At 67.7% G+C, this 56489-nt stretch carries 50 protein-coding genes (2 of these 50 running past the window's edge); 20 read left to right on the forward strand and 30 right to left on the reverse strand.

Going from position 1 to position 56489, the window contains the following annotated elements; genetic code table 11:
- From flhA to VQ067_RS18760, 12 genes are all read right to left on the reverse strand, one after another.
- On the reverse strand, positions 1-2013 hold the 5' portion of the coding sequence (gene flhA, locus VQ067_RS18705; protein ID WP_003083059.1) for a flagellar biosynthesis protein FlhA. Its footprint begins 111 nt before the window's first position; 2013 of the gene's 2124 nt are visible here — the first part of the coding sequence; the start codon lies at positions 2011-2013; its stop codon lies beyond the left edge, outside the window.
- 138 nt (positions 2014-2151) lie between these two features.
- Entirely contained in the window at positions 2152-3495 is a 1344-nt protein-coding gene (locus VQ067_RS18710) for a TPM domain-containing protein (RefSeq protein WP_033990109.1), read from the reverse strand.
- 32 nt (positions 3496-3527) lie between these two features.
- Positions 3528-4787: a TPM domain-containing protein gene (locus VQ067_RS18715; protein ID WP_029610406.1), complete on the reverse strand. Its 1260-nt coding sequence runs from the start codon at positions 4785-4787 to the stop codon at positions 3528-3530.
- A 72-nt stretch (positions 4788-4859) separates the two neighbouring features.
- On the reverse strand, positions 4860-5996 hold the full coding sequence (gene flhB, locus VQ067_RS18720; RefSeq protein WP_003083056.1) for a flagellar biosynthesis protein FlhB: 1137 nt from the start codon (positions 5994-5996) through the stop codon (positions 4860-4862).
- A gap of 2 nt (positions 5997-5998) precedes the next feature.
- Positions 5999-6775 (reverse strand): flagellar biosynthetic protein FliR, encoded by a 777-nt coding sequence (gene fliR, locus VQ067_RS18725; RefSeq protein WP_003133221.1) that lies wholly within the window; start codon positions 6773-6775, stop codon positions 5999-6001.
- Positions 6775-7044, reverse strand: coding sequence for a flagellar biosynthesis protein FliQ (fliQ, locus tag VQ067_RS18730; protein ID WP_003083053.1), 270 nt, complete (start codon positions 7042-7044; stop codon positions 6775-6777). The genes fliR and fliQ overlap by 1 nt, the downstream gene beginning before the upstream one ends.
- Positions 7045-7088: 44 nt before the next feature.
- A complete protein-coding gene (fliP, locus tag VQ067_RS18735; protein WP_003083052.1) occupies positions 7089-7856 on the reverse strand; it encodes a flagellar type III secretion system pore protein FliP in 768 nt (255 codons plus the stop codon).
- Positions 7853-8305, reverse strand: coding sequence for a flagellar biosynthetic protein FliO (fliO, locus tag VQ067_RS18740; protein WP_003083051.1), 453 nt, complete (start codon positions 8303-8305; stop codon positions 7853-7855). The genes fliP and fliO overlap by 4 nt, the downstream gene beginning before the upstream one ends.
- A 1-nt stretch (position 8306) precedes the next feature.
- Positions 8307-8780 carry a flagellar motor switch protein FliN gene (gene fliN / locus VQ067_RS18745; protein WP_003083049.1) on the reverse strand — a complete coding sequence of 158 codons (474 nt, stop codon included), beginning with the start codon at positions 8778-8780 and terminating at the stop codon, positions 8307-8309.
- Between the two features lie 27 nt (positions 8781-8807).
- A complete protein-coding gene (gene fliM / locus VQ067_RS18750; RefSeq protein WP_003083045.1) occupies positions 8808-9779 on the reverse strand; it encodes a flagellar motor switch protein FliM in 972 nt (323 codons plus the stop codon).
- A gap of 7 nt (positions 9780-9786) precedes the next feature.
- The gene (gene fliL, locus VQ067_RS18755) at positions 9787-10308 is read right to left on the reverse strand and encodes a flagellar basal body-associated protein FliL (protein WP_003083042.1); all 522 of its coding nucleotides are present in this window, start codon (positions 10306-10308) and stop codon (positions 9787-9789) included.
- Positions 10309-10550: 242 nt separating this feature from the next.
- Complete coding sequence (locus VQ067_RS18760; protein ID WP_021264529.1) at positions 10551-11834, reverse strand: flagellar hook-length control protein FliK; 1284 nt, start codon at positions 11832-11834, stop codon at positions 10551-10553.
- 187 nt (positions 11835-12021) lie between these two features.
- On the opposite strand from VQ067_RS18760, the gene VQ067_RS18765 reads away from it, so the two are divergent.
- Both VQ067_RS18765 and VQ067_RS18770 read left to right on the forward strand, forming a co-directional pair.
- Positions 12022-12609, forward strand: coding sequence for a UPF0149 family protein (locus VQ067_RS18765; RefSeq protein ID WP_003083037.1), 588 nt, complete (start codon positions 12022-12024; stop codon positions 12607-12609).
- Between the two features lie 11 nt (positions 12610-12620).
- Positions 12621-13028 carry a YbaN family protein gene (locus VQ067_RS18770; RefSeq protein ID WP_003087079.1) on the forward strand — a complete coding sequence of 136 codons (408 nt, stop codon included), beginning with the start codon at positions 12621-12623 and terminating at the stop codon, positions 13026-13028.
- An 8-nt stretch (positions 13029-13036) separates the two neighbouring features.
- Here the strand turns inward: VQ067_RS18770 and VQ067_RS18775 are convergent, their stop codons facing one another.
- The 4 genes from VQ067_RS18775 to mexM form a co-directional block, all read right to left on the reverse strand.
- Positions 13037-14482, reverse strand: coding sequence for a sensor histidine kinase (locus VQ067_RS18775; protein WP_003083034.1), 1446 nt, complete (start codon positions 14480-14482; stop codon positions 13037-13039).
- Positions 14460-15149, reverse strand: a complete 690-nt coding sequence (locus VQ067_RS18780) for a heavy metal response regulator transcription factor (protein WP_003083028.1) — start codon at positions 15147-15149, stop codon at positions 14460-14462. Before VQ067_RS18780 ends, VQ067_RS18775 begins: the two co-directional genes overlap by 23 nt.
- 103 nt (positions 15150-15252) lie before the next feature.
- Entirely contained in the window at positions 15253-18363 is a 3111-nt protein-coding gene (gene mexN / locus VQ067_RS18785; protein ID WP_003109919.1) for a multidrug efflux RND transporter permease subunit MexN, read from the reverse strand.
- Positions 18360-19517, reverse strand: a complete 1158-nt coding sequence (mexM, locus tag VQ067_RS18790) for a multidrug efflux RND transporter periplasmic adaptor subunit MexM (protein ID WP_003109918.1) — start codon at positions 19515-19517, stop codon at positions 18360-18362. Before mexM ends, mexN begins: the two co-directional genes overlap by 4 nt.
- A 180-nt stretch (positions 19518-19697) precedes the next feature.
- Here mexM and lapG point away from each other — a divergent pair, with 180 nt between their 5' ends.
- Positions 19698-20411, forward strand: a complete 714-nt coding sequence (lapG, locus tag VQ067_RS18795; RefSeq protein ID WP_003109917.1) for a cysteine protease LapG — start codon at positions 19698-19700, stop codon at positions 20409-20411.
- Positions 20412-22364, forward strand: coding sequence for a cyclic di-GMP receptor LapD (lapD, locus tag VQ067_RS18800; RefSeq protein WP_003116552.1), 1953 nt, complete (start codon positions 20412-20414; stop codon positions 22362-22364).
- Between the two features lie 106 nt (positions 22365-22470).
- Here lapD and lasI read toward each other — a convergent pair whose 3' ends face one another.
- Positions 22471-23076: an acyl-homoserine-lactone synthase LasI gene (gene lasI, locus VQ067_RS18805; RefSeq protein WP_003083017.1), complete on the reverse strand. Its 606-nt coding sequence runs from the start codon at positions 23074-23076 to the stop codon at positions 22471-22473.
- Positions 23077-23207: 131 nt separating this feature from the next.
- On the opposite strand from lasI, the gene rsaL reads away from it, so the two are divergent.
- Positions 23208-23450, forward strand: coding sequence for a quorum-sensing transcriptional regulator RsaL (gene rsaL, locus VQ067_RS18810; protein ID WP_003083010.1), 243 nt, complete (start codon positions 23208-23210; stop codon positions 23448-23450).
- On the opposite strand, the gene lasR is transcribed toward rsaL, so the two are convergent.
- The 3 genes from lasR to VQ067_RS18825 form a co-directional block, all read right to left on the reverse strand.
- Complete coding sequence (gene lasR, locus VQ067_RS18815) at positions 23440-24159, reverse strand: transcriptional regulator LasR (protein WP_003082999.1); 720 nt, start codon at positions 24157-24159, stop codon at positions 23440-23442. The genes rsaL and lasR overlap by 11 nt on opposite strands.
- A gap of 450 nt (positions 24160-24609) precedes the next feature.
- Positions 24610-27318: a cation-transporting P-type ATPase gene (locus tag VQ067_RS18820; RefSeq protein ID WP_033991673.1), complete on the reverse strand. Its 2709-nt coding sequence runs from the start codon at positions 27316-27318 to the stop codon at positions 24610-24612.
- 165 nt (positions 27319-27483) lie between these two features.
- On the reverse strand, positions 27484-27915 hold the full coding sequence (locus VQ067_RS18825; RefSeq protein ID WP_003082981.1) for an acetyltransferase: 432 nt from the start codon (positions 27913-27915) through the stop codon (positions 27484-27486).
- A 259-nt stretch (positions 27916-28174) separates the two neighbouring features.
- On the opposite strand from VQ067_RS18825, the gene VQ067_RS18830 reads away from it, so the two are divergent.
- Positions 28175-29764: an antimicrobial peptide ABC transporter ATPase gene (locus tag VQ067_RS18830; RefSeq protein WP_033991674.1), complete on the forward strand. Its 1590-nt coding sequence runs from the start codon at positions 28175-28177 to the stop codon at positions 29762-29764.
- On the opposite strand, the gene VQ067_RS18835 is transcribed toward VQ067_RS18830, so the two are convergent.
- Positions 29730-31346 (reverse strand): ATP-binding cassette domain-containing protein, encoded by a 1617-nt coding sequence (locus tag VQ067_RS18835; RefSeq protein ID WP_074241246.1) that lies wholly within the window; start codon positions 31344-31346, stop codon positions 29730-29732. The genes VQ067_RS18830 and VQ067_RS18835 overlap by 35 nt on opposite strands.
- Before the next feature lie 196 nt (positions 31347-31542).
- Between VQ067_RS18835 and VQ067_RS18840 the strand changes: the two genes are divergently transcribed.
- The gene (locus VQ067_RS18840) at positions 31543-31878 is read left to right on the forward strand and encodes a hypothetical protein (RefSeq protein WP_003087031.1); all 336 of its coding nucleotides are present in this window, start codon (positions 31543-31545) and stop codon (positions 31876-31878) included.
- Here the strand turns inward: VQ067_RS18840 and VQ067_RS18845 are convergent.
- Positions 31836-32447 carry a tRNA-uridine aminocarboxypropyltransferase gene (locus tag VQ067_RS18845; protein ID WP_019484685.1) on the reverse strand — a complete coding sequence of 204 codons (612 nt, stop codon included), beginning with the start codon at positions 32445-32447 and terminating at the stop codon, positions 31836-31838. The two genes, VQ067_RS18840 and VQ067_RS18845, sit on opposite strands and share 43 nt — an antisense overlap.
- A gap of 293 nt (positions 32448-32740) precedes the next feature.
- Here VQ067_RS18845 and bdlA point away from each other — a divergent pair, with 293 nt between their 5' ends.
- A complete protein-coding gene (gene bdlA / locus VQ067_RS18850) occupies positions 32741-33994 on the forward strand; it encodes a biofilm dispersion protein BdlA (protein WP_073646470.1) in 1254 nt (417 codons plus the stop codon).
- Positions 33995-33997: 3 nt separating this feature from the next.
- Here bdlA and VQ067_RS18855 read toward each other — a convergent pair whose 3' ends face one another.
- Positions 33998-34891: a LysR family transcriptional regulator gene (locus VQ067_RS18855; RefSeq protein WP_003087025.1), complete on the reverse strand. Its 894-nt coding sequence runs from the start codon at positions 34889-34891 to the stop codon at positions 33998-34000.
- A 207-nt stretch (positions 34892-35098) separates the two neighbouring features.
- Here VQ067_RS18855 and speB point away from each other — a divergent pair, with 207 nt between their 5' ends.
- The 7 genes from speB to VQ067_RS18890 all read left to right on the forward strand — a co-directional run bounded on the left by speB (position 35099) and on the right by VQ067_RS18890 (position 43353).
- Positions 35099-36058, forward strand: a complete 960-nt coding sequence (gene speB / locus VQ067_RS18860; RefSeq protein WP_003087022.1) for an agmatinase — start codon at positions 35099-35101, stop codon at positions 36056-36058.
- 14 nt (positions 36059-36072) lie between these two features.
- Complete coding sequence (locus VQ067_RS18865; RefSeq protein ID WP_003109911.1) at positions 36073-36492, forward strand: YybH family protein; 420 nt, start codon at positions 36073-36075, stop codon at positions 36490-36492.
- A gap of 18 nt (positions 36493-36510) precedes the next feature.
- Positions 36511-38022 carry a purine-cytosine permease family protein gene (locus tag VQ067_RS18870; protein WP_034019699.1) on the forward strand — a complete coding sequence of 504 codons (1512 nt, stop codon included), beginning with the start codon at positions 36511-36513 and terminating at the stop codon, positions 38020-38022.
- Between the two features lie 93 nt (positions 38023-38115).
- On the forward strand, positions 38116-39507 hold the full coding sequence (locus VQ067_RS18875; RefSeq protein ID WP_003087011.1) for a sodium:solute symporter: 1392 nt from the start codon (positions 38116-38118) through the stop codon (positions 39505-39507).
- A 75-nt stretch (positions 39508-39582) separates the two neighbouring features.
- A complete protein-coding gene (locus VQ067_RS18880; RefSeq protein ID WP_003122953.1) occupies positions 39583-41184 on the forward strand; it encodes a 5-guanidino-2-oxopentanoate decarboxylase in 1602 nt (533 codons plus the stop codon).
- Positions 41185-41197: 13 nt separating this feature from the next.
- Positions 41198-42580 carry an FAD-binding oxidoreductase gene (locus tag VQ067_RS18885; RefSeq protein ID WP_003087009.1) on the forward strand — a complete coding sequence of 461 codons (1383 nt, stop codon included), beginning with the start codon at positions 41198-41200 and terminating at the stop codon, positions 42578-42580.
- 44 nt (positions 42581-42624) lie between these two features.
- A complete protein-coding gene (locus VQ067_RS18890; protein WP_031636365.1) occupies positions 42625-43353 on the forward strand; it encodes an MBL fold metallo-hydrolase in 729 nt (242 codons plus the stop codon).
- A 59-nt stretch (positions 43354-43412) separates the two neighbouring features.
- Here the strand turns inward: VQ067_RS18890 and VQ067_RS18895 are convergent, their stop codons facing one another.
- The gene (locus VQ067_RS18895) at positions 43413-43547 is read right to left on the reverse strand and encodes a PA1414 family protein (RefSeq protein ID WP_003087006.1); all 135 of its coding nucleotides are present in this window, start codon (positions 43545-43547) and stop codon (positions 43413-43415) included.
- A 154-nt stretch (positions 43548-43701) separates the two neighbouring features.
- A complete protein-coding gene (ptrR, locus tag VQ067_RS18900) occupies positions 43702-44574 on the reverse strand; it encodes a putrescine utilization regulator PtrR (protein WP_003087005.1) in 873 nt (290 codons plus the stop codon).
- A gap of 104 nt (positions 44575-44678) precedes the next feature.
- Between ptrR and VQ067_RS18905 the strand changes: the two genes are divergently transcribed.
- Positions 44679-45872: an MFS transporter gene (locus tag VQ067_RS18905; protein WP_003109566.1), complete on the forward strand. Its 1194-nt coding sequence runs from the start codon at positions 44679-44681 to the stop codon at positions 45870-45872.
- Here the strand turns inward: VQ067_RS18905 and VQ067_RS18910 are convergent.
- The 3 genes from VQ067_RS18910 to aphA form a co-directional block, all read right to left on the reverse strand.
- The gene (locus VQ067_RS18910) at positions 45832-46743 is read right to left on the reverse strand and encodes a DMT family transporter (protein WP_003109567.1); all 912 of its coding nucleotides are present in this window, start codon (positions 46741-46743) and stop codon (positions 45832-45834) included. The genes VQ067_RS18905 and VQ067_RS18910 overlap by 41 nt on opposite strands.
- A gap of 210 nt (positions 46744-46953) precedes the next feature.
- Positions 46954-48045: an extracellular solute-binding protein gene (locus VQ067_RS18915; RefSeq protein ID WP_340080884.1), complete on the reverse strand. Its 1092-nt coding sequence runs from the start codon at positions 48043-48045 to the stop codon at positions 46954-46956.
- A gap of 10 nt (positions 48046-48055) precedes the next feature.
- Positions 48056-49096, reverse strand: coding sequence for an acetylpolyamine amidohydrolase AphA (gene aphA / locus VQ067_RS18920; RefSeq protein ID WP_023099781.1), 1041 nt, complete (start codon positions 49094-49096; stop codon positions 48056-48058).
- 209 nt (positions 49097-49305) lie between these two features.
- Between aphA and VQ067_RS18925 the strand changes: the two genes are divergently transcribed.
- The 3 genes from VQ067_RS18925 to VQ067_RS18935 all read left to right on the forward strand — a co-directional run bounded on the left by VQ067_RS18925 (position 49306) and on the right by VQ067_RS18935 (position 53531).
- Positions 49306-51729 (forward strand): DUF3772 domain-containing protein, encoded by a 2424-nt coding sequence (locus VQ067_RS18925; protein ID WP_023097846.1) that lies wholly within the window; start codon positions 49306-49308, stop codon positions 51727-51729.
- Between the two features lie 66 nt (positions 51730-51795).
- Positions 51796-52737, forward strand: a complete 942-nt coding sequence (locus VQ067_RS18930) for a class I SAM-dependent methyltransferase (protein WP_023875573.1) — start codon at positions 51796-51798, stop codon at positions 52735-52737.
- 35 nt (positions 52738-52772) lie between these two features.
- Complete coding sequence (locus VQ067_RS18935) at positions 52773-53531, forward strand: nucleotidyltransferase domain-containing protein (RefSeq protein ID WP_023875574.1); 759 nt, start codon at positions 52773-52775, stop codon at positions 53529-53531.
- Between the two features lie 19 nt (positions 53532-53550).
- Here VQ067_RS18935 and VQ067_RS18940 read toward each other — a convergent pair whose 3' ends face one another.
- The gene (locus VQ067_RS18940; protein WP_023092044.1) at positions 53551-55506 is read right to left on the reverse strand and encodes a UvrD-helicase domain-containing protein; all 1956 of its coding nucleotides are present in this window, start codon (positions 55504-55506) and stop codon (positions 53551-53553) included.
- A 170-nt stretch (positions 55507-55676) separates the two neighbouring features.
- On the opposite strand from VQ067_RS18940, the gene VQ067_RS18945 reads away from it, so the two are divergent.
- Positions 55677-55904 carry a hypothetical protein gene (locus tag VQ067_RS18945; RefSeq protein ID WP_003082927.1) on the forward strand — a complete coding sequence of 76 codons (228 nt, stop codon included), beginning with the start codon at positions 55677-55679 and terminating at the stop codon, positions 55902-55904.
- Between the two features lie 131 nt (positions 55905-56035).
- Here VQ067_RS18945 and VQ067_RS18950 read toward each other — a convergent pair whose 3' ends face one another.
- Positions 56036-56489: the 3' portion of a TetR family transcriptional regulator gene (locus tag VQ067_RS18950; protein ID WP_003109573.1), read on the reverse strand. The gene runs 179 nt beyond the window's last position; only the last 454 of its 633 coding nucleotides appear in the window; its start codon lies beyond the right edge, outside the window; its stop codon occupies positions 56036-56038.

Below are 56489 nucleotides of genomic sequence, written 5' to 3' on the forward strand. Positions count from 1 at the left end.
CGAGCGGATCGGTCCGGCAACCAGCAGGATCGCCGGCTTACCGAGCATCTCCTGGCGTTGCGCGCTCTCGATCAGCGAGCGTTGCAGCTTCTCGGCCATCCCCGGCTCCAGCAACATGCCGTCCTCGGAGCCTTGTCCGGCCTTCTGCATGCTGTTCAGCAAAATCTGTTCCAACCTCGGCTCGAGCGTGATCACAGGCAGCTCCGGCTCAAGCCCGACAATGCTTTGCACGATTGCGCGGGACAACGCGACGCGAACCGCGGCGACCATCGCGCCGGGATCTTGACTCCGTGGAGCGACGTTGGCGATGGCCTCGGCGATGGTACGGATGTCGCGCACCGGCACCTGCTCCTGGAGCAGCGCCTGCAGGACCTTGAGCAGGGTGGACAGGGAAATCAGCCCCGGCACCAGCTCTTCCGCCAGCTTCGGCGAGCTGCGCGCGAGCAATTGCAGGAGCTGCTGCACTTCTTCATGGCCCAGCAGCTCGTGGGCGTGCTTGTGCAGCACCTGATTCAGGTGAGTGGCGACCACGGTGCTCGCATCCACCACGGTGTAGCCCAGCGACTGCGCCTGGTCGCGCTGGCCGGGCTCGATCCATACCGCCTCCAGGCCGAAGGCCGGGTCCTTGCCGGCGATGCCGTTGAGGCTGCCGAATACCTGGCCGGGGTTGATCGCCAGCTCGCGATCGGGATAGATCTCCGCTTCGGCCACGCTGACCCCCATCAGGGTCAGGCGGTAGGCGTTGGGCAGCAGGTCGAGGTTGTCGCGGATGTGCACCGAGGGCATCAGGAAGCCCAGCTCCTGGGACAGCTTCTTGCGTACGCCCTTGATTCGCGCCAGCAGTTGCCCGCCCTGGTTGCGGTCGACCAGCGGGATCAGCCGGTAGCCGACTTCCAGGCCGACCATGTCCACCGGGGTGACATCATCCCAGCCCAGTTCCTTGACCTCCTGGGCGCGCTGCGCCGGCAGCAGCTCCTGCTGGCGCTGTACCTCCTGCTCGGCGACCTGCTTGGCCTTGTTCTGCCGGTGCCAGATCCAGTAGGCGGCAGCACCGGCCAGGGCGCCGAGGCCGATGAAGGAAACGTGCGGCATGCCCGGCACGGCGCCCATGGCGATCAGGATCGCCGCGGAAATCGCCAGCGCCTTGGGCGAGGCGAACATCTGCCGGTTGACCTGCTGGCCCATGTCCTCGGAACTGGAGACCCGCGTCACCATGATCGCCGCCGCGGTCGACAGCAGCAGCGACGGCAGTTGTGCCACCAGGCCGTCACCGATGGTCAGCAGGGCGTAGACCTTGCCGGCGTCGCCGAAGGACATCGAATGCTGGATCATGCCGATGGCGACGCCGCCGATCAGGTTGATGAAGAGAATCAGCAGGCCGGCGATGGCGTCACCGCGGACGAACTTGCTGGCACCGTCCATCGAACCGTAGAAGTCGGCCTCCTGGGCCACCTCGCTGCGGCGCTTCTTGGCTTCCTCCTGCTCGATCAGGCCGGCGTTGAGGTCGGCGTCGATGGCCATCTGCTTGCCGGGCATGGCATCCAGGGTGAAGCGCGCGCTGACTTCGGAAATCCGCCCGGCGCCCTTGGTCACCACCACGAAATTGATGATCATGAGGATCGCGAACACCACCACCCCGACCACGTAGTTGCCGCCGATCACCACTTCGCCGAAGGCCTGGATCACCTTGCCTGCGGCGCCATGGCCGTCGTGGCCGTGGAGCAGCACCACGCGGGTCGAGGCAACGTTCAGCGCCAGGCGCAACAGGGTCGCCACCAGCAGGATGGTCGGGAACACGGCGAAGTCCAGCGGCCGCAGGGCGTACACGCAGACCAGCAGGACGACGATGGACAGGGCGATGTTGAAGGTGAACAGCACGTCCAGCAGGAATGGCGGGATCGGCAGGGTCATCATCGCCAGCATGGCCAGCAGCAGGACCGGCACGCCGAGGCTGCCGCGCCCCAGTCCCGCCAGGTTGCTGCGCACATTGCTGATCAGTTGCGTGCGATCCACTCTCGACTCCCCTGCCCTGCGTATGGCGCCCGTAGGTGGGCGCCGAACAAACTTTTGACGCCGGAATGCGCGTCGGGCGGGTCACTGCAGGAACCGTTCCAACTTTTCAATTCATTGATTGAAAAGGGTTTTCGCCAATCACCAACTACCGGAGGCGCCACCGCCGCCACTCGAGCCTCCGCCGCCGGAGAACGAGTCCGAAGACGAGCTGGACGAACTCGACGACGAGGAACCCGATGAGCTAGCGTAATCGCCGCCGCGTCGACGCCCTCCCCCCGAGCCGCCGGCGCTGAAATTGCAACCGATGAGCAGCGGCAGGCAAGCGGCGGGCAGGATGATCAGCGCCTCGATGCTGTTCAGCGGGTCGTCCACCAGCAACAGCAGGCACTCCAGGGCCAGGGTCAGCAGCAGGCCGAGCAGGCCCGGCAGGTAGGCCCAGCGCCGTCCTCTGCGCAGCCCCTGCCAGGCACCGGCCAGCATCAGCAGGGTCAGTCCCAGCGAAAGCGGCACGGCCAATCCGTAATGGAGCACCGGCAGGCCATAACGGCCGTAGGCCCAGAACAGCCCCAGCGCATAGAGCACAAGAATGGCGAAGAACCAGCGGGCACCGCGCGAATACTTGAGCAACGCGCCGAAGCCGACGCCCAGGACCGCCACCATCTCCGCCAGCGCCACCATCGCCCCTGCCGGCCAGTGCCGCCCCAGCGCCAACGCCGCAGCGAGCGCCACTACCGTACCCAGGGTCCAGTACCAGGCGCGCGGGCGTACCAGCAGCGCCACCCCGCCGAGAGCGCCGAGCAGGAATGCGATAGCCAGGGTCTGCCGTACCGCGCCGGGCTCCAGCGGGTCGCGCGGCGGCGGCGGCAACGCCTCGCCGTCGATCAGTCGTACCAGGCGCTGCGCCGCCGCTTCCAGGCCGCCGGCGTAGTCTTGCTGACGGAACGCAGGGGTCATGTATTCGCGGATGATCCGCCCGGCATCGATGTCGGTGATCGTTCCTTCCAGGCCATAACCGACTTCGATGCGCATGCGCCGATCGTCCTTCGCCACCAGCACCAGGACGCCGTCATCGATCCCCTTGCGCCCCAGCTTCCACGCCTCGAAGACCCGCGTCGCATAGGCCTCGATGCTGTCCGGATAGGTGCTGGGCACCATCAGGATCGCTACCTGGGCACCCTTCCGGGCCTCCAGCGCGGCCAGCGAAGCTTCCAGGCGGGCACGCTCGGCGGCGTCGAGGGTCGCGGTAAGGTCGGTCACCCGCCGCGCCAGCGCCGGAACCTCCGCGGACTCGTAGCCCGCATCGCGCGCTGCCTCGGCCTCGGCGCCGACCGCCGATGCCTCCACGGCCTCCTCCTCGACATCGGACGCTGCCACCGCGACGGTGACCGGCACCGTCGCGGTGGCAACGGAGGGAATCGCGGCGGCGCAGAGCAGCATGCCGAACAGCCGAAGCATGGCGAGATAACGCGTGATTGCAGACATCCTTGTCTCCGAATGAAATGAACGGGAACCCATTACCAACTGCCCGAGGCACCGCCTCCGCCGCTGGAACCACCGCCCCCGGAAAAGCCGCCGGACGACGAGGAGGAAGAGGAGGAGGAACCGCCGCCGGAGCTTCCCGACGAGCCTCCACCACCCCCACTCAGGCGTACCTGGCCGAACACCAGCAGCCCGAGCATGAGCTGGAACGGTAGCAGGGCCAGCCAGACCAGCGGTGCGTCCAGGCCACCGGACAGCAATCCGAGCAGCAGGTAGGCCGCCAGCAACGCCCACAGTCGGCGGTGGAAACTTTTCCGCCGCTCGCGCCACAGCGAGCGCATCAGGCGGTAGTTCGACCAGCAGAGAACCGCCAGCATCAGCACCCCGGCCGGCCACAGCAGGCCGTAGATGAAGGACACCGCGCTGAACCAATGCGCCGCCAGCCCGAGCAGGGCTACATAGACCAGTACGCCGATCACCAGGTAGAAGGCCGGGCGCACCGTCCACAGCGCGCCGAAGGTCGCGCCGCCGACCAGCATGCACAGCGGAGCGACCAGCAGCACGCTCATCCATTCGCCGGAAGCGCCGGCCAGCGTGCCCAACAGCCAGCAGAGCAGCGCCCCGCCGAGCAGCCAGGGCCAGCGCAGCGCCCGGGCACTCAACAGCACTCCGGCCAACGATCCGTAGATGAAGGCGACCAGCAGCGCCCAGGCTTCCGCCGGCAATTGCCCCAGCGAGACTTTCGGCGCACCCGACGACGCGGCCGCCGGCAGCGTTTCGCCGTCGACCAGGCGGATCAGCTCGTCCACCGCGGCCTCGATCCCGCCGGCGTAGTCACCCTCGCGAAATGCCGGGGCCATCCGCTCGCGAATGATCCGTCCGGCGACCACATCGGGCACCGCACCCTCCAGGCCGTAGCCGACCTCGATGCGCATGCGCCGGTCATCCTTGGCCACCACCAGCAGCAGACCGTCGTCGACCGCCTTGCGGCCGAGCTTCCAGGCCTGGAACAGCTTGTCGGAGAAGGCTTCGATATCGAGGGTACCGGTAGTCGGCAGCATCACCACCGCGATCTGCGCACCGCGTCGCCGCTCCAGCGCCTCGAGCTTCTCCACCAGGCGTTGGCGCGTCGCCTCGTCCAGCGTGTGGGTGGCATCCACCAGCCGCTCCGACAGGGGCAAGGCGACCCATTCCGCCGGCGCTTCGGCGTGCGCAGGCATCCAGGGCAGCAGCCAGGCCAGGGCGAGCAACAGGAGGACAGGCGGGAAAATACGATCAGACAAGGTTCGATCCATGAACGGCAAAGCTCTCATCCCGAGCGGGTATCGGCCAAGGCTGCCACAGCGCGGCGCGCAGCTCCAGCCCGGTCACTCGTCGCGACGCAGGTCCGGCGGGATCGGCAGGTCCTTCAACGGGCTCGGCCGCTTGCCCTTGCCGGCCTGGTACTGCTTGAGCTGGTAGACATAGGCCAGTACCTGGGCCACGGCGAGATAGAGCCCGGCGGGAATCTCCTGGTCCAGCTCGGTGGAGTAGTACACCGCTCGCGCCAGCGCCGGCGACTCCATGACCATCACCTTGTGCTCCTGGGCCACCTCGCGGATCTTCAGGGCCAGGAAATCGTTGCCCTTGGCCAGCAGCAGCGGCGCCCCGCCGCCCGCCGGGTCGTACTTCAGGGCTACGGCGAAGTGGGTCGGGTTGGTGATCACCACGTCGGCCTCCGGCACTGCCGCCATCATCCGTCTCTGCGCCATCTCGCGCTGCATCTGGCGGATCTTCGACTTGACCTCGGGCTTGCCCTCGGAGTCCTTGTATTCGTCGCGGACTTCCTGCTTGGTCATCAGCAGCTTCTGGCGGTTGTCCCAGATCTGGTAGGGCACGTCCACCGCGGCGATCAGCAGCAGGCTGCAGGCCATCCAGAAGGCGCTCCAGCCGACCACCCGCACGCTGTGCAGGATCGCCTGCTCGAGCGGCTGGTGCGCCAGCGCCAGGAGGGCGTCGCGGTCGGCGGAGAGCACCAGCAGGGCCACCGCCAGCACCACTAGGAACTTGATCAGCGCCTTGCTCAGTTCGAGCAGCGACTTGGCGGAAAACATCCGTTTCAGCCCCGACAGCGGGTTGAGCCGGCTGAACTTGGGTTGCAGGGCGTCCATCGAGAACAGCCAGCCGCCGAGGGCGATCGGCCCGACGATCGCCGCCACCAGCAGCATCAGCAGGATCGGCCACAGCCCCTGGGCCGCCAGGTAGGCCGAAGCGCCGAGCAATTGCAGCATGCTCTCGGTATTCATCGCGGTTTCCCGGGACAGCTCGAAATTGCTGCGCATCAGGCGCAACAGGGCGCCCGCCAGGTCGGCGCCGTAGATCAGCAGGCCGCCGGCGCCGGCCATGAGGATGGCCAGGGTGTTCAGCTCCCGCGAACGCGGTAACTGCCCTTTCTCGCGCGCCTCGCGGCGGCGTTTCTCCGTGGGTTCCTCTGTCTTGTCCTGCCCGCTCTCGCTCTCGGCCATGGCTACCTCGCCCGCACCAGTTCACGGAGGAATTGCAGGGCCTCGCCGGCCAGCACCTGGTACTGGCTGAGCAGGTCGGCGGTGCCGATCCAGAGGATCACCAGGCCCAGCACCAGGGTCAATGGAAAGCCGATGGAGAAGATGTTCAGTTGCGGCGCCGCGCGGGTCATGGCGCCGAAGGCGAGGTTCACCACCAGCAGCGCGGTGATCGCCGGCAGCGCCAGCAGCAGCGCTGCGCCCATCACCCAGCCGAGCTTGCCGGCGATGATCCAGAAATGGTTGCCGCTCAGGCCCTCGCCCACCGGCAGGGTGACGAAGCTCTCGGCGATCACCTCGAACACTACCAGGTGGCCGTTCATCGCCAGGAACAGCAGCGTCACCAGCATGGTGAAGAACTGGCCAAGCACCGGCACCGAGACGCCGTTGGCCGGATCGACCATGGAAGCGAAGCCCAGGCCCATCTGCATCGAGATGATCTGCCCGGCGATCACGAAGGCGTGGAACAGCAACTGCAGGGAAAAGCCGAGCAAGGCGCCGACCAGGATCTGCTCGCCGATCAGCAGCATGGCCTTCATGCTCAGCGCGTCCACCTGCGGCATCGGCGGCAGGTTCGGCACCAGCACCACGCAGACGCCCAGCGCCAGGTAGAGGCGCACCCGCACCGGCACCAGCTGGGTGCCGATCACCGGCATGGTCATCAGCAGCGCCGCGACCCGGAACAGCGGCAGCACGAAGCTGGCGATCCAGCCGCCGATCTGTGCGTTGGTCAGCTCCAGCATCAGCCGATCAGCAGCGGGATGTTGCCGATCAGCGTCTGGGTGTATTCCATCAGCTGCCGCAGCAGCCAGGGGCCCAGCACGATCAGGGTGAGCAGGATCACCATCAGGCGCGGCAGGAAGCTCAGGGTCTGTTCGTTGATCTGGGTGGCGGCCTGGAACATCGCCACCACGAGACCGACCAGCAGGCTCGGAACCACCAGCACGCCGACGATCATCGCCGTCAGCCACAACGCCTCGCGGAACAGGTCGAGTGCCACCTCAGGGGTCATGTCTCTCTCCAGCGCGCCAGCGGCGCGTCAAGCCGGCGGCACCGCTAGACGGTGCCGAAACTGCCCGCCAGCGTCCCGATGATCAGCGCCCAGCCATCCACCAGGACGAACAGCATGATCTTGAACGGCAGGGAAATGATCAGCGGCGACAGCATCATCATGCCCATCGCCATCAGCACGCTGGACACCACCAGGTCGATGATCAGGAACGGGATGAAGATCATGAAGCCGATCTGGAACGCGGTCTTCAGCTCGGACGTGACGAAGGCCGGGACCAGGATGGTCAGCGGCGTCGCCTCCGGGCTGCCGATGTCGGTGCGCTTGGACAGGCGCACGAACAGCTCCAGGTCGGAGGTGCGAGTCTGCGCCAGCATGAACGCCTTCAGCGGGACCTCGGCCTTTTGCAGGGCTTCCTGGGCGGGAATCTGCTCGTTCAGGTAGGGCTGCAGGGCCTGGCTGTTGATCTTGTCGAACACCGGGGCCATGACGAACATGGTCAGGAACAGCGCCAGCCCCACCAGCACCTGGTTCGACGGCGTCGATTGCAGGCCCAGCGCCTGGCGCAGGATGGAGAAGACGATGATGATCCGGGTGAAGCTGGTCATCAGCATGACGAACGCCGGGATGAAGCTCAGCGCGGTCATGATCAGCAGGATCTGCAGGCTGACCGAATACTCCTGCTGGCCCTGGCCGTTGGTGGTCACGGTGATCGCCGAGATCGATGTCGGGTCGGCGGCCAGCGCCGGCCACGGCGCCAGCAGCAGGAGGCAGAGCGCGGCGAGCGCGCCGGCCAGGGAGATGCGCGGAGTCATGGCTTACCCTTGGGGTCCTTGTTCAGCAGCTCCAGCAGGCGCTGGGCGAATTCCGGCGTGGCCGGCTCGCCGTCCGGCAGGTGTACCGGCTCCTTGAGCACGTGCAGCGGCGTGATCCGGCCGGGCGTCAGGCCGAGCAGGATCTGCTCCTCGCCGACCTGCACCAGCACCAGCCGGTCGCGCGGACCCAGCGGCTGGCTGGCGAGGGTGCGGATCAAGCGGTTGCCGCGCGGACCGGCCTGTTGCACCCGGCGCACCAGCCAGGCGAGCAGGAAGATCAGGCCGATCACCAGGCCCAGGCCGAGCACCAGTTGGGCCAGTTGCGCGGCGGCGCCGGAAGCGGCGCCCACCGTCGGCGCGGCGGCACCCGTCGTCCCCTCCGCGGCGCACAGCGGCGCGCTCAGCGAGGCGAGTGCCGGCAGGAAGCCGGCGAACAGGTAGCGACGCATGTCAGCGCAGCTTCTTGATGCGTTCGCTGGGACTGATCACGTCGGTCAGGCGGATGCCGAACTTCTCGTTCACCACCACCACCTCGCCGTGGGCGATCAGGGTGCCGTTGACCAGTACGTCCAGCGGCTCGCCGGCCAGGCGATCGAGTTCGATCACCGACCCCTGGTTCAGCTGCAGCAGGTTGCGGATGCTGATGTCGGTATGCCCGACCTCCATGGAAATGGTCACCGGGATGTCCAGGATCACATCCAGGTTGGGCCCCTCCAGGCCGGAAATGGTCGGCGCCTTCGGCGAAGCGCCGAACTCTTCCATCGGCGCCCGCGGGGTGCTCGGCTCCGCCACGGGGGTCGCGCCGCCCTGGGCCATCAGCGCATCGATGTCGTCCTGGCTGGCGTCGCCCGCCTCGGCCAGCGCCGCCGCCCACTCGTCGGCCAGTGCCTGTTCCTCGGTGGTCACTTTTTCTTCGTCTGCCATGGTTCGTCTTTCCTCCGGGGGAAGCGATCAGCGCGAGCGCTCGACCGCTTCGAGAATCTGTAGCGCCAGGTTGCCCTTGTGGGCGCCCAGCTTGACCTTGAAGGCGGGCACGCCGTTGGCGCGCATCACCATGTGTTCCGGCATCTCCACCGGGATCACGTCGCCCGGCTGCATGTGCAGGATGTCGCGCAGCTTGAGCTGGCGGCGGACCACGGTGGCGCCGAGCGGTACCTGGACGTCGAGCACGTCCTCGCGCAGGGCCTTGATCCAGCGCTCGTCCTGGTCGTCGTGGTCGGACTGGAAACCGGCGTCGAGCATCTCGCGGATCGGCTCGATCATCGAATAGGGCATGGTGATGTGCAGGTCGCCGCCACCGCCGTCCAGTTCGATGTGGAAGGTGGAGACCACCACCACCTCGCTGGGACTGACGATGTTGGCCATGGCCGGGTTGACCTCCGAGTTGACGTACTCGAAGTTCATCTCCAGCACCGCCTGCCAGGCTTCCTTCAGATCGACGAAGGCCTGCTCCAGCACCATCCGCACCACCCGCAGTTCGGTCGGGGTGAACTCGCGGCCCTCGATCTTGGCGTGGCGGCCGTCGCCGCCGAAGAAGTTGTCCACCAGCTTGAACACCAGCTTGGCGTCGAGGATGAACAGCGCGGTGCCGCGCAGCGGCTTCATCTTCACCAGGTTGAGGCTGGTGGGAACGTACAGCGAGTGCACGTACTCGCCGAACTTCATCACCTGCACGCCGCCGACCGCGACGTCGGCCGAACGGCGCAGCAGGTTGAACATGCTGATGCGGGTGTAGCGGGCGAAACGCTCGTTGATCATCTCCAGGGTCGGCATGCGGCCCCGGACGATGCGGTCCTGGCTGGTCAGGTCATAGGACTTGACCGATCCCGGCGTCGCCTCGACTTCGGTTTCCACCAGGCCATCGTCGACGCCGTGCAACAGCGCGTCGATTTCATCCTGGGAAAGCAGATCTTGCACGGCCATGGGATACCTACTGCAGCACGAAATTGGTGAACAACACTTGTTCGATAGCCAGTTGGCCGGTTTCCTTCTTGGCCAGTTCCTGCAATCCGGCGGTCGCCTGCTGGCGGAGCATTTCCTTGCCCACCGGCGTCACCAGCGAGTCGAAACTCTGACTCGAGAACAGCATCACCAGTTTATTGCGAACCAGCGGCATGTGCTCGCGCAATGCGTCCATCTGCGCCTTGTCGCGCCCCATCAACGCGACGCCGACCTGCATGTAGCGCTGCCGGCCGTTCTGGTTGAAGTTGACGACGAAGGCCGGCGCCAGGATCTCGTAGAGCGCCGGCTGCTTGCCCGGCTTCGCCGCCTCGCTGGCGACTTCCTCGGTCTTCTCGGCCTTCAGCGACTTGCTGAGGAAGAACCAGGTGCCGCCCACCGACAGGCCGATCGCCAGCAGCAGGCCGACCACGATCAGCAGGATCAGCTTCAGCTTGCTCTTGCCGCCGCTCGGAGCCCCCGCGTCGGCGGGTGTCGCCTCTTTCTTAGCCATGCCAAAAATCCGTCGCTATAGCGTCAAATGAAGGGTTTCACAGGGGCAGAGCAAGGGTTGTGCCATTTCTGCAACGCCGCCCCGCCCCTGGGGCCAGCCCCGGAATGCTGTCCGAGATGATAGACGGCGCGGATATTACAGCCTGGCCACAGGAAATCATCCCCGTCTTTTGCGAAATCGCCCGCTCCGGAAAAAGAAAGGCCTCCCGCAGGAGGCCCAAAGGGGAAATGCAGTCGTTCGCCTCAGGCGTAGTAGTCGACCAGACCGCGCGCCGCCGAGGAACCCGGCCGGCTGCGGATCTCGCTGACTCCGGCAAGGGTTTCCTCATCGCCCGAGGCCTCGCCGGCAAAGCCGCGTCCGCGCGCCGATCCGCCCTCGCCCTGCTGCTGGCCCTGCCAGCCCCGCGCCAGCGACTGGTCGGAGACGTTCACGTCGAGTTGGTTCATGCCCTGCTGGCTGAACATGTCGCGCAGCCGGTGCATCTGGCTTTCCAGGGCGTCGCGAACGCCGGCGTTGGGACTGGCGAAGGTCACCTGGGTCTGGTCGGCGGTCATGTGGATGCGCACGTCCAGGCGTCCCAGCTCGGCGGGGTCGAGCTGGATCTCCGCCGACTTCAGGTTCTGGCTGGACATCCACATCACCCGGTCCACCACCGCCTCGCTCCAGCCGTTCTGCTGCATCGCCACCGGCTGGCCGGGCACCGTGCCGTTCACCGGACGGTTGGTCAGGGCCTGTTGCGCCATGGCCTGAGTCAGCCCGTTGAGCTTGGCCGCGAAAGGTTCACCGCGGGGTTCCGCCTTGCTCTCCAGCAGGCTCTCGGAGGCGGCGCTGGCGACGGCCGGCTCGGCGGTCTGCTGCAACTGGGCCTCGAGCGCCTTGCCGTCGACGGCCTTGGTCAAGGAATCCGAGGTCAGGCTGGCAAGGGCATCGCCGAGGTTCGCCTGGCGCGGATCGGCGCTCTTCGCCGGCCCGCCTTTCGCCGCCTGCGCGGCGTCCTGGGCACCCTGCTCCAGGGCCATGTTCACTGCCGGAACGCCGTTGAGCTTGACCAGGGTCGGGTCGCTGCTGGCTTCGGTCAGGCTGGCCGGAGCACTGCTGGCCGTCGGCACGGCCGGCGGCAGCAAAGTCGCCTGGGTATTCTCGTCGAGCATCGGCACGGCGCCGCCGAGGCCGAGCAGTTGCAGCGGATCGACCGGCGTTTCGACTTTATTTTCGCCGTCGGCCTTGGCCTGGCCGTCGGCCGGCAAAGGCTTGCCGTCTTCGGCAACGGCCGGTTGCCCGGCGGTATCCGTCGGCTGCGCCTCGGCAGCCTCCTTGCCGGCGTCCCGCGGCTTGTCCCGCGAACCCTTGGAGGGACCGTCGGCGCGCTCGGCGGGCTTCTTCGCGGTCTCCTTGGCATACATGTCGGAGAAGCTGGAAGTCTTGTCGTTACTGGGCTCAGGCGTTTTCTGCTGGCTCTTCGGCGCAGCGGCCTTGGGCTTTACATCAGGCGTCGGCGGCAACAACACACCAGGGGCGACGGCCATGGGAATTCTCCATTTGCGAAGGGATTGCATCGTGGCTTGCGCAAGGGATGAAGCAAGGTCCGGGCCAACTTCGCCGAGAGCGTCCGTGAAACGCTCGCCAGGGCGCCGCAGCAGGCACGCTCGCTTTGCCCGCAGGTCCCGTCTGGACTACAATCCAGAGCCGCATCCCTCCCGAGGTAGTACCCTGATGTCCTTCGCCGAAAAACTGTCCCGTCTGCAAGCCTTCCTCGATGCCGATGACCTGCACGAAGAAGCGCTGGACTACGTGGCGACCCACGGCTACCTGACCGCCCTCTCCATCTGCCCGGAGCAGGTGCCGGAGCGGGAGTGGATCGACGCCCTGTTCGCCGAACCGCCGCACTACCGCAGCGATGAGGAGCGCCAGGAGATCGAGACTTCCCTCGAGCAGCTCAAGGCGCACATCACCCGCGTGTTGGCCAGCGACGAAGACCTCGAGCTGCCCTGCGACCTCGACCTTGGCGACGAGCCGGACGACTCCGACCTGCGCGGCTGGTGCATCGGCTTCATGGAAGGCGTGTTCCTTCGCGAGGAAGTCTGGTTCGAGCAGGCCGAGGAGGAAGTCAGCGAGCTGCTGCTGCCGATCATGGTCGGCTCCGGCCTGTTCGACGAGCAGCCCGAGTTCGACGAGATCGCCCGCGACCGCCACCTGGTGGACGACATGGTCGCGCAGATTCCCGACCTGCTGACCAACCTGTTCCTGCTCTGCCAGGCGCCGGAAGAAAAGCCCGCCCTGCTCAAGCCGCGCACGCACTAAGGAGCGCCGCGGTGGCGCAGCGGGAAATTCGCCCGAGCGCTCGCGCCTGGGTGCGCTATAGCCTCCAGGCCGTGGGTTTCCTAAGCGTAGCCCTGGGCGTGATCGGCATCTTCCTGCCGGTGCTGCCGACCACGCCTTTCCTGCTCCTCGCGGCGGCCTGCTTCATGCGCAGCTCGCCGCGCTTCTACCACTGGCTGGTCGGCCATCCACGGCTCGGCCCGTGGATCCGCGACTATCTCGACGGCGAAGGCATCCCGCTCAAGGGCAAGGTCTACGCCATCGGCCTGATGTGGGCCAGCATCGCCCTTTCCTGCTACCTGGTCCGACGCCCCTGGGCCCAGGGCTTCATGCTGACCAGCGCGGTACTGGTCAGCATCTATATCCTCCGCCAGAAGACCCGCCCGCCGCACGACGCCTGATGGCCCGCTCAGGACAGCGCCGGATCGCCCTCGCCCAGCGGCAAGCGGTCGCCGGGCCCGCGCCGCTCGGGGCTCAGCACGGTGAAGCCGAAGGTGTTCCAGCCGTCCGCGCTGTCGACGAACACCGAACCGCCGTGCATGCTCGCCACCGCCTTGACGATGGACAGGCCGAGGCCGTGGTTGGCCTCGCTGTTGCTGCGCGCCGCGTCGACCCGATAGAAGCGTTCGAACAGGTGCCTGCGGTGCTCGTCGGCGATCGGCACGCCGGGGTTGCTCACCGCCACCCGCACTTCGTCGCCGCGCCGCTCGACGCCGACCCGCAGCGTGCCGCCGGCGGCGGTGTGCTGGGCGGCGTTGTACAGCAGGTTGGTCACCGCCCGCTGGAACAGGGCGCGCTCGACCAGCGCGCGGGCCTCGCCGCGCACCTCGATACCGACCCCGGCCTCGTCGAAGATCACCTCGAGGAAATCCACCGTGGTGGCGATCTCGCCGGCCAGCGAGGTTTCCTCGCGCTCGCAGGCCAGGCGTCCCTGGTCGGCGCGGGCGAGGAACAGCATGTCGTTGACGATCGCCCGCAGCCGCTCCAGCTCCTCCAGGTTGGATTGCAGGACCTCTTCGTAATGTTCGCCGCTGCGTTCGCGGGACAACGCCACCTGGGTCTGGCCGATCAGGTTGGTCAATGGCGTGCGCAGCTCGTGGGCGACGTCGGCATTGAACGACTCCAGGCGCACGTAGGCCTGCTCCAGGCGGTCCAGGGCGCCGTTGAACGCTCCCACCAGCTCGCGCAGCTCGGCCGGCAGCGGCGAGAGCTGCAAGCGCTGCGACAACTGCCGCGGGCTGATCCGCCGGGCCTCCTCGGAGAGCCGATGCACCGGCCACAGGCCCAGGCGGGCGATCCAGTGGCCCAGCAACGAGGCCAGCAGCACACCGAGGGCGGACAGGCCGAGCAGCCATTTCAGGGTGGAGGTCCGCGCCTCATGGAACGCCGCGCTGTCGATGGCGGTGACGTAGGTCAGCCGCGGCCGCCCCTCGCGCGCCGGCAACACGCCGACCCGCGCGGTCAGCGCGTACCGGTGCTCCGGCAACTCCAGTTCGTAGCGGCCGGCGCCATCGGCGATCAACCGCTGCACCGGTTCGCTGAAGCGCCCGTAGTGATAGCGCGGGTCGTCGCTGTCGATCCAGAAACGGATCAGCTCGTACTCCTGGCTCAGGTTGTCCAGCTTGCCCTGCAGGTGCGGCCAGCGTTCGGCCAGGTCGGGGTGGTCGAGCATCCGCGAGACCATGTTGAAGCGCACGTCCACCTCGCCCTGCTGCAGGCGCTCGGTCTGGCGGTCGAGGATGCAATAGAGCATGGTGCCGATGAGGGCGAAGATCACCACCGCGGCGCCGGCGAACATTCCCGCCAGGCGGGTCGACAAGGACATGCCCACCTCAGCCCGACTCCGCCAGCGCACGGTTCTCCAGGACGTAGCCCATGCCCCGGATGGTATGCAGCAGCTTGTTCTCGAACGGACCGTCGAGCTTGGCGCGCAGGCGCTTGATCGCCACCTCCACGACATTGGTATCGGTATCGAAGTTGATGTCCCAGACCAGTTCGGCGATCGCCGTCTTCGACAGGATCTCGCCGCTGCGCTGGGCCAGCACGCAGAGCAGCGCGTACTCCTTGGCAGTCAGCTCCAGGCGAGTGTTGCCGCGGAAGACCTTGCGGCTGAGCAGGTCGATGGACAGGTCGGCGATGCGCATCTGCGAATGGCTTTCGTGGTTGCCGCCGCGCCGGGTCAGGGCCTGCAGGCGGGCAACCAGTTCGAGGAAGGAGAACGGCTTGATCAGGTAGTCGTCAGCGCCCTCGCGCAGCCCGCGCACCCGGTCTTCCACGCGCTCGCGCGCGGTGAGCATGATCACCGGGGTCTGCCGCCGCTCGCGCAACGCCCGCAGAACGCCGTAGCCGTCGACGCCCGGCAGCATCACGTCGAGCACGATCACGTCGTACTCGCCATGGAGCGCCAGGTGGCGACCGTCGATGCCGTTGTCCGCCAGGTCCACGGTGAACCCCTGTTCGCTGAGGCCACGGTTCAGGTAGTCCGCCGTCTTCGCCTCGTCCTCGACAATCAGTACCCGCATCTATCGCCCGATCCTCTGTTCGCCTTCGCATCCCGGGCGGGACGCATGCCTGCCTGCATCCTAGCCACGCGCCGCCGTCCAGGAAAGCCGCGTCCGTTACGCCTCATGACGCCGTCGCCCCAGCGGTTCCGCCGTCCGAGGTCGTCGCCCCGCGCCGGTGGAACAGCCGCTCCAGGGCCAGGTATACCACCGGCGTGCTGAACAGGGTCAACACCTGGCTCACCAGCAGCCCGCCGACCACCGCGATGCCCAGAGGCTGGCGCAGCTCGGAACCGGTGCCGAAGCCGATCATCAGGGGTATCGCGCCCAGCAGCGCGGCCAGGGTGGTCATCATGATCGGCCGGAAACGGGTCAGGCAGGCCTGGTAGATCGCCTGCTCCGCGCTCATTCCCTGCTCGCGCTGGGCGACGATGGCGAAGTCGACCATGAGGATGCCGTTCTTCTTGACGATACCGATCAGCAGCACGATGCCGATCAGCGCCATGATCGAGAAGTCCTGGCCCCAGGCCCAGAGCAGGAACACCGCGCCGATCCCCGCCGAGGGCAGGGTCGAAAGGATCGTCAGCGGATGCACGAAACTCTCGTAGAGCACGCCGAGGATGATGTACACCGCGATCAGCGCGGCGAGGATCAGCAGCGGTTGCGAGGCCAGCGAGCTCTGGAAGGCCTGCGCCGCGCCCTGGAACACGCCGATAATGGTCGAGGGCATGCCGATCTCCTCCTGGGCGCGCTGCACCGCCTGCACCGCCTCGCCGAGGGACACCCCGGCAGCCAGGTTGAAGGACAGGTTGACCGCCGGGAACATGCCGTTGTGGTTGATCTGCAGCGGCCCGGAGCGCGGCGCCGCGACCTTGGCGATGGCCGACAGCGGGACCATCTCGCCGCTCAGCGGCGAGCGCAGGTAGAACCAGTCCAGGCTTTCCGCGCGGCCGCGCTGGCGCGCATCGAGTTCGAGGACCACCTTGTACTGGTTGACCTCGGTCTGGTACTCGCCGACCTGGCGCTGGCCGAAGGCGTCGTAGAGGGTCTGGCTGACATCCTCGGCGCTGAGGCCGAAACGCGCCGCGGCCACCCGGTCGATGTCCAGCGCGGTGACGCTGGCGCCGACCTGCAGGTCGTTGGACACATCCATCAGCCCCGGCACCTGCTTCAGGCGCTCGGTGAGGCGTTGCGCCCAGAGCGCCAGCTGGGTGCTGTCGCTGCTGCGCAGGGCGTACTGGTACTGGGTCCGCGAGGGTCCGGAACTGAGGTTGATGTCCTGCGCCGCGCGCAGGTAGAGCATGATTCCCGGCACCTTGGCCAGTTGCGGGCGCAGCCGGTCGATGAACTCACCGACCGAGACATCGCGCTCGCCACGGTCCTTGAGGACGATCCAGAAACGTCCGTTGGCCAGGCTCTGGCTACCGCCGGTGACGCCCACCGCATGGTTGTAGCTCTGCACCGCCGGGTCGCTGGCGATGATCTCGGCCAGTTGCCGGTGCTTGGCGACCATGTCGTCGTAGGAGATATCCTCGGCAGCCTGGCTCGTGCCGAAGACGAAGGCGGTGTCCTGCAAGGGGAAGAAACCCTTGGGAATCCCGACGTAGCCGGCCACCGCCACCAGCACGGTAAAGGCGAAGCCGACCAGCATCAGCCGCTGGTGCCCGAGCGCCCAGCGCAGGCCGCGTTCGTAGCCGCCGGTCAGCCATTCGGCGAAGCCCTTTCTCGGCGCTTCGGCATGCCGCAATGCCGGCATGAAGCGCGAAGCCAGCATCGGCGCCAGGGTCAGCGAAGCGACCACCGAGATCAGGATCGCCACCGTCACGCTGACCGCGAATTCGCGAAACAGCCGGCCGACGATCCCGCCCATGAACAGCAGGGGAATGAACGCGGCGATCAGCGAGAAGCTGATGGAAATCACGGTAAAGCCGATCTCCGCCGCGCCCTTGAGCGCCGCCTCGACCTTCGAGGCGCCCGCTTCCAGGTGTCGGTGGATGTTCTCCACGACCACGATGGCGTCGTCGACGATGAAGCCGACGGCGATGATCAGCGCCACCAGGGTCAGGTTGTTGAGGGTGAAGCCGAGCACGTACATCGCCGCGAAGCTGGCGCTCAGGGACACCGCCAGCACCGTGGCGACGATCAGGGTCGCCGACAGCTGGCGGAGGAACAGGCCCATCACCAGCACCACCAGGCCAATGGTCAGCAGCAGGGTCAGTTCGACCTCGTGCAACGACGAGCGGATGGTCCGGGTGCGATCGTTGAGCACGTCTACCTCGATGGTCGCCGGGAGCATCTCGCGCAGGCGTGGCAGCGCGGCCTGGATCGCGTCGGCGGTATCGACGATGTTCGCCCCAGGCTGGCGCAGGATCACCAGCGCCACCCCGGGCACGCCGTTCGGCCAGGCCTGCACGTAGTCGTCCTCGGGCGCCGAGACGATCCGCGCCACGTCCTTGAGGAACACCGGCGCGCCCTGGCGGTAGGCGACCACCAGGTCGTCATAGTCGCTGGCGTTGAACAACTGGTCGTTGGCCGCGAGGGTCGACACCCGCCCCTCGCCGTAGAGCGCGCCCTTGGCCAGGTTGACGCTGGCCGACTGCAACGACTGGCGCAGGTCGGCCAGGGTCAGCTGGTAGGCGGCGAGCTTTTCCGGCTGGGCCTGGATGCGGATCGCCGGGCGCTGCTGGCCGACCACGAAGATCTGCCCCACGCCGTTCACCTGGCTGAGCTGGCGGGCGAGGATGGTCTCGGCGTAATCGCTGAGTTCGATCAGCGGCATCATCTCCGAGTTGACCCGCAGGATCATGATCGGGCTGTCCGCCGGGTTGACCTTGCGCCAGGTCGGCAGGTTCGGCATGTCCACCGGCAGCCGCCCGGCCGCGGCGTTGATCGCCGCCTGGACTTCCTGGGCGGCGACGTCGATGCTCTTGTCGAGGCTGAACTGCAGGGTCAGGGTGGTAGTGCCCAGGGCGCTGCTGGAGGTCATCTCGGTGATCCCGGGAATCGCGCTGAACTGCACTTCCAAGGGGGTGGCCACCGACGAGGCCATGGTTTCCGGGCTACCGCCGGGCAGCAAGGCGTTGATCTGGATGGTCGGGAAGTCCGCCTCCGGCAACGGCGCCACGCCGAGCCGGAGGAACGCCAGCAGCCCCAGCAGCAGCGAGGCCAGGGTCAGCAGCGCGGTGGCGATCGGGTGCCGTACGCACCAGCCGGAAATCCCGGCGCGCGGCGTCACGGCCGCCGCTCCGTGGCCTGGGCCAGGCTCGGGCGCGGCTCCTGGATATCGACCAGGGCGCCGGGCATCAGCCGCGAGTGGCCGTCCACCACCACCTGGTCACCGCTGGCCAGGCCTTCCACCACACTGAGGCCGTCGATGTCCTGGAGCACCCGCACCGGCACCGCCTCGACCCGGTCGGCGGCGACCCGGTAGACGAAATTGCCCTCCAGGCCGCGGCGCACCGCCTTGCTCGACAGCACCAACTGGTCGCGCCGGACCCCGGTGTGCAGGCTCACCGCGACGAACTGCCCGGGCCAGAGCCGGGCCTGGCGGTTATCGAAGGAGGCGCGCACGCGGATGGTGCCGGTGGAACTGTCGATCTGGTTGTCGATGGTCAGCAACCGGCCCTCGCCCAGCGCGCTCCCGCCGTCGCGGCTGTAGGCGCGCACCGCCGCCTCGCCGCCGAGCAGCGCCTGCAACTGGGGCAACTGTTCCTGTTGCAGGGAGAAGACTACGGAGATCGGTGCGATCTGGGTCACGCTGAACAGGCCGAGACTGTCGCCGACCCGCACCAGGTTGCCGACATCGACGTTGCGGATACCGACCTTGCCGGATACCGGCGAGGTGATCCGGGTGTAGGACAGGCGCACCCGCTCGGCGTTGATGGTGGCATCGTTGGCCTTCAGGGTCGCGCGCAACTGGTCGACCGTCGCCTGCTGCTGGTCCAGCAGTTGGCGTGACACCGCACGCTCGGCATACAGGCTGCGGTAGCGTTGCAGGTCCTGCTCGGCGGATTTCAGCTGGGCCTGGTTGCTCGCCCTGGAGGCCTGCGCCTGCTCCAGCGCGGCGACGACGGCGCGGTCATCGATGGTCGCCAGCAACTCGCCCGCCTCGACCATCTGCCCTTCGCTCACCAGCAGGCGGGTCAACTGGCCGTCGATCTGGGTGCGGATCACCACGTTGTGCAACGAAGTCACCGTGCCGATGCCGCTGACCTGTTGCTCGACGTCGAGCCGCTCCACCCGCGCCACGTTCACCGGGACCCTGGCCGGCGCGGGCGCCGCCTTCGCCCCGGCGTCGCCGCCGAGCCATGCCCAACCGCCGAAGGCGACCAGGCCCGCCGCCAGCACGCCCACCAGGACCCGTCCCCCACCACTGCGCAACGCCTGCATCTGTCCACCTTTCCCAGTCGCCGGCCTCGCGCGGCCGACTTCGTTCTTCTTTATAAGCAGCGCAGCGGGACCCCACCCTGACCCCTGAATGACAATCCTGTCAGTTTCGCCGGACACCCCGCGCTGGCAGGCCGCCCGGCGCTCTCGTAGACTTCGCTGAGTCCTTCCGGAGCCCGCTCGATGTCCCCAACCCCCGGCGCCCGCCGGCCCTGCCCCAGGGCCTACGCCCCCTGGCTGCTGTCGCTGGCGGCGACATTGCTGCTGGCAGTCGGCGCGGCGCTGGCGCAGTGGGACCTGGAGTCGATACTGAGCCGTGCCGAGCAGCGCTACGGCGAGCTGGGCGCGGCGAAATCACGCCTGGGCGACTGGGGCCGCCTGCTCGAACAGGGCGGCACGCTCGACGAAGCGGCCAAGCTGCGCGCGGTCAACGACTTCTTCAACCAGTCGCTACGCTTCACCGACGACATCGAAATCTGGCAGCAGGAAGACTACTGGGCGACTCCGGTCGAGGCGCTGGTCAAGGGCGCAGCCGACTGCGAGGACTACGCCATCGCCAAGTACGTGACCCTGCGTCGCCTCGGCGTCGCCAGCGACAAGCTGCGCATCACCTACGTCAAGGCCCTGCGCCTGAACCAGGCGCACATGGTGCTGACCTGGTACGCCAGCCCGGGCGCCGACCCACTGGTGCTGGACAACCTGATCGGCGAGATCCGCCCCGCTTCGCAACGCGACGACCTGTTGCCGGTGTACGCCTTCAATGCCGAGGGCCTCTGGCTGCCCGGACCCGACGGCGGACGCCGGACCGGCGACAGCAAGAAGCTGTCGCGCTGGCAGGACCTGCTGACCAAGATGCGCGCCGAAGGCCTCGACCTCGACGCCCCCAAGGAGGATTGAATGTCACTGCTCAAGCAATTGTTCCTCGCCATCTGCCTGTTCCTCGTCGTCGCCTTCAGCGGCAGCTTCGTCAGCAGCGTGGAGAACTCCCGCGAGCAGTTGCGCGGCCAGTTGCGCTCCCACGCCCAGGACGCCGCCACCGCCCTCGGCCTGTCCCTGACGCCACACGTGGACGACCCGGCGATGGTGCAACTGATGGTCAGCTCGATCTTCGACAGCGGCTACTTCGCCAGCATCCGGGTGATCGACATCAAGAGCGGCAAGCCGCTGGTCGAGCGCGTGCAAGCGCATGCCGAGCGTACGGTGCCCGGCTGGTTCGAACGCCTGGTGGATCTCCAGCCCCAGGGTGGCGACGCGCTGATCATGCGCGGCTGGGAACAGGCGGCGCGGGTCGAGGTGGTCAGCCATCCGCAATTCGCCCTGGCGCGCCTGTGGGACAGCGCCCTGGGCAGCCTCTACTGGTTGCTGGCCTGCGGCGCGGTGAGCCTGCTGCTTGGCGGCTGGCTGCTGCGCCGCCAACTGCGCCCGCTCGACCAGATGGTGCGCCAGGCCCATGCCATCAGCCGGCGGGAATTCCTCAGCCTGCCCAGGCTGCCGCGCACGCCGGAGCTGCGCCGCGTGGTGCAGGCGATGAACCAGATGGTGGAGAAACTTCGCACGCTGTTCGCCGAGGAGGCCGCGCGTAGCGACAAGCTACGCGCCCAGGCCTACCAGGACAGTCTCACCGGCCTGCCCAACCGGCGCCTGTTCGACGCCCGCCTCAACGAACAGCTGGGTGCCGGCGAGCACGAGCATGCCGGGCAGCTCCTGCTGCTGCGCCTGAACGACCTGAACGGGCTGAACCAGCGTCTCGGCGGGCAACGCACGGATGAACTGATCCAGGCGGTCGCCCGCTTGCTGGTCGACTCCTGCGGCCAGCAAGGGCGCGCCGACTGGCTGCTGGCCCGCAGCCGCGGCGGCGAGTTCGCCGTGCTGGCTCCCGGTTGCTCCCGCGAGCAGGCCGAACGCCTGGCCGAGGAACTCTGCGAAGGCCTGGAGAACCTTGCCCGCACCGGTGCCAGCGATCTCACGCCGGTCGCCTATCTCGGTATCAGCGCGTTCGCCGAAGGCGACTCGCCCGCGGATCTCCTGGCCCGTGCCGACCAGGCCCTGGCCCAGGCCGAAAGCCAGCCCGCCCAGCCCTGGGCGAGCCAGGACGGCACCGCGCTCGCGGCGCTCAACGACAGCCAGGACTGGCACGACTGGATCGACCAGGCCCTGACGGAGCGCCGCCTGCTGCTCTATTTCCAGCCGGTGGTGGACTGCCTGGACACCCAGCGCGTCCTCCACCACAAGGTCCTCGCGCGCCTGCTCGACCCGCAGGCCACGGCCATCGCCGCCGGGCGCTTCCTGCCCTGGATAGAACGTTTCGGCTGGGCCGCGCGTCTCGACCTGGCGATGCTCGAACAGAGCCTGGAGCACCTGCGGCGCCATCCACGGCCGCTGGCGCTGAGCCTGTCGGCCGCCAGCGTCCGCAATGCGCAGGCGTTCGCCCCGCTACTGGCCCTGCTCAAGGCGCATCCGCAGGAGGCGCGCCAGCTGACCCTGGAACTGGACGAGCGGCACCTGCCATCCGCGGCCGAACTGGAGCGCCTCAGCCAGGTCCTGCGCGAACTGGGCTGCGGTCTCGGCCTGCAGCATTTCGGCGGCCGCTTCAGCCTGATCGGCAACCTTACCCATCTGGGGCTGGCCTACCTCAAGCTGGACGGCTGCTACCTGCACGCCGTCGACCGGGAAGGCGACAAGCGGTTGTTCATCGAAGCGGTCTATCGCACCACCCACAGCATCGATCTACCGTTGATCGCGGAACAGGTGGAAACCCTCGGTGAACTCGAAGTACTGCGGGAAATGGGCTTGCGTGGCGCCATGGGACGCCTGTTCGGCAGCCCGGCGCCCTGGTCCGGGGATGCCTGATAGCGAGTCCGGAGCGGGTCGGACTCGCTTTACAGCGGATTCGGCATCGACGCCAGGCGCTCCCTCTCCGACAGAGAACGCGCCGGCGCGAGCCGACAGGTCCCCGTCATGAAACCGCCAGTCGCTGTTCCACCAGCACTCCCCCGTAAAGCGCGATCTGGGTCTTGGCATTGAGTTCGATACGCAAGGCCACCGCGCGCTCGATGCCGATCTTCAGGTGCGGACCGAAGCGCGATACGTCCAGGCCGGCACGGATCATCATCTTCTCCACCCCTACGGTGGTTACCGTCACCAGCGTCTGGATGTCGTTCTGCAGGCTGTAGCGGGCCAGCGCGCGCATCGCCTCCAGCGTACAGTCGGAAAAGCCCAGCGAGCCTTTCTGTCCAGAGTTGATGGCGAAACGGCTGAGTTCCCAGATGTGCGGCGAGCAAGGCGCTTCCTTGCCGTGCAGAAGCTCCGGGAAGGTGTTCTTCAGCATGTAGGGGCCAGTGGTATCGAGAATTCGCCAGCAACCGAAAACCTGGGCTTCAGGAGTATCTTCCTGGATCAACATGTAATAAGGGCTGAGTGCGTCATAACCATCGATTTCCATCTCGTCGATGACACTAACGTCCCAGCCTTTGCGCTCCTTGAACACTTGAGCACGCAACTTGTGCATCTCGCCCAGCAGTTTTTTATCGAACTCTTCGCGCCGACCAATTTGTACGATCATCTTCACTTCCTCCAAATAGGAAGCTGAAGAATTTATGCAAATTTCATAATTTTATAACTAGCAAATGAGATAGATTTCGGTGAACCCGGACCCTTGCTAGGCTCGAAGAAACGTCCGAAAAGATCAGAGCAATGGCTTCACACGAGAGAACACAGCCCCAAAACATGGCCTTCCGGGCAAAGGCCACCCGCACCGCCCGACGGGAAAGCCAGGAAACTTTCTGGAGCCGCTTCGGGATAAGCCAATCCTGCGGCAGTCGTTTCGAGAATGGCGAGAACCTGCCCTTCCCTATATATCTGCTTTTGCATTTCTATATAGAAGGGCAAATTACCGATCGCCAGCTCGCCGACCTGAGAGGCAAGATCAGAGAGTAATAAGACCCAAATTAACGGCCATAATGGCCGCTACGCGGCGGGAGGTCACACCGAACTTCCGCCGAATATTTCCCATATGGAAGTTCACATTGGCTTCCGAGCAGTTGCAGATAACCGATATCTCCCAACTGGTCTTGCCGATGGCGCACCACTGCAACACTTCCTTCTCCCGGCTGGTCAGAACCACCGGTTTGCTGACCGGATGTTCGAAGGCCAGTCCGGCACCGCTCTGCAGTGCGTAGTCCTTGAGCATCCACAGGGTCGGCAGGACCGACTCCATGAAACGGTTGGCCTCGGCCCGGTTTTCCGCTTCCACGCTGAGGCTCAGCGCGCCGAGTTCGCCGCGAGCACCATGCAGCGGCATGGTCAGCCCATACACCAGGCCGGCGGCCGAGGCTTCCTCGAAGAACTCGTGCTGCTTTCGCGTCTGGTAGATGGACGGTTCCCAGAAAATCGGCAGTACGCTCTGGGTACAGTGACTGACCGTCGGGTCGACCCGCGCGTAGCCAGCCCGGTCGTAATGCTCGCGCCAGGCGGCCGGGTAGTTGCCGACGATGAAGGCGTTCTCGTAGTCCTGGCTGTCCTTAGGCAACAGGCCGAAGAGGATCTTCGAGAATCCAAGGTCGCTCGCCATCTTCTGCAGGATGGCGCTCCACTCCAATTTTCCACTTGAGCGTTCCAGCTCAAGAAAACCGTCAACCAAGGCCATAGCGCTACGTTCTTCTTAAACTATTAACCAATCAGCCAAATATGGATTCGGCACCCGATATCCGGCACGTTGTACGGCAGTCCGAGAATCCCGGCTTCCTGCCGAGGCGCATGCGCCCGTGCCCGACGACCCCTGAAGATGTCCAGTCAGCCCACTCTATAGAGTTGGCGTTGTGCCGGAAAGGCACATTTCAGTCCCACTTAACAATAGACCGCGGCGTTTGATGCACCTAGTACGATACCCGTCCTAGAGGGTAAGCAAACGTTTAAATGTGATCTAGATCACATTTTATGCGAACTGAATACCCAGTCACGCCTGGTCCCCGGGTTCACTGTCGGCCCATCGCCACGCGTGCGACCGCTCTCGGCCGGGCGATCCGAGGCGCAGTCGTCGGTGCGCGGCGCACGGGCAAAGGCACAGCGCCGTGGCCAAAGGGGCGACCTCGCGGCATCAGGCCTGCCGGGCACGAACCCGGCGACATAGCCACTTTTCCAGTTCGGCGACGCAGAACAGGCCAAGCCCGGCCAGCAGCACCCGCGCCCACTCGCCCGGGGCCAGGCCGACCGAGCCGAACAGCGCCTGCAACGGCGGCGCGTAGGTATAGAGCAGTTGCAGCACCACGCAGGCGGCGATCGCCAGCAAGACCTGGCGGTTGCCGAACAGGCCCTCGCGGCTGAGCACCGAATCGTAGATATGCCGGCTGTTGAGCAGGTAGAACATCTCGCACACCACCACGCTGTTCACCGCCATGGTCCGCGCGCGCTCCAGCCCGGTGCCATGCTCCAGCTCCCAGAGGAACAGGCCCAGGGCGCCCGCCATCATCAGCAGCGAGACCAGCAGCACCCGCCAGACGAAGAACAGCGACAACAGGGGCTCCGCCGGCGGGCGCGGCGGACGCTGCATCAGGCCGCGCTCGGCCGGATCGAAGGCCAGCGCCAGGCCCAGGGTGCTGGAGGTGGCCATGTTGATCCAGAGGATCTGCGCCGGCGTCATCGGCAGGGTCAGCTGGAACAGGATCGCGGCGATCACGATCAACGCCTCGCCACCGTTGGTCGGCAGCATGAAGAGGATGAATTTCTTCAGGTTGTCGTAGACCGCCCTTCCCTCGCGCACGGCATTGGCGATGGTGGCGAAATTGTCGTCGGCGAGGACCACCTCGGCCGCCTCCTTGGCCGCCTCGGTGCCCTTGTTGCCCATCGCTACGCCGACGTCGGCGCGCTTCAGCGCCGGCGCATCGTTGACCCCGTCGCCGGTCATCGCCACCACCTCGCCGCTGGCCTGCAGGGCCTGCACCAGGCGCAGCTTGTGCTCGGGGCTGGCGCGGGCGAACACATCGACGCCCGGCAGCACTTCGCGCAGGCGCTGGTCGTCGAGCAGTTCGATCTCCGCGCCGGTCAGCGCCGGCCGGTCGATGCCGATCCCGAGCATGGCGCCGATCGCCCGCGCGGTGTCGACGTGGTCGCCGGTGATCATCTTCACCGCGATACCCGCCGCCTGGCATTCGGCGACCGCGGCCACGGCCTCCTCGCGCGGCGGATCGATGATGCCCACCAGGGCCAACAGGGTGAAGCCATGTTCCACGTCGGCGAAATCCAGCGTGCGCTGCTCTGCCGGCATCGCCCGCCGGGCGATGGCCAGCAGGCGCAGGCCGCGAGCGGCGGTGTCGGTGGCCAGGCGCCGCCAGTAATCCGGGTCGAGCGACCGCACCGAGTCGCCCACCCGTTCAGCCTCGCACATGTCGAGGATGCGCTCCGGCGCGCCCTTCAGGTAGACCATCGCCTGGCCCGCGTGGTCGTGGTGCAGGGTGGCCATGAAGCGATGCTCGGACTCGAACGGAATCGCATCGCTGCGTGGCCGTTCCGCCGCCAGCGCCTGCGGATCGAGGCCCAGCTTGAGGCCGAGGCTGAGCAGCGCGCCTTCGGTGGGGTCGCCCTCCAGTTGCCATGCCTCGCCCTCCTGGTGCAGGCGCGCCTCGTTGCACAACAGCGTCGCGCGACCGATCTCCTGCAGATCGTCGCGTCCGGCGGGATCGAGGCCTTCGCCGTTGTGGCTGAAACCACCCAGCGGAGCGTAGCCGGCGCCGCTGACCTCGATCACCTGGTCGGCGGTGACGATACGCTGCACGGTCATCTCGTTGCGGGTCAGGGTGCCGGTCTTGTCCGAGCAGATCACCGTCACCGAACCCAGCGTCTCCACCGCCGGCAGGCGGCTGACGATGGCGTTGCGCCGGGCCATGCGCTGTACGCCGAGGGCGAGGATCACCGTCATGATCGCCGGCAGTCCCTCGGGAATCGCCGAGGCGGTCAGCGCCACCACCAGCATGAACATGTCCACCATCGGCTGGCCCTGCCAGAGGGTGCCGAGGACGAAAGTGGCGCCGGCCAGCAGCAGGATCGCCAGGGCCAGCCAGCGACTGAAGCTGGCGATCTGTCGCAGCAGCGGAGTGGCCAGGGTGCGGACTTCGCGCAACAGCGTACCGATCCGGCCCAGTTCGGTATCCCCGGCGGTGGCGACCACCACTCCGCGCGCCTGGCCGCTGGTCACCAGGGTGCCGGAATAGGCCATGCAACGGCGGTCGCCGAGCAACGCGTCGATGGCCACCGCGACGCAGCCCTTCTCCACCGGCACCGACTCGCCGGTCAGGGCCGACTCGTCGACATGGAAGTTCTTCGTTTCGAACAGCCGCAGGTCGGCCGGCACCCGGTCGCCGGAGGCCAGCAGCACCACGTCGCCCGGTACCAGGCGTTCGGCGTCCAGCGCCTGGCGCTGGCCGTCGCGCAGGACCAGGGCATGCAGCGAAAGCATGTCGCGGATGGCGTCCAGCGCGTTGGCCGCCTTGCCCTCCTGGACGAAACCGATCAGCGCGTTGACCACCACCGCCAGGAGGATTACCGCACTGTCCACCCAGAAGCCGAGCAGCGCGGTGACCAGCGAGGCGAACAGCATCATGTACAGCAGGACGTTGTGGAACTGCCGCAGCAAGCGCAGCAGCGGCCCCTGGCGTTTCGGCGCGGGCAACCGGTTGTAGCCGTGCGCCGCCAGGCGGCGGGCGGCCTCGTCCGCGTCCAGGCCGGCGGCGGAGCTGTGCAATCGTTCCAGCACCCGTTGCGGCGGGCTGGCATGGGCGTCGCGGGAAGACAGGGGTGGGATGCCGTTCATGGGATTCCTGCGCCTCGTTCTGATGAACAGAACTATCGGGCAGGCCTGCGCCGCAACGTTTGACCTGTCTCAAACGGATGCTTGCAGTTGAAAGCATCTGGCCGGGGAAAACTTTTCCGGATGTTGCGCGGCACCTCGCCCCACGTGGCGAGGTGCCGCGCCCTCCTAGAGGCTCATGTGCAGCAGCGGGAACGGCCGCCCCGCCGAGTCGGTCGCGGAGCGGCCGGTCTGGCGGAACCCATAGTGTCGATAGAAACCGCAGGCCTGCGGGTTCTGCTCGTTGACATCGACGCTCAGGCGCGGCCAGGTCGCCCGCGCATGATCGAGCAGGCGTCGGCCGATACCCCGGCCGCGCAGCCCGGGTTCGACGAAGAGCATCTCGACATGCGCCTGGTTCAGGCCAATGAAGCCCTGGGCCACGCCGTCGTCGTCGACCAGCACCCAGACCTCGACGGCCGGCAGGTACAGGTCGCGGACCTGTGGGTAAAGCTCGACGATGTCCGCTTCACTGAGAAAGTCGTGGGTCGCGCGGACGGAACGTTCCCACAGGTCGACCAATGCCGTGTTGTCGGCGTCGACGCGCTTGCGAATGTGCATGCTGGATTCCTTTATCCGAAAGATTCCAGGTAGAACGAAAGGCAGCCGCGACCGCCAGGCCGGGCGCCACGCTGAGGTTCGTCGTCTGGATGCCCGTGGCGCGAATCAACGCATGGACGGTGCACAGCGGCGGCGACGAGGGAGGAAGGGAGCGCCATCCTAGAAGAAAACGACTGGTCGGAACAGCCGCTCTTCCCATGCTTTTCCCGAAACGACGAATGAACGACACTGCGCCCGACTCTCTTTCCCGGTATCGCCCATGCCCAACTCCCCGCTTCCTTCCGGCCGCAGGCTGCCCGCTTGCGCCTTCGCCGACATCGGCGAGCCCTACGCCGTGTTCCAGGCTCCCGGCGGCGCGCTCCTCGCGGTGGCCAGCGCCTTTCATGGGCAACACCCGGGCCGACAGCTCGACGTCTACGAACAGAGCCTGCGCCTGTACCGCGGCGGCGACCTCGAATGCATCGCCGTCCTGCCGGACCTGGGCTTTCCGCTCAACGCCATCGCCTGGCACCCGAGCCGGCCCGTACTGGTGATCGGCGGCGGACGCTACGACGGCGGCGCCTTCTTCGAAGGCGGTCTGCTGGCCTGGGACTACGCGAGCGGCAAGACCCAATCGCTGCTCGCCGACAACCGCGAAGTGCTCGCCTGCGACTTCGAGGACGACGGCCGGCGCCTGACCTTCACCGTCGCCCCCAGCGACGACCTGGAGGACCGACCGTTGTTCCGCCAGCGCCATTCGCTAGCCTTTCCGGTCGACGCCCCACTGGTGCTGGACGACCTGCCCGGCACCCGCCTGCCCTTCGACTGGGCCCTCTACCCTGCCTCGACACAACGCGAAGCAGCGCTGCCGATCCTGGAAAACCTCGCCCTGGGCAAAGATCGGCGGTTCCTGCATCGTCCACCGGTATGGGACCTGTGCTTTCTCGACGGACAACGCCTGGCCATCGCCCGCGCCAGCCCCCGGCTCGAGCTCTGGAATCTGGCCGACGACAGCCTGCGCAGCTTCGAACTGGCCGAACGGGGCCAGTGCCTGCAGGTCTTCCATAACGCCACGGACGACAGCCTGCTGGTCAATCTGCAACTCGGATATGCCGCCCAGCGACTGTTCAAGGTGCCGCTAACGCCGGGACAACCGCTGCTCCTGAGCGACTGCCGCCATCTGCTGGCGCAATCCGCCCAAGGCGGTTTTCTCGCCCGCCAGATCGCCCTCGAGGGCAAAGACCTGGAAGACCTCGTGCTCGACCCGGCCGGCCGGATCGTCCACAGGCGCCGTCTCGGACACTACGACCTGTTCAACCACCATCTGCGCATCGACCGTGGCGAAGCCTTCTTCTACCTGGCCGGCAATCCGCCGGAGCAGCACCAGGACAAAGGCCTGTTCCGCCTCGACCCGCAGACCTTCAAGACCCGCGAAGTGCTACGCCTGGAGCGCCACCCGGAGCACTTCAACAACCTGCACGGCTGCCTGCTGGGCAATCGCCTGCTGCTCAACGCCAAGGTCTACAACTCGCCGCATCACGCCTACGGTACCCAGCGCCTGACCTGCTACGACCTGGAGAGCCGCGGCACGCTCTGGGGCGCCACCCTGTCCGCCCAGGTCAGCGCCTTCGCGCCGTTGCCCGGCGGACAATGGATCGCACTGGCGCTGGTCGATGGTCAGGTCGAGGTACGCGACCTCGCCAGCGGCGAATGTCGCTGGCGCTACCGCACGGCAGACGCCATACCGCTGTGCCTGGCAGTCAGCGACAAACTCCTCGCCATCGGTTTCAGCCACGGCGGAGTCAGCCTCCTGCAGGTCGCGGCGGATGGCCAGCTCATCGGTCCTCCAGGCGCCAACCCGCGGCAGTAGCCCGCAGTTCGCCGTCCAGCGCCAGGTGGCGGAGAAACACCGGGTCATGGGACACCACCAGCAAGGCCCCACGGTACTGTCCGAGCATGCTTTCCAGGGCCTGCCGCGCAGCCAGGTCGAGGTGGTTGTCCGGCTCGTCGAGCAATAGCAACTGCGCCGGTCGGTCGGCATACAGCACCAGGGCCAGGGCCGCCTTCAAGCGTTCGCCGCCGCTCAGCGTCGCGCACGGCTGGGAGAGCCGTTCGGCCGGCAAGCCGAGTTGCGCCAGGCGCGTGCGCAGCCAGCTTTCGCCGCGACTGCGATTGACCTCCAGCAACTGCTCCAGCACGCCTCGCCCGTGGTCCAGCACGCTCAGCCGCTGGTCGAGATAGGCGGCGCCCACCGTCACCGCGCAGGTTCCCGCCAGCGGCGCCCGTTGCCCGGCCAGCAGCCGCAGCAGGGTCGACTTGCCGCTGCCGTTCGGGCCGACCAGCGCCAGCCGTCGCGGACCGCTCAGGAGCAGGTCGATTTCTCGCAACGGCCCGCGCAGATGCGGCAGGACCGCGCCCTTCAACTCGACGATCCGGCGCTGCGCCGCCAGTTCGGCATCGGGCGAATCGAGCAGCAGCGGCGACGCCTCCTCGACCTCCCGGGCAGCCTCGCGCACCTCGCGGTCGAGGCGCTCGCGCTCCGCCTGGTGGGCATTGCGCAGCTTGCCGGCGCTGACCTCGCTACGTTCCCTGAACCCACCGAGCAGGATCTTCGCCTGGTTCGCCGTCTTGCCTTCGCGCCGGCCGCTGGCCTGGCGCCGCTCCTGGCGCTGCTGCTGTTCGCGCATGGCCAGGGTCTGCCGCTTGCGCTCCAGACGACGCTGGTCCAGGCGGCGCTCGGCGGCCTCGCGCGCCTCCTCCCGGCTCTGCGCGTAGAAGGAATAGCCGCCGCCATAGCTGCGCAGGCCGAGGGTCGACAGCTCGACGATCCGCTGCATGCCCTCGAGCAGTTCGCGGTCATGGCTGACCAGCAGCAGGCCGCCGTCCCAGGCCGCCAGCCGCGCCCGCAACAAGGCGCGCGCCGGCCCGTCGAGAGGGTTGCTCGGTTCGTCGAGGATGAGGAAGTCGGCGTCGTCGAGAAATGCGCCGAGCAGCGCTACGCGCATGCATTCGCCGCCGCTCAGGCGTTCGCTCGGGGTATCCGCGCGGAGATGGCCGAGCCCCTCGGCGGCCAGGGCGTCGGCCAGGCGTTGGCGGATGTCCCAGCGCTCGCCCAGGCATTCGTAGTCGGCGTCGTCGAGGCTACCCGCCTCGATCCGCGCCAGCGCCTCCAGCCATGGGCGGACGCCAGCCAGGTCGGCGACGGTCGGATACTCGGCCGGATCGAGCTGCTGCGCCAGGTAGCGCACGCGCCCCTGGCGCCGGACGCTGCCGCTGGACGGCTGCAAGTGTCCGGCGAGCAGGCGCGCGAGCAGCGACTTGCCGACGCCGTTGCGTCCCACCAGCCCGGTGTGCCGGGTGTCGAAGGTTTCGTCGAGATCGGAAAACAGAAGGCTGCCGTCCGGCAGCTGGAAAGAGACGCCATCGAGCGTCAGGGTCGACGTATTCGTCATGGATACCCCCTTGATGCCATGCATTCCCCCGGGCCCTCGGGCCAGGGACGGAAAACCGGCCGTGCGGACACGGCAGCATCAATTGCGCATCGGACGAACACCTCGTACGGAAGGAAAGACCGCGGCAGTCTACTCCGCCCATGCGGTCCCGCCAATCGGGCATACTTTTCGCTTTCGACAGACACGACCGACCGACATGGCCAGACTGCGCATCGCCGAACTCTTCGAACGGGAACCCTCGCGCTGGGGCGGCCGTGGCGACCCCTACCTCTGGCAGGAAATGGCCGGGCAACTGGCGGACGCGCCCTGGCCGGCCTCCGCCGCGGCCCTGGAACGCCTGCTCGGCGAGACCTTCGAGCGCCTCAGCGGCCATCCGCTGGAATACGATGCCCTGATCTACCTCGCGCGCCACGCCCACGGCGGCATGTCCAGCGGCATGGTCAGCCCAGAGTTCTGGCGCGAAACGGCGATCCCGGAACTGCTCGACCGCTATCGGCGGCGGCGCTCCTGGTTGAGATGGTTGCGCCGGTAGGTATCCTCACCCATCGCCGCGATCTGCCCCTCGATCAGGGCATCGAATGGCTTCAGCAGGGCTTCGTGGGTACGCGGCGCCTCCAGTTCGTCGAGCGCCGCGGCGATTGCCTCGATGGTCGACAGCGCGCCCTCTCCCGGCGCCTTGCGCAGGCGATAACGCGACGCCATGCCTTCGGCCAGGCTCACCCGCGGCAGGGCCGCCAGGGCCGGGTTCAGGTGCAGCAGCTTGCGCGCCTTGCGCCAGGTGCCGTCCGGCACCACCAGCAGGAGGGGCTCGCCGGCGGCCTCGGCGGCCATCGCCGCCAGCGCTCGCGCCTGCTCGCCGGGAAACAGCAGGCAGGCCCGGTAGCCCGGTACCCGCCAGGTCTCCTCGGCGAAACGCTCGCCGACCCGCAATTCCGCATTGCGCAAGCCGAGCACGGCCAACCCTGCGGTATTCAGCGCGTGCCCGACCTCGCTGGGGTGCTGCAGGACCAGCACCCGCGTACGCGACGGCAAGGAGGGAATCAATGCGCAGAGGCAGTGGCTGGCGGGGCGAGCGCAACGCTCGCAGCGGATACGTGACATGGGTCGACTCCTGGAAGGGGCCCAGTGTGCCACAGGCGGAGAGGCATTCTCTCGCTCGCAAAAACGTCATATTTCCGACGAATGGCAGCAACTTTCTTCACCCATTAAGAATAACGACGAATTTTTGTCGTTCGATGAAAAAATACAATCGTCCCGCCCTCTCAACTCCCCTCCGTCCGCGCCGAAGACTGGGATGAGCCCCTCTCTATCCAAGGATGTTTCTCATGTTCACTCGCAAGTACCGACAGATGAACGCCGACTTGCAACAGCAACTCGCCGCCGAGCGCCTGCACATGGCAGCGCTGGACCGCTCCATGGCGCGCGTGGAGTTCGACCCCGACGGCAACATCACCGATGCCAATGAGAATTTCCTGACCCTGCTGGGCTACCGCCGCGACGAGATCCTCGGCAAACCGCATCGCCAGCTTTGCGACGGCGCCTACGCGCAATCGGAAGACTACCGGCGCTTCTGGGAACGCCTGCGGCGCGGCGAACACTTTTCCGGCCGCTGCAAGCGCATTACCCGCGAGGGCCGGCCACTCTGGCTGGAAGCCACCTACAACCCCGTACGCGACGGGCAGGGTCGACTGCTCAAGGTGGTCAAGTACGCCAGCGACATCGATGCCATCGTCCACCAGGAACACGAGATGCAGAGCAAGCTGGATGCCCTGTCCCGCTCGATGGCGATGATCGAGTTCGACCTCGACGGCAATGTCCTCGCGGCCAACGACAACTTCCTCGCCACCATGGGCTATGGCCGAGCCGAGCTGGCCAGCGCCAACCACCGTCAGTTCTGCGAACCGGGCTACCGCGACGGCCCGCAGTACGCCGACCTCTGGCGCCGCCTGAATCGCGGCGAGTACGTCACCGGGCAGTTCCGCCGGGTCCACCGCAACGGCCAGCCGGTCTGGCTGGAAGCCAGCTACAACCCGGTCTACGACGCCGACGGCAAGCTGTTCAAGGTGGTCAAGTTCGCCAGCGACGTCAGCGACCGCATGCGCCGTTACCAGGCCGAGGCGGACAACGCCCACCAGGCCCATACCCTGTCCACCGAGACCCGCACCGTCGCCGAACACGGCGCGCTGATCATCCAGAGCGCGGTGGAGGAAATGCTCAAGATCGCGAATACCCTGGATGCTTCCTCGCTGAACATCGGCGAACTGTCGCAGCACTCGCAACAGATCACCTCGATCGTCAACACCATCCGCGAGATCGCCGAGCAGACCAACCTACTCGCCCTCAATGCCGCCATCGAGGCCGCCCGCGCCGGCGACCAGGGTCGCGGCTTCGCCGTGGTGGCCGACGAGGTGCGGCAACTGGCGGAGCGCACCAGCAAGTCGACCAAGGAGATCGCCGACATGATCGGTCGCATCCAGACCGGCACCCGCAGCGTCATCGACGACATGCAGCACAGCCAGGAACAGGCGCGGCGCGGCGTGGAGCTGGCCAACGAGGCCGGCACGGCGATCCTCGGCATCCGCGAGAGCACGCACAAGGTGGTGGAGGCGGTGCAGCAGTTCTCGCGCACCCTCAACGCCGATCTCTAGGGCTCAGGCCAGGCTCATCTGCGTCCGCAACTGGTCGCGGAAGGCCTGGATCAGCGGCTCGCGCGAGCGGCCGCGGCGGAGGATCAGGGAGAATGGCGCCTGGTAGCCGAAGGTCGCCGGCAGCAGGGCGCGCAGACGGCCCTGCTCGACCCACGGGTGGGCGTAGTGCTCCGGCAGGTAGCCGATGTAGCCGCCGGACAGGATCAGGATCAGTTGCGCCTCCATGCTCTCCACCGTCCCCGCGCTGTGCTTGAAGCCGTGCCGGGCCAGCTCGGCCTGGCTCCAGTAGCCGCGGCCGACCATGCGTTGCTGGGTGATCAGGTCGGCGGGAATCCTCCGCCCGTCGAACAGCGGATGCCGGTCGCTGCAGTACAGCCAGTGCTGTTCGCGGTACAGCGGCTGGTAGACCAGTCCGTTCATGCGACTGGAAAAGGCGCCGATGGCCAGGTCCTGGCGGTTCTCCAGCACGCTCAGTTGCAGTTCGTAGGGGCTCTGCACCAGCAGGTGCAGGTGCACCGCCGGGTGTTCGCGGCTGAAGGCGCCGATCACCTCGGCCAGCGGCAGCGCCGGGTCGCTCACCGTGGAATCGAGCACACCGAGGTTCAGGGTGCCGCGCAGCTCGCCCTTCAACGCCAGCGCGTAGCGTCCGAAGCCTTCCAGTTCGCCGAGGATGCGCAGGGTCTCCTGGTGGAACAGCTCGCCCTTGCTGGTCAGGCTGAAGCCGCCGCGGCCACGGTGGCAGAGCACGATGCCGAGCTGGTTCTCCAGTTGGCTCATGTAGGTGCTGATCGCCGAGGTCGACAGGTTCAACTCCTGCTGGGCGGCGGCGAAGCCCTGGTGGCGCACCACCGCGGCGAAGATGCGCAACAGGCGCAGGTCGGGCAAGGCGTTGGACACGGCGACTCCGGTTTGCGGGGCGAGGATTTCGAACTGCGGGCCGAGGCAAAGGCCGCCGTCCGGGCTCGGCGGCGAAGTCTAGCCGCTTCGCCGTTAGTTTAGAAATCTCTGAACTGATTATTTGTAGCCAGCGATTTGACTCGCTACCGGCTGTGAAGAGAATCCGTCCGACCCCTAAAACAACCACAACGACCGTGAGGCCACCCCGTGGACAAGAATCTCCACCAGCCCCTGGGCGGCAATGAAATGCCCCGCTTCGGCGGCATCGCCACCATGATGCGCCTGCCCCATGTCCAGTCCCCCGCCGAACTCGACGCCCTCGATGCCGCCTTCGTCGGCGTGCCCCTCGACATCGGCACCTCGCTGCGCTCCGGTACCCGCTTCGGCCCCCGCGAGATCCGCGCCGAATCGGTGATGATCCGTCCCTACAACATGGCTACCGGCGCCGCCCCCTTCGACTCGCTGAACGTAGCGGACATCGGCGACGTCGCGATCAACACCTTCAACCTGCTGGAAGCCGTGCGCATCATCGAGCAGGAATACGACCGCATCCTCGGCCACGGCATCCTCCCGCTGACCCTCGGCGGCGACCACACCATCACCCTGCCGATCCTCCGCGCGATCAAGAAGAAGCACGGCAAGGTCGGCCTGGTCCACATCGACGCCCACGCCGACGTCAACGACCACATGTTCGGCGAGAAGATCGCCCACGGCACCACCTTCCGCCGCGCGGTGGAAGAAGACCTGCTGGATTGCGACCGCGTGGTGCAGATCGGCCTGCGCGCCCAGGGCTACACCGCCGAGGACTTCAACTGGAGCCGCAAGCAGGGCTTCCGCGTGGTGCAGGCCGAGGAGTGCTGGCACAAGTCGCTGGAGCCGCTGATGGCCGAGGTCCGCGAGAAGGTCGGCGGCGGCCCCGTCTACCTGAGCTTCGACATCGACGGCATCGACCCGGCCTGGGCGCCCGGCACCGGCACCCCGGAAATCGGCGGCCTGACCACCATCCAGGCGATGGAAATCATCCGCGGCTGCCAGGGCCTGGACCTGGTCGGCTGCGACCTGGTCGAAGTCTCACCGCCCTACGACACCACCGGCAACACTTCGTTGCTGGGCGCCAACCTGCTCTATGAAATGCTCTGCGTCCTCCCGGGCGTGGTGCGTCGCTGAGCCGTAGCGCGACCATGACCGACGACCGCGTCGAACAGGTGCTGGAGGCCGCCCGCCGACTGGTGGCGGCCTTCGCCCGCAACGATGCCGAGGCCTATTTCGCCGCCTTCAGCGAGGACGCCAGCTTCATCTTCCACAACTGGCCTCAGCCGCTGCGCTCGCGCGCGGCCTACCGCGAGTTGTGGGAGCGCTGGCGACGCGAGGACGGCTTCGAAGTGCTGGCGTGCGAATCCAGCAATACCTGCGTCAGCCTGCAAGGCGACCTGGCGATCTTCAGCCACGACGTCGCCACCCGGCTGCGCCTCCAGGGAACGGAAAGCCTGAACCGGGAACGGGAAACCATCCTGTTCCGCCTAGAACAACAAGAAGGCCGTTGGCTGGCCTGCCATGAGCACTTGTCGGCGATGCCGGAGTACCTGCCATCGACTAGCTAGCTCTCCCGGGAGAACGTCATGGATAACAACAATAACCAACACGCAATCACACGCATCGAAACCTTCGGGGTCGAACAGATTCCCGACCACGAACGCAACGCCACGCCGGTCGATCTGTTCCGCATGATCTTCGGCGGCGCCAATACCTTCGCCACCGCCGTGCTCGGCAGCTTTCCGGTGCTCTTCGGGCTGTCCTTCCAGGCCGGGCTGTGGGCGATCCTGCTGGGCGTCACGCTGGGCGCGCTGATCCTCGCCCCGATGGGCCTGTTCGGCCCGCTCAACGGCACCAACAACGCGGTCTCCTCCGGCGCGCACTTCGGCGTGCACGGGCGCATCGTCGGCTCCTTCCTCTCGCTGCTGACCGCCATCGCCTTCTTCTCGCTCTCGGTATGGAGTTCCGGCGACGCCCTGGTCGGCGGCGCCCGGCGCCTGGTCGGCCTGGAAGAGAGCGAACTGAACCTGGGCCTGGCCTACGGCCTGTTCGCCGTGCTGGTGCTGACCGTATGCATCTACGGCTTCCGCTTCATGCTGCTGGTCAACAGGATCGCCGTGTGGGCCGCCAGCCTGCTGTTCCTGCTCGGCCTGTTCGCCTTCGCCGGCCCCTTCGACGCCGCCTACGCCGGCAGCGTGCAGTTCGGCCAGCCGGGCTTCTGGGCCGCCTTCATCGGCGCCACCCTGCTGGCCATGAGCAACCCGATCTCCTTCGGCGCCTTCCTGGGCGACTGGGCCCGCTACATCCCCCGCCAGACCTCGCAGGCACGGATCATGCTGGCGGTGATCGGCGCGCAGCTGGCGACCCTGGTTCCCTTCCTGTTCGGCCTCGCCACCGCGACCATCGTCGCCGTCCGCGCGCCGGACTACATCGCCGCCAACAACTACGTCGGCGGCCTGCTGGCCATCGCTCCCGGCTGGTTCTTCCTGCCGGTATGCCTGATCGCGGTGATCGGCGGCATGTCCACCGGCACCACTTCGCTGTACGGCACCGGGCTGGACATGTCCAGCGTGTTCCCGCGCCTGCTCTCGCGGGTGCAGGCCACGGTGCTGATCGGAGTCGCCTCGATCGGCTTCATCTTCGTCGGCCGCTTCGCCTTCAACCTGGTGCAGAGCGTCTCCACCTTCGCCGTGCTGATCGTCACCTGCACCACCCCGTGGATGGTGATCATGCTGATCGGCCTGCTGACCCGTCGCGGCTTCTACCGCCCGGACGACCTGCAGGTGTTCACCCGCGGCCAGCGCGGCGGCGCCTACTGGTTCGAGCACGGCTGGAACTGGCGCGGAATGGGCGCCTGGATTCCCAGCGCGGCAGCCGGCCTGGCCTTCGTCAACCTGCCGGGGCAATTCGTCGGTCCGCTCGGCGAACTGGCCGGCGGCATCGACCTCAGCCTGCCGGTCGCCCTCGGCCTGGCCGCCCTGCTCTACCTGGCACTGCTGCGCCTGTTCCCGGAACCGCCTTGCGTCTATGGCCCGCAAGGACCGCGCTGGGTGCGCGCGCACGGCACGCGGAGGGCCCCTGCGATAGCCACCGCCTGAGGCGGGGTACACACACGGCGGGACGCCAGCGTCCCGCGCTTCCGGCGCCTCGCCGGATACAACAATGACAATGAGAAACTTGGGAGACCTGATATGGCCCTCGACATATTCGTCGTTCTGATCTACGCCGCGGGCATGATCGCGCTGGGCTGGTACGGCATGCGCCGCGCCAAGACCCGCGACGACTACCTGGTGGCCGGCCGCAACCTCGGCCCCGGCTTCTACCTGGGAACCATGGCCGCCACCGTCCTCGGCGGCGCCTCCACCATCGGCACCGTGCGCCTGGGCTACGTCCATGGCATCTCCGGCTTCTGGCTGTGCGGCGCGATCGGCCTCGGCATCGTCGGCCTCAGCCTGTTCCTGGCCAAGCCGCTGCTGAAGCTGAAGATCTACACCGTCACCCAGGTCCTGGAGCGTCGCTACAACCCCGCCGCGCGCCACGCCAGCGCCCTGATCATGCTGGTCTACGCACTGATGATCGGCGCCACCTCGACCATCGCCATCGGCACCGTCATGCAGGTCCTGTTCGGCCTGCCGTTCTGGGTCTCGATCCTGATCGGCGGCGGCGTCGTGGTGCTCTACTCCACCATCGGCGGCATGTGGTCGCTGACCCTGACCGACATCGTGCAGTTCCTGATCATGACCGTCGGCCTGGTGTTCCTGCTGATGCCGCTGTCGATCAACGACGCCGGCGGCTGGGACGCCCTGGTGGCCAAGCTGCCGGCCAGCTACTTCGACTTCACCGCGATCGGCTGGGACACCATCGTCACCTACTTCCTGATCTACTTCTTCGGCATCTTCATCGGCCAGGACATCTGGCAGCGGGTGTTCACCGCCCGCAGCGAGACCGTGGCCAAGGTCGCCGGCTCCGCCGCCGGTATCTACTGCGTGCTCTACGGCATGGCCGGAGCGCTGATCGGGATGGCCGCCAAGGTCCTGCTGCCGGACCTGGAGAACGTCAACAACGCCTTCGCCAGCGTGGTCGAGCACAGCCTGCCGAACGGCATCCGCGGCCTGGTCATCGCCGCCGCCCTGGCGGCGCTGATGTCCACCGCCAGCGCCGGCCTGCTGGCGGCGTCCACCACCGTCACCCAGGACCTGCTGCCGCGCCTGCGCCGCGGCCGCGGCCAGTCCGACAACGGCGACGTGCACGAGAACCGCATCGCCACCCTGCTGCTGGGCCTGGTAGTGCTCGGCATCGCCCTGGTGGTCAGCGACGTGATCAGCGCCCTGACCGTGGCCTACAACCTGCTGGTAGGTGGCATGCTGATCCCGCTGATCGGCGCGATCTACTGGAAGCGCGCCAGCACCGCCGGCGCCATCACCAGCATGACCCTGGGCTTCCTTACCGTGCTGGTGTTCATGATCAAGGACGGCCTCGACGCGAATACGCCGATCTACTACAGCCTGGCGGTCGGCCTGCTCAGCTTCGTCCTGGTCAGCCTGTTCTCGCGGCGCCCGACGGGTGTCGCCAGCGCCGCCTGAACCAGGCACAACCCCGACAGGCGAGGGACTTTCCCTCGCCTTTTCCATTCCCGAGAACATGAAAAAGGAACGGCCATGACCACCTGCGGCGAATTCCTCGTCAAGCAACTCGAAGCCTGGGGCGTCGAGACCGTCTTCGGCATCCCCGGCGTACATACCGTAGAACTCTACCGCGGCCTGCCCGGCAGCCGTATCCGCCATGTCACCCCGCGCCACGAGCAGGGCGCCGGCTTCATGGCGGACGGCTACGCACGGGTCACCGGCAAGCCCGGCGTGTGCTTCATCATCACCGGCCCGGGGATGACCAACATCCTCACCGCCATGGCCCAGGCCTACGCCGACTCGATTCCGATGCTGGTGATCTCCAGCGTCAACGAACGCGCGCGCCTGGCCCACGGCAACGGCTACCTGCACGAGCTGCCGAACCAGCGCAACCTGGTAGGCAACGTCTGCGCCTTCAGCCATACCCTGATGAGCGCCGAGGAGCTGCCGGCGGTGCTCGCCCGCGCCTTCGCCGTGTTCGACAGCGAGCGGCCGCGGCCGGTGCACATCGAGCTGCCGCTCGACGTGATCACCGCTCCCGCCGAACACCTGGCCCTGCGCCCGCGCACCGTCGCCAGCCGCCCGGCGCCGGCCCTCGCGCCCTTGCGCGAGGCCGCGGCGCGCCTGCGCAACGCGAAGAAGCCACTGCTGCTGCTCGGCGGCGGCTGCGTCGAGGCCGCCGCCGAAGCGCGTGCCCTGGCCGCCGCGCTGGACGCGCCGACCGCCCTGACGATCAACGCCAAGGGCCTGCTGCCGGCCGACCACCCGCTGCTGTTGGGCAGCAACCAGTCCTGCGTGCCGGTACGCGAGCTGGCCGCCGAGGCCGACGTGGTGCTGGCGATCGGCACCGAGCTGGGCGAAACCGACTACGACGTGGTGTTCGACGGCGGCTTCGCCCTCGATGGCGAGTTGATCCGCATCGACATCGACCCGCAGCAACTGATGCGCAACTACACGCCGAGCCTGGCCATCCACAGCGACGCCCGGCTGGCCATGCGCGTGCTGCTGGCCGAACTGCCGGGCGGCGAGGCCTCGCCGGACAGCCCCGGGGCCCGGCGCGCCGCCGCCGTGCGTCAGCGCCTGGCCGAAGACTTCGCCGGCTGGTCGCACTATCGCCAGCTGTTCGCCGCGATCCTCGCCGAGTGGCCGGACGCCCGCTTCGTCGGCGACTCGACCCAGACCGTCTACAGCGGCAACCACCTGGTCGATCTCGACGAGCCGCGCCGCTGGTTCAACGCCTCCACCGGCTACGGCACCCTCGGCTATGGCCTGCCCGCCGCCATCGGCGCCAAGCTCGGTGAGCCGGGACGCCCGGTGGTCAGCCTGATGGGCGATGGCGGCCTGCAGTTCACCCTGCCGGAACTGGCCAGCGCGGTGGAAGCCAAGGTCGGCATCGTCGTGCTGCTGTGGAACAACCACGGCTATGGCGAGATCAAGCGCTACATGGAGCGGCGCGAGATCACTCCGCTCGGGGTCGATATCTACACCCCGGACTTCCTCGCCATCGCCCGCGGCTTCGGCTGCGCCGCCGAACGCGCGCGCGATCTCGAGCACCTGCGCGAACTGCTGCGCGGCGCCCCGGCGGACCGTCCGCTGATCGTCGAGGTGCTGCAAGCCGCGCCCTTCCATCCCTGACCCGGAGCCCGCCATGGACGATTCCGAACTCTACCGCTCCCTCTGCGAGATCCTCGGCGCCCGTGGCGTGCGCGACAGTGCCGCGCTCGCCGGGCAGGACCCCGGCTACCATCCGCAGAACCTAGCCGGAAGCTTCCTGGTCCTGCCGGAAAGCACCGACCAGGTCGCCGCCGTGGTGCGTCTGTGCCGCCAGGCGGGACGCGCCCTGGTGCCCCAGGGCGGACTCACCGGCCTGGTCGGCGGCGGCGCCGCGCAAGCCGGCGACGTGCTGCTCTCGCTGCGCAGGCTGAACCGCATACATCGGCTGGATGCGGCCAGCCAGACCCTCGACCTCGACGCCGGCGTCACCCTCGAACAGGCCCAGGCGCTGGCCGCCGAGGCCGGACTCGACCCCGGCATCGATCTCGCCGCGCGCGGCAGCGCCAGCGTCGGCGGGCTGGTCGCGACCAACGCCGGCGGCATCCGCGCCTTCCGCTTCGGCACCATGCGCCAGCGCGTGCTCGGCCTGGAAGCGGTACTCGCCGACGGCAGCGTCTACAGCGACCTGCGCGGGCTGCTGAAGAACACCACCGGCTACGACCTCAAGCAGTTGTTCGTCGGCGCCGAAGGCACCCTCGGCATCGTCACCCGTGCGGTACTGCGCCTGGAGCCGTTGCAGCGTCCCGGCGCCACCGCCCTGCTCGGCCTGCCCGACGTCGACGCGGCGATCACCATCGCCGCGCGCCTGCGCCGCGAGCACGCCGAACGCCTGTTCGCCTGCGAGATCCTCTGGCACGACTACCTGCAATGCACCGCCGCACCCATGGGCGACAGCGCGCCGAGCCTGGCGCCCTGCCCTCTCTACCTGCTGGTGGAACTGGCCGAGGACCGCCACCTGGATGCCGGCGAGGCGCTCACCGCCCTGCTGGAAGACTGCTTCGAGGACGGGCTGGTGGAAGACGCCCTGCTCGCCGCCAACGAAACCCAGCGCCTGGCCATCTGGCGCCTGCGCGAAGACTCCGACGCGGCCATCCACGCCGGCGTCGACAGCCTGTCCTTCGACGTATCGCTGCCGGTGCCGGCCCTGGCCGGCTACGTCGAGCGCATCCGGCGGCGCCTGGACGACCTGGTGAAGGGCATGCAGGTCTTCCTCTTCGGCCATTTCCTCGACGGCAACCTGCACGTCATGCTCGCCGCCGACGTCCCGCTGCTGCCGCTGCACCAGGCGGTGGAGGAAATCCTCTACGGCGAGTTGGGCGAATGCGCTGGCGTGATCTCCGCCGAGCACGGCATCGGCCTGGAGAAGAAGGAAGCCCTGGGACGCTACGCTGATCCGCTGAAGCTCGCGCTGATGGCGCAGATCAAGGAACTGCTCGACCCCAGCGGACTGTTCAACCCGGGCAAGGTCATACCCTGAACGCCTATCCTTCTGGGATAGCCTTTCCACCGACAGAGACCGCGATGAGAATCGTCAGCCGCGACCGCTGGTTCGAAACCCGGCACTTCTACAACGGTATCAGCCTGATCCACGAGCCCTACGTGCGCCCCTTCTATCGCTGCAACATGTGGCATGTCCAGGGCCGCGAGCGCGACGTGCTGGTGGACAGCGGCTCCGGTCTGGTCAGCCTGCGCGAGCAACTGCCCTGGCTCACCGAACGACCGCTGCTGGCGGTGGCCAGCCACACCCACTTCGACCATATCGCCGGCCACCACGAATTCGCCGAGCGCCTGGCGCATCCGGCCGAGGCGGAGATCCTCGCCGCGCCGGACGGCGACAACACCCTGGCGCGCGCCTATGTCGGCGACGAGATGTTCGAGGCGCATCCGGAGTGCCCGCTGTGCTACGCCGAATACCGGGTGCGAGCAGCGCCGGCGACCCGACTGATCGACGAAGGCGACGTGCTCGATCTCGGCGACCGCGTGCTGCAGGTGCTGCACACGCCCGGGCACTCGCCGGGCGGCATCAGCCTGTGGGAAGCGGCGACACAGACGCTGTTTTCCGGCGACATCGTCTACGACGGTCCGCTGGTCGAGGACGCCTATCATTCCAACCTCGACGACTATGCCACCAGCCTCGCGCGCCTGCGCGAGCTACCGGTGCGCACCGTGCATGGTGGGCATTTCGCGAGCTTTTCCGGGGAGCGTTTGCGGGAAATGATCGTCGCCTGGTTCAGGAACCACGATCGATAGGCCAAAACCGGGACTCTGGCCAGCGCCACAGGCGGAGGCCAGAGCGTCGGGGAACCGGCTCAGCGACGTTGCCGCGCGGCGAGGCGCCGGCGTTGCTCGTCGTTTTCCACCGGGATGGGTTGCATGCGCGGGGGCTCGATCAGGCCAAGGGCGACACCGAGTTGCCACGCCAGGTTTTGCAGCCAGAGTTTCATGACAGGCCCCTTGTCCAAGGGAAGGAGAATCGGGCGACCTGACAAGTCAGGTCGCCCTAGGAAAGAGTAGACCGGCGTCCCACTCTCCGCACGTTCCACTCCGTCCTTGGAAACAACTTTACTGCGGGAAACCGGCCCCGGACCCTGACCTGAATCAAGCCAACGCCGATTCCCGCCCTTGCAGGAGACCGATCCAGGCCTTCAGGTTGGCGCCGACCATGCCCTTGCGCCAGACCAGCCAAGTACTCGCCCGGGCGAACGGTTCGGCCAGCGCATGCACCGCCACCGACTCCCGCCCCGGCAGGCTTTGCAGCATCGACACCGGCATCAGCGCCACCCCGCCGCCGGCCACCACGCAGGCCAGCATGCTGTGGTAGGACTCGATCTCCATCACCCGGCCCATGCTCACCCGCGCGCTGGCGAACCAGGACTCCAGCAGCAGGCGATAGGAGCAGCGCGGGCGGAAGGCGATCACCGCGCTGCCGGCCACGTCCTCGGGACCGCGCACCGGCGGGTGGCCATTCTCGGTGACCAGCACCATGCGCTCCTCGAACATCGGCAGGCCCTCCAGGCCGTCGAAGTCCAGCGGGCCGTCCACCAGCACGGCATCCAGGCGCCCGCCCAGCAGCGACTCGACCAGCTCGCCGCTGGGCGCGGTCTGCAATTGCAGGTTCACCGCCGGATAGCGCCGGTGGTATTCCGCCAGGCGCGGCGGCAGATGGATCGCCGCGGTGCTGTACATCGAGCCGAGGGCGAAATCGCCCACCGGTTCGCCCCCCTGCACCGCCGCGCGCGCCTCCTCCTGCAGGGCGAACAGCCGCGCGGCGTAGTCCAGCAGGACCTTGCCGGCCGGCGACAGTTGCAGGCGCTGGCGTTCGCGGAGGAACAGGTCGACGCCAAGCTGTTCCTCCAGTTGCCGCAGGCGCGTCGACAGGTTCGACGGCACCCGGTGCAGGCGCTCGGCGGCGCGGGCGATGGAGCCTTCCTCGGCGACCGCCTGGAAGATCCTCAACTGGCCGAACTCCACGGTTAATTCTCCAAAACAGAACAAGTAATTCACGATTATTCATTTTTACAGAATTGCCGCAAGGCCTAACCTGCTGCCATTCATCCCCCGGCAGGAATCCGCACATGTCCCGTGATTTTCTTCGTTCGCCGCTGGTCGGCCTGCTCGCCTGCCTGCTGGCGCTGGTGGTCGCCATGGGGGTCGGGCGCTTCTCCCTGACCCCGCAACTGCCGCACCTGATCCGCGAAGGCCAGCTCGACCTGACCGGCGCCGGTCTGCTGGCCGCCGCCAACTACCTCGGCTACCTGGTCGGCGCGCTGGACGCGCTGTTCGCCCGCGAAGCGCGGCAGGCACGCTTGCGCCTGCTGGTCGGGCTATGGGCCTGCTTCGGCCTGACCCTGGCCTCGGTCTGGGCCGAGGGCTTCTGGCCGCACGCGCTGCTGCGCTTCGGTCTTGGCGTGGCCAGCGCCTGGGTCCTGATCATGGTCACCGCCCTCAGCCAGCGCCTCGCCGCGGAAAGCGGCCGGGCCCGGCTGGGCGCGCTGGTGTTCGCCGGCCCCGGCATCGGGGTGATGGTCACCGGCCTGCTGGCGGCATTGGGCAACGCCCTGGGCCAGGACTCGGTGTTCATCTGGAAGCTCTTCGCCGACCTCGCGCTGGTCCTGGTCCTCATGCTCCTGCCGCTGCTGCCGCGCCCGGCCGCACGCAGCGCCGGCCAAGACGCGCCTGCCACGGCAGGCGAGAACGCCGGCCTCGGCCGCCTGACCTGGGCCTACGGACTGGTCGGCCTCGGCTACATCATCCCGGCCACCTTTCTCTCGCAGATGGCCGCGGCGCGTTTCCACGGGCAATGGCAGGCCGATCTGTTCTGGCCCTGCTTCGGCCTGGCCTCGGCTACCGGGGTGGTGCTGATCAGCCTGCGCCGGCAGCACCCGGACGGGACCCGCCGCTGGCTGGTCGGCGCGCTCTGGCTACAGGCCCTCGGCGTGCTCGCCTGCCTGCTGCCAGGGATCGGCGGGCTGGCCCTGGGGGTAGTGCTGACCGGCCTGCCGTTCCTCGCCGGCATGCAACTGGTGATGCAATACGCCCGCGAACTGGCGCCGCATACGCCGCAGCGCAACGCCGGCCAACTGACCACCGGTTTCGCCCTCGGCCAGTTGCTCGGCCCGCTGCTGGCGGCGCTCAGCACGCATTTCGCCGGCGGCCTGCAACCGGCGCTGGCGCTCGCCGGGCTCGGCCTGGTCTTCGCCGGCCTGCTGTTGCGCCGGCCGCACTCGCTCAGCGTCGCAGCAGGCGTCGCAGCCACTGCTCGCCGCTGACCAGGGTGATGCCGGCGAGGACCAGCGCCGCGCCGGCGACGAAGTTCAGGCTGAGCGGCTCGCCCAGCAGCAATACGCCGAAGGTGACGCCGAACAGGGGGGTCATGAAGGAGAAGATCGCCAGGTTGTTCGCCAGGTAGCGACGCAGCAGCCAGAACCAGCAGAAGTAGCTGGCGAACGACACCACCACGCCCTGGAACAGCACGCTGGCGGTGCTCACCGGGGTCCAGCGGACCTCGCCGAACTGGCCGCTGAAAAGAGCGATCAGCAATAACCCGGCGCATGCCACGAACAATTGGTAGAACAGCGTCAGGCTTGGCGGTGCCTCGGACAGCCGGGTGCCGCGCACTGCCACCGTGGTCGCGCCCCAGGACATCCCGGCGAGCAGGCCGAAGGCGTCGCCGAGCAGCATCCGCCCATCCACTTCCGCCCACGACAGGCCTCCGCCGAAGGCCACCGCTATGCCGCCGAAGCACACCGCCACGCCCAGCCACTGCAAGGGCCGCAGGCGTTCGCTGGGAAGCAGGAAGTGCAGCCCGAGGGCAGAGAAGATCGGCGCGGTATAGAGGAACACCGACATGTGCGAAGCCGTGGTGTATTGCAGGCCGAGGGCGATGAACAGGAACTCCAGGGCGAACAGCGTGCCGGTCAGCAGGCCGGCGCCCAGGGTGCCCTGGCGCAAGCCCTCCCAGCCGCCGCGCCAGCACATCAGCAGGCCGACCAGGGCGGCGGCGATGCCGGAACGGATGGCCGCCTGCATCACCGGCGCGATGTCCGTCGCCGCCCACTTGATGGTCACCTGCTGGATGCCCCAGATCACGCAGAGCAACAGCATCGTCTGGAAGGCGAAGGCATCGGCGGACTTACGCATGGCGGACTCACAGGCAGGCATGGAAGGAAGCGGCCGCCAGCGGCGACCGTCGGGCAGCGCCATTATGGACAAGCCGGCGCGCCCGGTCGAAGCCTGGAAGCGACCTCCAGCGGGTCGTGCACGGCAGTTCCGGCCCGCTCGCCTGGCCTGCGGGGCGTGACGCATAGAGCCTGTGGCGCTATGCGTCCTGCGAACCCGCCATCTGGCCGCTCACTTGCCGGTCTTGATCCTGCTCCAGGTCCGCGTGCGCAGCCGCTCCAGCTTCGGCGGCAGCATTTCCACCGAATACAGCCTGGCCTGCACTTCTTCCGGCGGGTAGACGTTCGGGTTGTCGCGCAACTCCGCCGAGATCAAACCGTCCGCCGCCTTGTTCGCGTTGGCGTAGGCCACGTAGTCGGAGATCGGCGCCACCACCTCCGGGCGCAGCAGGTAGTCGAGGAAGGCGTGCGCCTGCTCGACGTTCTTCGCGTCGCGCGGAATCGCCAGCACGTCGAACCAGGCCGCGGCGCCCTCCTTCGGAATGCGGTACTCGATGCGTATGCCGTTCTTCGCTTCCCTGGCCCGGTTGGCCGCCTGCATCGCTCCGCCGGACCAGGCGATGGCCACGCAGACGTTGCCGTTGGCCAGGTCGCTGACGAACTTCGAAGAACTGAAGTAGGTGATGTACGGGCGCAGCTTCGCCAGGTGCTCCTCGGCTCGGCGGTAGTCTTCCGGTTGGTGGCTGTTGGGCGACAGGCCGAGATAGTGCAGCACCTCGGGGATCACCTCGGTGGGCGAGTCGAGGAAGGCCACGCCGCACTGTTGCAGCTTCGCCAGGTTCTCCGGCTTGAACACCAGGTCCCAGGAGTCCAGCGGCGCATCGTCGCCGAGCACCGCGCGGACCTTGTCGAGGTTGTAGGCGATGCCGTTGGTGCCCCACATGTAGGGCATCACGTAGCGGTTGCCGGGGTCCTTGCCGGCAAGCACCTTGAGCAGGGCCGGGTTGAGGTTCTTCCAGTTCGGCAGCTTGCTCTTGTCCAGCGGCTGGAACACTTCGGCCTTCAGGTAGTTGGGCAGGAAGCTGTCGCTGGGCACCACCAGGTCGTAGCCGGAATGCCCGGACAGCAGCTTGGCCTCGAGCACCTCGTTGCTGTCGTAGACGTCGTACTTCGGCGCGATGCCGGTCTGCGCCTGGAAGTTCTTCAGGGTGTCCGGGGCGATGTAGTCGAACCAGTTGTAGATCCGTACTTCCGGCGCGGCCTGGACCAGCCCGGCGGAAACGGCCAGCGCGAGGCCGGCCAGCAGCTTGCGAGTCGATTGCATGCTTCGCTCCTCAGCGGGCCGCGCCTTCGTAGCCCTGCAGCACGTTGACCGCGTTGATGCCGATGGCTTCCACCGCATAGCCGCCTTCCATGATGAACAGGGTCGGCAGGCCCAGCCGGGCGATGCGCTCGCCCATCCGCAGGTAGTCCGGCGAATCCAGCCTGAACTGGGAGATCGGGTCTTCCTTGTAGGTGTCCACGCCGAGGGAAATCACCAGGGCATCCGGGGCGTAGCCGGCGATCCGCACGCAGGCGTCGTCGAGCGCCGCCGACCAGAGGTCCCAGCCGCTGCCATGGGCCAGCGGATAGTTGTGGTTGCAGCCCTCGCCGGCGCCTTCACCGCGCTCGTCGGCGTAGCCGAGGAAGTACGGGTATTCGACCCGCGGATCGCCATGGATCGAGGCGAACAGCACGTCGTCGCGGCGGTAGAAGATATCCTGCGTGCCGTTGCCATGGTGATAGTCGACATCAAGGATCGCCACGCGCCGGGCGCCCTGGTCGAGGAACGCCTGGGTGGCGATGGCGGCATTGTTGAGGAAGCAGTAGCCGCCCATGAAGTCGCCACCGGCGTGATGGCCCGGCGGACGGCAGAGAGCGAAGGCGCTGCGGGCGCCCTGGCGCATATGCTCCTGGGCGGTCAGCGCGACCTGGGCGGAGCTGTAGATGGCCTGCCAGGTGCCGGCGGTGATCGGCGCCTCGGTGTCGAAGCTGTAGTAGCCCAGCTCGCCCATCAGCGCCGTGGGGATCGGCCCGTCGCGGCGCAGGCGGCGGCCGGGGAAGGTGGTGGACACCAGGTCGCCGCTGTGGCCTTCGGCGGTCCAGCGGGCCCAGGCGCCCTGGAGGAAGTCCAGGTAGGCGGCGTCGTGGATGCGCAGCAGCGGCTCGCGGCCGAACTCCTTCGGCGCGATCACCTCGCCAAGGTTCTGCGACTTCACCCGGGCCAGCACGGTGTCGGCCCGGCTGGGCATTTCGAAACAGGGTTGCAGCTTGCCGTCGACCAGTTCCGACTGGCCGAAGTGCAGACGATGATCGTCGCTGTAGACGCTCAGCATGGAGAGACCTCGCAGGTTTCTTGTTCTTGGTGGAGGGATTCTGCCCAGCGCGCGGTCGCGGCAAAACGGCGGCGGCGGCCAAAAAGGGATCGATATGGCCAGAATCCATGTCCCTTTAGCGCCGCCTGGCGATTATCGACGCGGGGAATTACTCGGCGCCCGCACCGGTCCATACTGCTTGAGCCAGTCAGGATCGAAAGGGGGATTCGATGAGGCGCGCCAGCCTGCATATGTTGCTCTGCCAGTTCGCCATGGCCCTGGGCCTGCTCCTGAGCCTGGGCAGCGAGGCCTGGGCCGCCAGGCCGGCTCCGCAGGCGGCCGTCGACCTGGAAGCGCCGGCCGCCCTGGCCGAGGACGCCAGCCTCGACCAGCTCAACGCGCAACTCGACCTGATCCGCCAGCGCGTCACCGCCGACGCCAGCGACGACCTCCTCGCCGAGTTGCGCCAGAGCGCGCTGCAAGTCCAGCGCCAGGCCGACGCCCTGCTCGCGCTGCGGGTGGCCGACATCGAGCGGCTCGACGATCAGTTGAAAGTGATCGGCCCGCCGCAGCCCGACGAGGCGGAAAGCCTCGCCGCCCAGCGCCAGGCCCTGACTCGGCAGAAGAACGCCCTGCTCGACGACGAACGCCAGGCCACCCAGCTCGGCCAGTCGTCCCGCGACCTGGCAGCACAGATCGTCAACCTGCGCCGCAGCCTGTTCAACTCGCAGATCAGCAGCCGCGCGGCGACACCGTTCAGCCCGAGCTTCTGGTCGACCCTGATCCGTCCCACCGACGACGACCTGCGCCGGCTGGACAAGCTGAAGGCGGAGGCCCTGGTCGCCTTCGACAGCGCCATCGCGCCCGGACACCGCTGGGCCTTCGCCGGAACCCTGCTGGCCACCGTGCTGATCTGGAGCTTCGGCCGCCGCCTGCTGGAACGCATGCTTACCTGGGCGATGATCCGCTGGCTGCCGGAAGGCCGCCTGCGGCGCAGCGCCCTGGCCCTGGCGGTCGGGCTGGCGACCATCCTGACCATCGTCGGCGCGGTGTCGCTGATGCGCTGGGGCCTGGAAAGCAACGCCAGCCTGAGCCCCGACATGGCCAGCCTGACCGATCAACTGGTGAGCCTGGCGACCTTCTGCGCCTTCATCGCCGGCCTCGGCCGCGCCCTGCTGATGCTGCCGCGACCATCCTGGCGGCTGCCGGCGATCCCGGACAGGATCGCCAGCGCCCTCGGCCCGTTCCCGGCGATCCTCGCAGTGGCGCTGATGCTGGTGGCCACCGAGGAACGGATCAACAGCGTCACCGGCACCAGCCTGGCCCTGACCGTCGCCCTCAACGGCCTGACCGCGCTGGTCACCGCGCTGATCTTCGCCGCCGCCCTGCTGCGCTACCACCATGTGCGGCGCAAGCACGACCTGGAGCGGCCAGGCGGGATCGCCGGGCTGATCCCCTTCGTCGCCTCGGTATGGATCGCGGCGATCCTCCTCGCCCTGTTCACCGGCTACCTGTCGCTGGCCTACTTCCTCACCGGCAAGCTGCTGTGGATCAGCGTGATCGCGGCCACCACCTACCTGCTGATCGCTTTCTTCGGCGACATATGCGAAACCCTGCTCTCGCCCAAGCACCCCAGCGGCCTGGCGCTGGCCAATGCGCTCGGCCTGTCGCCGCGCCACCAGGCCCAGGCCAGCACGGTGCTGGCCGGGGTCGGCCGCACCCTGCTGCTGCTCACCGCGCTGCTGCTGGCCTTCCTTCCGGTCGGCTCAAGCCCCAGCGAACTGCTGCAGGGCTTCGCCCAACTGGGCGAAAGCAGCAAGACCCTGGGCAACCTGAACATCGTCCCGCAGGACATCCTGGTCGCCCTGCTGCTGTTCGTCGGCGGCCTGTTCGCCCTGCGCATCGTCAAGCGCTGGCTGAGCGAGCGGTTGCTGCCGGAAACCAACATGGACGCCGGCATGCGCGCCTCGCTGGTGACCCTGGTCGGCTACCTCGGCTTCGTGCTCCTGGCGATGCTGGTGATGTCCACCCTGCGCATCAACCTGACCAGCCTGACCTGGGTGGTCAGCGCCCTCTCGGTAGGCATCGGCTTCGGCCTGCAGGCCATCGTGCAGAACTTCATTTCCGGCCTGATCCTGCTGACCGAGCGGCCGGTGAAAGTCGGCGACTGGGTCAGCCTGGGCGGGGTCGAGGGCGATATCCGGCGGATCAACGTGCGCGCCACCGAGATCCAGATGGGCGACCGCTCCACGGTGATCGTGCCGAACTCGCAGTTCATCTCCCAGACCGTGCGCAACGTGACCATGGGCAATGCCCTCGGGGTGGTCGGGGTGAACCTGACCCTGCCGCTGGACACCGACGCGATGAAGGTCCGCGAACTGCTCTTGCAGGCCTTCGCCGAACACCCGGCGATCCTCGACGCGCCGGCGCCCTCGGTGACGTTCAAGGATCTCGCCAGCAACGGCCTGGTGCTCAACGCCAGCGGCTTCGTCAACAGCCCGCGTTCGGTGGCCGGCGCGCGCAGCGACCTGCTCTTCACCATCCTCGACCGCTTGCGCAGCGAAGGCATCGCGCTGTCCTCGCCACAGAGCCTGCTGATGATCCAGGATGGCGGCCCGGCCAGCGCCGCGCCTGCGCCCGCGACGCCCGATTGAAGCGAAGGGGCGGACTGTCCGTCACGCAACGGGTAGAATCCGCCCCTTTTTCAACGCCGAACCGCCATGAATCGCGAAGCCCTCGATACCCTCCTCCAGCACCTGCTCGCCGCGCTGTCCCCGGCGCCGGCGGAGACCCGCCGTCTGTTCCATGGTCGCGGCCGCTGCTGGCCGGGCCTGGAACAATTGACCGCGGACTGGCTGCAGGGCGTCCTGCTGGTGACTCTGTTCAAGGAGCCGCAGCCGGAGGAACTGGAGGCCTTGCGTCGGACCCTGGGGCAACTGACCACGGCGCCGGCCTGGGCTGCGAGCCAGGGCCGGCACCTGGTCCTGCAGCACCGCTACCGCCCAGACAGCGCCTGCGAATGGCTGTCGGGCGAGCCGCTGGAAACCTGGGACATCGTGGAAAACGGACTGCGCTTCCGCCTCGACCTGGGACGCAACCAGAACACCGGGCTATTCCTCGACATGCGCCTGGGCCGCCGCTGGGTGCAGGAGCAGGCCGCCGGCCGCCGCGTGCTCAACCTGTTCGCCTACACCTGCGGCTTCTCGGTGGCGGCCATTGCCGGCGGCGCCAGCCAGGTGGTCAACCTGGACATGGCCCGCGGCCCGCTCAACCGCGGCCGCGACAATCACCGCCTGAACGGCCACGACCTCGGCCGGGTGAGCTTCCTCGGCCACGAACTGTTCAAGTCCTGGGGCAAGCTGCGCAAGCTCGGCCCGTACGACCTGGTGATCGTCGATCCGCCGAGCTTCCAGAAGGGCAGCTTCGTCCTGACCCAGGACTACCGCAGGATCCTCCGCCGCCTGCCGGAACTGCTGGTGCCCGGCGGCACCCTGCTGGCCTGTATCAACGACCCGGCCATCGGCCCCGACTTCCTCCTCGAGGAAACCGCCCGCGGGGCGCCGTCGCTGCACTTCGTCGAACGCCTGGAGAATCCGCCGGAGTTCCCCGATGTCGACCCCGCGGCGGGCCTCAAGGCGCTGCTGTTCCGCAACGCAGGCTGATCGACGCGCGGGCGGCGTGTCGCTAGGCTGTCGGCATGGACATGCCCGATGGCTTCATTCCCCTGCCGCCACGCGTCGAACCGCAGGCGGCCTTTCGCCCCCTGCTCGACGACCTGCGCCGAACCCTGGCCCGGCCTCCGTTCGAGCAGGCCGTGCACAGCGTCTACCTGTACGGCAGCGTCGCCCGCGGCGAGGCCATCACGGGGCGCTCCGACCTCGACCTGACCCTGGTCCTGCGCGACCCGCCCAGCCCCGAACTGGCCGCGCAACTGGAAACCGCGCGCCTGGCATTGCAGGCGCGCCACCCGGAAGTCAGCAAGATCGATTTCGATATCGGCCACCTGGGCCAGGCCCGCGATCCGGCCAACCGCGATAGCTGGGGCTATTGGCTCAAGCACCGCTGCCGCTGCCTGTGGGGCGAAGACCTGGCCAGCGCCCTGCCGCCCTTGCGTCCGGCGAAAGCCATCGCCCTGGCCCTCAACGGCGACTATGCGCAGGTGCTGGAAGACTATGCGCGACGCCTGGAAAGCGCGTCCTCGGAGGAGGAGCGCCGCCGCCTGCAACGAGAAGCGGCGAAGAAGCTGATCCGCTCCAGCGACATCCTTCGCGGGGAGACGGAAAGCGTCTGGCCGGAGACCCTGGAGCATTACCTGGCGCTGTTTCGCGCGCGGCACCCCGGACAGGCGCCGGCCCTGGAATATTTCAAGGCCGTGCTGGACGGCCAGGTCACCGACCCGGCGGTGTTCATCGAGCGCCTGCGCGCATTCAGCGCCTGGATGCAGCGCCAGGCGTAGCCCGCCGAGACGGTCGTCCTCAGCGTCGGGCCAACAGGGCCGTGGCGCCCTGCGCCTTGCGCGTGTACCAGAGCACCCGGCTGACGCCACGGGTGATCGCCACGTAGGCCAGGCGCAGGCTTTCGTCCTCCATGGCCTGGTCGTAACTGTTGCGGAAGAAGCCCGATGCCGCGTACAGCGCGTTGCGCAACGGATGCTTCTCGCCCGGCAGGCAGTCGTCGACGACGATCGCCACTTCGGCCTGGAGGCCCTTGGCGCGATGGATGGTCATGCCCTTCACCGGCAGCGCGCGATCCAACTCCGCCTGGATCGCCTGCAACGGCTCGTTGCGCCGGCTCAACAACAGCACCGCGGTGCGCTCGCTGCTCTCGCGAGCGGCGGCGTGCTCGCACTGGGCGCGGATTTCCGCCAGTAGCTTCGGCAGTTGCGCACGCAGGTCGAAACGCTGCACCAGCTTCACGCCATGGTCGCCCGGCTGGATCGGGCGGAACGCGCGGCAGGTCTTGTCCTGCTTGAAACGCACCCCGGCCAGCACCTTCTCGCCGTCGCGAATGATCGGTTCGACGGAGCGGTAGTTGGTTTCCAGCACCAGCAGCGCGCTCTTGCGTCCCCGCCCACGCGAAGGGAAATGCCGGTCGAAGTCGATGAACAGCTCCGGCGAACTGCCGCGCCAGCCGTAGATCGACTGCCAGTCGTCGCCGATGGCCATCAGGCTCGGCGCGGTGCCCTGGGTCGCCAGGCGACGGTGCAACGCCTGTAGCCAGAGGACGATCTGCGGCGAGACATCCTGGAACTCGTCGATCAGCAGATGGGTGAACGGCGCCAATGCCGTTTCCGCCAGAGCCCCGCCGGCCATCCGCTCGCCGAGCTGCTGGAACGCGGCGTCGAAGGTCATCAGGCCCTCCTCGCGCAACAGTGCCTGGAACCTCGCCCAGAACAGTGCCATGGCTTCGACGAAGATCTTCTCGCGCAACCCGCATTCCAGCTTGCCGCTGTCCAGGCGTTCGACGCGCAGGCCCAGGCTCTCGGCGAACCCGGCCTGGGCATGGAAGGCTTCGTACAGCGGCAGCGCCTGGAACTCGCCGGCCAGCTTGAACGGCTCCAGCGGCGCCTTCGGCTGCCGCCGCGCGCCCTCTTCCGGCTCCGCCGGCGGCGGCAGTTCCAGCAGCTTGTGGGTCTTGGCGCGGAACGCCGGGCTTGCCGCGTAGCACTGCTGGTAGGCCTGCTTCAGCAGGCGCTGCTGGGCCGGACGCAGGCGTCCGGCGGCAAGGGGGTTGTCCGGCTCGGCGGCGGGGTCGCGGTCGTCCAGTTGTTCGAACCAGCGCGGATTGCCGAGCACCTCGCGGGCCAGGCTGCCGAGCGCCGAATGGAAAGTGCGCACGCACTGCCGCGCCTGGGCCGCGTCGAACGGGTATTGCCAATGGGCGAGCACGCGCAGCAATTGTTCGCGCAACTGCGCGCAGGAGGCGTTGGTGAAGGAAATCACCGTCAGCCGCTGCGGCTCGACGCCCAGGTGGCAGAGCATGAACACCACCCGCAGGACCAGGGTGGTCGACTTGCCCGAGCCGGCACCGGCAAAGATCCGCGCCAGCGGCTGGCGGCAGAGGATCATCGCCCACTGTTCCTCGGACGGCGGGCTGACCACGCCGAGCGTCGCGGCCTGCGCCACCTGCTCGCGCATGGCGCGCTCCTGGGATTCGTCGACCTTCAGTGCGGCAGCCGGATAGATTCCCTGCGGCGCGCGCCGCGAGGCGGCAGCGGGCTTGCGCGGAGTCCCCCGAACGGCGCCCTTCGCAGGCTTGCCGGCGGCCTTGCCCGGGACCTTCGCGGCGTTCTTCCGGGAGCGGGCCTTGGCCGGCTGCAACAAGGCTTCGCGGGCCTCGCGCTCGGCCTGCAGGTAGGCGGTGGTACGCGGGAAACAACGCGCCAGGGCGCTGGAAAGCATCGACTTGTAGCGCCGTACGGCAGACAGCATCGGGGACCGGTCCAGACAAAGCATGTGGCTGAATCATAAGTGTTTTCCGCCCTCGGCCGACAGTCGGACGCGGACCGCCCATCGCGCCAGGGCAACCCTTGCGCGACCGCGCCGGTCTACCCTTCGGGCCGTGCCGGCCTGCCAACTCAGCGAAAACAAGGAGCCTACCCATGAGCGATTGGGCAATCACCTACAGCAAGGACGAAGCCACCGAGCGTCAAGTCCTGCCGTTCCCCCACAAGCCGAGCCCCGAAGAGGTCGCCGAGCACCTGCTGGAATGGGCCGAGGCCAACCTCAAGCCGGGCCACTACAGCACCGGCAAGCTGGAAAGCGACGAGCCGGCGGAACTGCTGCTGCGCCGCTTCGGCATCGTCGTCACCGGCATCGCCGAAGCCTGATCCCTCCCGCGACCGGCAGGCGCCGGTCGCTTCCGCCGATACACGCCTGCTCCGCCAAGCCTACGCACGCGCCAGCCGCGTACCTGGGGCCGCTGGACCAAGCGACGGTTTTGCTCCGGCCACACGGCACCTCAGCGCTCGCCAAGGGCGGCGAGATAGGCGCAGAGCATATCGGCCAGGGCCTCGGCGTAACGCTCGATCTCCGCCTCGCTGCGTGGCTGTTCGGAGAACTGCTTGCCGACCGCGCCGAGGGTGGTGGTGAGCAATTCGCCGGCCAGGCCGCGCTCGGCCTCGGCGACCTCCGGCAAGGCCTCCCGGAGAAACGCCTGGAACACCCGCGCGCCCTCCGCCTTCACCTCCCGCGCCTCGTCGGCGTCGCGATACAGCGGCGCCGCGTCGCTCAGCGCCACGCGTATCGCCGCCTCTTCGCACTCCGAGCGCACGAATGCCAGCACCAGCCGGCGCAAGCGCTCCAGCGGCGGCCGGGCGGTGTCCTCGAGGATCTCGCCGAGCAGACGCGTGGTGCGCCGCCACTCGTCGCTTTGCAGGCGGAAGAGGATCGCCGCCTTGTTCGGGAAATACTGG

It is taken from the genome of Pseudomonas sp. KBN12P06040 (assembly GCF_037574965.1).
Classification (GTDB): domain Bacteria; phylum Pseudomonadota; class Gammaproteobacteria; order Pseudomonadales; family Pseudomonadaceae; genus Pseudomonas; species Pseudomonas aeruginosa.

Bases quoted from the DNA above. Each gene is read 5' to 3' on its own strand.
- VQ067_RS18710 (WP_033990109.1), bottom strand. From the start codon at position 3,495: ATGTCTGCAATCACGCGTTATCTCGCCATGCTTCGGCTGTTCGGCATG.
- VQ067_RS18715 (WP_029610406.1), bottom strand. From the start codon at position 4,787: ATGGATCGAACCTTGTCTGATCGTATTTTCCCGCCTGTCCTCCTGTTG.
- flhB (WP_003083056.1), bottom strand. From the start codon at position 5,996: ATGGCCGAGAGCGAGAGCGGGCAGGACAAGACAGAGGAACCCACGGAG.
- fliR (WP_003133221.1), bottom strand. From the start codon at position 6,775: ATGCTGGAGCTGACCAACGCACAGATCGGCGGCTGGATCGCCAGCTTC.
- fliQ (WP_003083053.1), bottom strand. From the start codon at position 7,044: ATGACCCCTGAGGTGGCACTCGACCTGTTCCGCGAGGCGTTGTGGCTG.
- fliP (WP_003083052.1), bottom strand. From the start codon at position 7,856: ATGACTCCGCGCATCTCCCTGGCCGGCGCGCTCGCCGCGCTCTGCCTC.
- fliO (WP_003083051.1), bottom strand. From the start codon at position 8,305: ATGCGTCGCTACCTGTTCGCCGGCTTCCTGCCGGCACTCGCCTCGCTG.
- fliN (WP_003083049.1), bottom strand. From the start codon at position 8,780: ATGGCAGACGAAGAAAAAGTGACCACCGAGGAACAGGCACTGGCCGAC.
- fliM (WP_003083045.1), bottom strand. From the start codon at position 9,779: ATGGCCGTGCAAGATCTGCTTTCCCAGGATGAAATCGACGCGCTGTTG.
- fliL (WP_003083042.1), bottom strand. From the start codon at position 10,308: ATGGCTAAGAAAGAGGCGACACCCGCCGACGCGGGGGCTCCGAGCGGC.
- VQ067_RS18760 (WP_021264529.1), bottom strand. From the start codon at position 11,834: ATGGCCGTCGCCCCTGGTGTGTTGTTGCCGCCGACGCCTGATGTAAAG.
- VQ067_RS18765 (WP_003083037.1), top strand. From the start codon at position 12,022: ATGTCCTTCGCCGAAAAACTGTCCCGTCTGCAAGCCTTCCTCGATGCC.
- VQ067_RS18780 (WP_003083028.1), bottom strand. From the start codon at position 15,149: ATGCGGGTACTGATTGTCGAGGACGAGGCGAAGACGGCGGACTACCTG.
- mexM (WP_003109918.1), bottom strand. From the start codon at position 19,517: ATGCAGGCGTTGCGCAGTGGTGGGGGACGGGTCCTGGTGGGCGTGCTG.
- lapG (WP_003109917.1), top strand. From the start codon at position 19,698: ATGTCCCCAACCCCCGGCGCCCGCCGGCCCTGCCCCAGGGCCTACGCC.
- lapD (WP_003116552.1), top strand. From the start codon at position 20,412: ATGTCACTGCTCAAGCAATTGTTCCTCGCCATCTGCCTGTTCCTCGTC.
- lasI (WP_003083017.1), bottom strand. From the start codon at position 23,076: ATGATCGTACAAATTGGTCGGCGCGAAGAGTTCGATAAAAAACTGCTG.
- rsaL (WP_003083010.1), top strand. From the start codon at position 23,208: ATGGCTTCACACGAGAGAACACAGCCCCAAAACATGGCCTTCCGGGCA.
- lasR (WP_003082999.1), bottom strand. From the start codon at position 24,159: ATGGCCTTGGTTGACGGTTTTCTTGAGCTGGAACGCTCAAGTGGAAAA.
- VQ067_RS18820 (WP_033991673.1), bottom strand. From the start codon at position 27,318: ATGAACGGCATCCCACCCCTGTCTTCCCGCGACGCCCATGCCAGCCCG.
- VQ067_RS18825 (WP_003082981.1), bottom strand. From the start codon at position 27,915: ATGCACATTCGCAAGCGCGTCGACGCCGACAACACGGCATTGGTCGAC.
- VQ067_RS18830 (WP_033991674.1), top strand. From the start codon at position 28,175: ATGCCCAACTCCCCGCTTCCTTCCGGCCGCAGGCTGCCCGCTTGCGCC.
- VQ067_RS18835 (WP_074241246.1), bottom strand. From the start codon at position 31,346: ATGACGAATACGTCGACCCTGACGCTCGATGGCGTCTCTTTCCAGCTG.
- VQ067_RS18840 (WP_003087031.1), top strand. From the start codon at position 31,543: ATGGCCAGACTGCGCATCGCCGAACTCTTCGAACGGGAACCCTCGCGC.
- VQ067_RS18845 (WP_019484685.1), bottom strand. From the start codon at position 32,447: ATGTCACGTATCCGCTGCGAGCGTTGCGCTCGCCCCGCCAGCCACTGC.
- bdlA (WP_073646470.1), top strand. From the start codon at position 32,741: ATGGCAGCGCTGGACCGCTCCATGGCGCGCGTGGAGTTCGACCCCGAC.
- VQ067_RS18865 (WP_003109911.1), top strand. From the start codon at position 36,073: ATGACCGACGACCGCGTCGAACAGGTGCTGGAGGCCGCCCGCCGACTG.
- VQ067_RS18870 (WP_034019699.1), top strand. From the start codon at position 36,511: ATGGATAACAACAATAACCAACACGCAATCACACGCATCGAAACCTTC.
- VQ067_RS18875 (WP_003087011.1), top strand. From the start codon at position 38,116: ATGGCCCTCGACATATTCGTCGTTCTGATCTACGCCGCGGGCATGATC.
- VQ067_RS18880 (WP_003122953.1), top strand. From the start codon at position 39,583: ATGACCACCTGCGGCGAATTCCTCGTCAAGCAACTCGAAGCCTGGGGC.
- VQ067_RS18885 (WP_003087009.1), top strand. From the start codon at position 41,198: ATGGACGATTCCGAACTCTACCGCTCCCTCTGCGAGATCCTCGGCGCC.
- VQ067_RS18890 (WP_031636365.1), top strand. From the start codon at position 42,625: ATGAGAATCGTCAGCCGCGACCGCTGGTTCGAAACCCGGCACTTCTAC.
- VQ067_RS18895 (WP_003087006.1), bottom strand. From the start codon at position 43,547: ATGAAACTCTGGCTGCAAAACCTGGCGTGGCAACTCGGTGTCGCCCTT.
- VQ067_RS18905 (WP_003109566.1), top strand. From the start codon at position 44,679: ATGTCCCGTGATTTTCTTCGTTCGCCGCTGGTCGGCCTGCTCGCCTGC.
- VQ067_RS18910 (WP_003109567.1), bottom strand. From the start codon at position 46,743: ATGCGTAAGTCCGCCGATGCCTTCGCCTTCCAGACGATGCTGTTGCTC.
- VQ067_RS18915 (WP_340080884.1), bottom strand. From the start codon at position 48,045: ATGCAATCGACTCGCAAGCTGCTGGCCGGCCTCGCGCTGGCCGTTTCC.
- aphA (WP_023099781.1), bottom strand. From the start codon at position 49,096: ATGCTGAGCGTCTACAGCGACGATCATCGTCTGCACTTCGGCCAGTCG.
- VQ067_RS18925 (WP_023097846.1), top strand. From the start codon at position 49,306: ATGAGGCGCGCCAGCCTGCATATGTTGCTCTGCCAGTTCGCCATGGCC.
- VQ067_RS18930 (WP_023875573.1), top strand. From the start codon at position 51,796: ATGAATCGCGAAGCCCTCGATACCCTCCTCCAGCACCTGCTCGCCGCG.
- VQ067_RS18935 (WP_023875574.1), top strand. From the start codon at position 52,773: ATGGACATGCCCGATGGCTTCATTCCCCTGCCGCCACGCGTCGAACCG.
- VQ067_RS18940 (WP_023092044.1), bottom strand. From the start codon at position 55,506: ATGCTGTCTGCCGTACGGCGCTACAAGTCGATGCTTTCCAGCGCCCTG.
- VQ067_RS18945 (WP_003082927.1), top strand. From the start codon at position 55,677: ATGAGCGATTGGGCAATCACCTACAGCAAGGACGAAGCCACCGAGCGT.